The organism is Prochlorococcus sp. (assembly GCF_965655815.1).
Lineage (GTDB): Bacteria > Cyanobacteriota > Cyanobacteriia > PCC-6307 > Cyanobiaceae > Prochlorococcus_A > Prochlorococcus_A pastoris.
The window spans coordinates 1-47,481 of the sequence record NZ_CBFHHZ010000002.1 but is presented as its reverse complement, the minus strand read 5'-3'; the positions used below and the strand labels follow the sequence as shown (position 1 = coordinate 47,481).

Here is a 47,481-nt window from a genome sequence, read left to right as displayed (position 1 = left end):
AAATATTCTTTCCCATATTTTGAATTTACACATTCTCTCGCCGCTCTAATCGCTTGTTCAGAAAGATGTACTGAATCAGTTCTCATATATGTAATGAAACCTTTCTCATATAAGCCTTGAGCACATCTCATTGTTTCTCTTGCAGATAGTCGAAGTTTTCGATTAGCTTCCTGCTGCAAAGTACTAGTAGTAAAGGGTGGAACAGGCTTCCTAATTGTAGGTTTTTTTTCTACTTTTAAGACTTTCCACTTTTCCTTGGATAAATTTTTGAGAAGACTCTTTGCCCTGTCTTCGGTCAAAATTAAAGATTTATTACCTTTTTTTAAGTTACCTGTCTTTTCATCAAAATCAGAACCATTGGAGATTTTTTGGTCATCTAGACTAAATAACTTAGATTCAAAAGAAATATTATCTTTAAGCAAAGAGGCTTTTAATCCCCAGTAAGAGGCTTTTTTAAACGCTCTCCTTTCTCTTTCCTTCTTAACAAGCAATCTTACTGAAACAGACTGAACACGACCAGCAGATAGTCTGGGAGCTACTTTTTTCCATAGTAATGGAGAAAGTTCATATCCAAAAAGCCTATCAAGAATTCTTCTCGTTTCTTGAGCCTGGACTAATTCCATATCAATTTCTCTTGTCTCATCAAGTGCCTTATTAATTGCCTTTTTAGTGATTTCATGAAAAACCATTCGCCTAGTTGGGATTTTTGGTTTAAGAATTTGCATTAAGTGCCAACTTATACTTTCTCCTTCCCTATCTTCATCAGTTGCTAGTAACAATTGAGTAGCATCTTTTAAAGCATTTTTTAAATCTTTAACAACCTTCTTCTTTTCCTTTGGGACAATATAAAGTGGTTCAAAATCTTCTGTAGTGTTTACACCTATCCTTGACCATTTTTCTTTTTTAACTGATGCAGGAATTTCAGCTGCTCCTTTTGGAAGATCTCTTACATGTCCCATGGAAGCTAAAACTTCATAATTAGAAGGCAAAAACTTTCTAATAGTTTTTGCCTTTGTGGGACTTTCAACAATAACAAGTGTGTGATCCAAGGTCTATTTCGATAAAATTAGTGTTTTTTTAATCAATTAGGGCATATTATGATGTATTGAAACCCTTTAAGCAATGTTGCTCGAAGATTTCAAAACTTATACCCACAAATTATAATCAAGTAAGTTTAACTCTTACATCCTTACAATCAAACATTCAATTTAATTAAGTGCAGAACGAAATCTTTACAATTAATTTAAATGCTCAAGCAATTATTCCAGAAGCTTTCATTTTGCTTGGTATTGTTGGAACTCTTCTTGTGGATCTTGCTGGCGAAAAAACTGCCTCAAGGTGGGCACCAGTTATTTGTTACATTTCATTAGGCAGTTCTCTTATAAGTCTCGCTTTACAGTGGAGTAACCCTGTAAATAGTGCATTCCTAGGCTCTTTTAATTCAGATAATTTAGCAATTGCATTTAGATCAATTATTGCACTATCAACTCTAATTTCCTTACTTATTAGTTGGCGTTACACAGAGCAAAGTGGAAGTCCAATTGGGGAATTCGCTGCAATAGTCTTATCAGCAACTTTAGGAGCTATGCTTTTGTGTGGATCTACGGACCTCGTAAGTGTATTTATATCTTTAGAGACTTTATCAGTAGCTAGTTATTGTCTTTCTGGTTATCTCAAGAGAGACCCTAGGAGTTCAGAGGCCGCTTTAAAATATCTCCTAGTTGGATCAGCTGCTGCCGCTGTTTATTTATATGGATCCTCATTCCTTTATGGTCTTAGTGGTTCCACAAACTTATCAACCATCGGGGTAGAGATAATAAATAAACCATCATTTATTACATCCTTATCACTAGTATTTGTCTTATCAACTGTTGCTTTTAAGATTGCTGCAGTTCCTTTTCATCAATGGACACCTGATGTTTATGAGGGATCTCCAACACCTGTAGTAGCTTTTTTATCTGTAGGATCTAAGACTGCCGGATTTGCTTTTGCAATAAGAATTTTAAGCACTACTTTTTCTTCTTTCGATGAACAATGGAAACTATTATTTACAATTTTAGCAATCTTGAGTATGGCACTAGGAAATATTGTGGCATTGGCCCAAACCTCAATGAAAAGAATGTTGGCTTATAGTTCAATTGGTCAAGCGGGATTTGTAATGATTGGAATAGTATCTGGAACACAAGATGGTCTTTCATCAGCTGTTTTATATTTAGCTGCATATTTGTTTATGAATCTTGGGGCTTTTTCATGTGTAATACTTTTTTCACTCCGAACTGGATCAGATAGAATTTCAGATTATTCAGGCCTTTATCAAAAAGATCCTTTAATTACTTTAGGTCTGAGCCTATGTCTTCTTTCTCTTGGTGGGCTTCCGCCTATGTTAGGTTTTTTCGGAAAAATATATTTGTTTTTTGCAGGTTGGGCTAACCATCAATACCTTTTAGTAGTAGTCGGATTAATAACTTCAGTAATTTCAATTTATTACTACATCTCGGTCATAAAAATGATGGTAGTAAAAGAACCACAAGAAGCTTCTGAAATAGTTAAATCTTATCCTGAGATTAAATGGAATATTATTGGATTACCACCACTTAGAATTGCATTATATACTTGCATAGCTGTTACAGCTTTAGGAGGAATACTTTCTAACCCTCTTTTCAAATTAGCTAATTCAGCAGTATCAGAAACTCCTTTTTTACAGGATATATTAGCGACAACAAATAATGTTCTTTAAAAGAGTATTAATAAATGACTAAAAAAGTTGCGACCTTAGAAAAAGTATCAAAAATGTATGGCAAAGATGAACTTATCGTAAAAGCCTTAGATAATGTGAATTTAGAAATTTATAAAGGGGACTATTTGGCTGTTATGGGGGCAAGTGGTTCAGGTAAAAGTACTGCAATGAACATTATTGGCTGTCTAGACAGACCATCTCAAGGCGTTTATAAATTAAATGGAACTCCTGTTGAAAATTTATCTGATGATGAATTAGCTGAGTTAAGAAACCAAAAATTAGGATTTGTTTTCCAACAATTCCACCTTCTCTCAGACGCTACAGCACTAGAAAATGTTCTTTTACCAATGATTTATGCAGGAGTAGATCCTATAGAAAGAGAAAAAAGAGCAAAAAATGCACTAGACAAAGTTGGACTTTCTGAGAGAGTAAATAATCGTCCTAATCAATTGTCAGGAGGGCAACAACAACGTGTAGCTATTGCAAGAGCAATTATCAATAATCCTGCAATTTTATTAGCCGATGAACCCACTGGCGCTTTAGATTCAAAAACGACAGAAGATGTATTAGACCTTTTTGATAAACTTCATGAATCAGGTATAACTATAGTTTTAGTTACGCACGAAGATGAAGTTGCAAGTCGGGCAAAGAAAATAGCAAAGTTTAAAGATGGGAAAATAATTGAATTAAAAGTTAAATAAATTTAAAACCTCGTTAATAATTTCTCCTGGATTCCATTATAAATTCTCAAATTCCCATTATCATCTACCTCTTTTATTAACCAATCATTTGAGTTATATCCTCTAGGTAAATGTTTTTTTGTAAGATATTTATTTGCGTTTTTAATAATATATTCTTTTCTATCATTACATTCGACTGACTCATGAATAGTTTTAAGGATTTTTGCAGTCCAAACATGTTCACATATATTTTTAGTATTAAGTATTTCAGATAAAGCAATGCCCTCTAATGGAGTTTTATTTAAAAAATTCATGCCGATACCTATCCTTAAATAGATAATTTCTTTCCCTCTTGTTATCACTCTGGGTAAAAATCCAATTAATTTTTTTGAATTAAAAAAAATATCATTTGGCCATTTTAAATCGACTTTTATAGATTCCTTATTCAACATTTCACATAACTTAATTGCGAATGAAAGACTAAATATCTCACTTGAAAATTTTGAGGTAAAAATTGGATAAGCCGCACTTAGCCATATTCCTCCTTTAGGAGAAATCCATCGTCTTGAATTCTGACCTGTCCCTAAAAATTGTTCTTTAGCTACTATTGCTCTTGGTTTATATCTTTTGATTGGAGAATCTTGGAGCCAATTTGTTAGTTCGTATTCAGTACTTTTACATTTTAATTTGTATTGAAGTTTCCAATTAGGACAAACTCCCTGGATTTTTTTGTAGTAGTATGTGGTCTTAGCTACTGATCCTAAAACTTTCACAAGTCCTTAATATAAAAAACAGGCAATCTTGACAAGATTAAATTATCTTAACTCTTATAACTTTAATTATATCAATTGAATAAAAGATATTTACCAATATTGAATAAAAGATATCCATCATCAATGCGAAATTGTATTGATAATTTCAAAAAATCATGGAAAGACTTAGATAAACTATCCAAACTAAATGAGAATTGGGAAAAGTTAATTGGTCTGGAATTATCTAAAGCATGTAAGCCCTTAAAAATTGAACAGAAGACTCTTATTATTGCTGTAAATCATCCACAATGGAGGCAGGCACTAATTTATAACAAACATAGATTAAAGGAGAGTATTAGCGGATTTGGAATAAATTTAGATGAAATAAAGATAATTCAAAATTATGAAGTCAAAAGCTTAGATAAAAAAGAGATTAATGCAAAAACAGTCTGGGAAAATCATCCGAGCAGAATAAAGAATAATAATATGGTTATTTGCAAAATATGCAATAGTCCTGCACCAGAAGGTGAGATATCAAGATGGGGGAAATGTACTTTTTGTTGGAGAAAAAATAATTAAGATGAATTTTATTTTTCTAATATTAATATTCCCATTTGATTGAAAAAAATAGTCCTATATTCAACTTTCTTAAACCCTACTCCTTTTGCAATTAGCATAAGTTCGTTTCCCTTTGGAAAATTTTTTATACTTTTTTCAATATAAGAATATTCTTTACTTAATCTAAAAATTTTTGAAATTGGGACCACAACAAATCTTAAATATATTTTTTGAAACAAATCAGCTATAGAATTAAATTTAGAATGATTAAAGTCAAGAAACCCAGCTCTACCCGTATCACTTAAAAGATTAAAGACTTTTTTTAGTCCTTCCTCTACATTGACTAAATTTCTTAAACCATAAGACATACAAATTCCATCATAATTTTTTAAATTTTCATCTATTTCTAAGATATCTTGCATCTCCCAAGAGATAAATTTATTTTCAATCAATTTCGACTTTTCCTTTGCAATATTTAAAATTTCTTTTGCACTATCTATTCCAGTAACACTTCCATTGGGCCTAACTTTTTTAAAAATTAAAAATGATAGATCCCCAGTTCCACAACATAAATCAGCCCAATTTTCCCCATTAATTGGTTTTAATAAATCAACTAATGTCTTTTTCCAATATTTGTGTAATCCCAGACTAAGCAAACTATTTAAAAAGTCATAACTACAAGAAATATTATTAAAAATACTTTTAACCTCATTAGTTTTTTTATATCGCATATTTAAATATTTTTAATTAATGATAAATTATTTTTTTTAATTAGGTCTCATTGGTAGTTTCTTTTCAATAAGAAAAGATTTTATTTCATCTATAGTAAGTTTTTTATCATGAAGTAAAGATGCTAAAAGTGCTGCAGAGGCTTTACCTTTGGTAAAAACATCATAAATATCTTCTACTGAGCCTGCACCCCCAGAAGCAATCACAGGAATATTAACTGCATTTGCAACTGTTTGAGTCAATAATAAGTCGTATCCATTTTGTGTCCCATCACCATCCATTGAAGTTAATAAAATTTCTCCAGCACCTAATTCCTCAACTTTTTTTGCCCAACTTATTACATCTAAACCAGTATTCTCTCGTCCACCCTTAACATATACTTCCCATTCATTATATTTATTAATTTTTTTTCTTGCATCAATAGCAATAACTATACATTGTGTTCCAAAATTCGTAGAGCTTTTGGAAATTATGTCTGGATTTTTTACTGCAGAAGAATTTAAACTTACTTTATCTGCTCCTGCTCTTAAAAGATCATTAATTGAGTTGATCGAATTTATGCCACCACCAACAGTAAATGGAATTTTAACTGATTTGGCTGTTCTAGAAACAAGGTCAACTAATGTTTTTCTATTTTCCACACTAGCTCTTATATCTAAAAATACTAATTCATCCGCTCCTGCTTCTGAGTATTTACAAGCTAATTCGACAGGGTCACCAGAGTCTCTAAGGTTTACAAAATTAACACCTTTAACTACCCTTCCATTAGCTACATCTAAACAAGGAATTAAACGAAGAGCTACCATTTTAATAAAAATTGTCCAAAGGCTGTTAATCTTGCATAATAGCTTCCATTTTACCTCTTATGGCTGAAACAAAATTATTACCCAAAATTGGTAGTAAAGTTAAAATTAACATTAACAAAGTTAAAGATAGATTACCTGCAAAGCTAATTGATCAGATATCATCAAACCCAAGAGTTGTAACAACTGGATATAAAATGACCGATGGTAGAAGTATTGGTATTACTGTTAAATTACAAAACGGAGAGGAAAATTGGTTTTTCCCTGAAGAAATTGAGAAAGGTTAAATATTAAAAGTGAATGATCCAAAACAATTATTAGGAATTAAAGGGGCTTCAGAGACTTCGAGTATTTGGAAACTACGTATACAATTAATGAAGCCAATCACATGGATCCCCTTGATATGGGGGGTAATCTGTGGAGCTGCAGCAAGCGGAAATTTTCAGTGGACAATAAGTAATGTTTTAGCCTCACTAGCATGCATGCTCATGAGCGGACCACTTTTAGCAGGTTATACCCAAACTATTAATGATTTTTTTGATAGAGAAATTGACGCTATTAATGAACCTAATAGACCAATACCTTCTGGAAAGATTTCGATTAAGGAAGTAAAAATACAAATTTGGGTATTACTTATTGCTGGTTTAGTAGTCTCTTTTTTATTAGATTTATATGCAAAACATAGTTTTCCCTCTGTCTTTCTTCTGGCTTTAGGTGGGTCTTTAGTAAGTTATATCTATTCTGCTCCTCCTTTAAAATTGAAGCAAAATGGATGGCTAGGAAATTATGCTTTAGGAGCTTCATATATAGCTCTCCCATGGTGGGCGGGACAAGCCTTATTTGGTAAATTAACTATTGTTACAGCATTACTAACTCTTGCTTATAGTCTTTCTGGACTAGGAATAGCAGTTATAAATGATTTCAAAAGTGTTGAAGGGGATTCAAAACTAGGATTAAATTCGTTACCTGTAATATTTGGAATTAAAAAGGCTAGTAGAATAAGTGCTGGTCTCATTGATATTTTTCAATTAGCAATGGTTATCGTATTAATTGTTATTGGACAACATTTAGCATCAGTAATTTTAGTTTTACTGGTAATTCCTCAAATTACATTTCAAGATATGTGGTTACTAAGGGACCCGTTAAAATTTGATGTCAAATACCAGGCAAGTGCTCAGCCATTTCTTATAACTGGAATGTTAGTAACCGCTTTAGCAATAGGACATAGTTTTTTAGTAGCTTAAAGTGAATGAAATAAAATATAAATATTTTATTTTTAGCTCATCGATATTTATTTTCTTTGTCATATTTTTCCCCATACTTAATTTAATTAGGATTACTTTAAATTTTGACCCACTTAAAATCAATACTTCAAAATCAATACCCTATTCTTATGAAATATTCTCTTCTGATAATAAAACATTAAGAAAATTAAGTCGAAAATTCGATGTTCTTGATAATGCAAATGCGATACCATTTTTTCTAAAGTATTCTTTTATCTCGGGTGAGGATAAAAGATTTTTTAACCATAATGGAATTGACTTAATAGGTTTATCAAGAGCCTTTATTAGTAATATTCAGAGCGGATACTTTAAAGAGGGTGGAAGCACTATTACTCAGCAAGTAGCAAGATTAATTTTCTTAAATAATAATTTAAGTTTTCAAAGAAAAATTAAAGAAATAATAATTTCCTTAGTGTTAGACTTGAAATTCAGTAAAAATCAAATTTTAAAATTATATTTAAATAATATTTACTTAGGATCGGGAGCTTATGGTATTAATGAAGCCTCCCAAGTTTATTTTGGAAAACTTATAACGGAATTATCATTATCTGAGGTTGCCTTAGTAGCTGGATTAGCACCTGCTCCCTCGATTTATTCGCCTTATGAAAATATCGATTTAGCTATTAAAAAAAGAAATAAAATTTTAAAAGATATGTATATTGATGGCTACATCTCTTTAGACGAGAGAAATGAAGCCTTAAAGGAAAAAGTTAATTTAAATTATTCAATAAATAATAAAGATTCTAAAGATAATTTATTAGTAAATTTCATCCTCAAGGAAACAAATAACAAAATCAAAAATCATAAAAAGTACAAATTTTTACGGATAAAATCGAGCATCAATAAAGATTGGCAGGAAATAGGACAAAAAATTTCTAGGTCTATAGGGCCTAATAATATTGAAACAGCATTGTTATCAATAGAATCCAATAGCGGTTTAATTCGAACAATGATAACTAGTAAGAATCCAATAATAAACGAATTTAATAGAGTTACCTCAGCCATAAGGCCTTTAGGTTCAACTTTTAAAATTATTCCATATACTGCAGCATTAAAAGAAGGTATAAAATTAAGAGATAAATTCGAAGATTTACCTAAGTGCTGGGAAGACTATTGTCCCAAAAATTTTTCTGAAATTTATCGAGGTAAGATATCTTTAATAGATTCTTTTAAAACCTCTTCAAATATAGTTCCTCTAAAAATTTCTAGTAATATAGGTCTTAAAAAAATTATAAATCTAGCTAATTTATTTGGCCTAGGGTATGAACAACCGCTTGAAGAATTTCTACCATTAGCTATCGGATCTTATGGAGACAGCCTCCTAAATATTACAAATGCCTATGCAACTCTGAATAGCAATGGGAATCTATATAAGCCAAGCATTCTTGAAAAAATAGAATCAAATAATTATGAATTAATTTGGGAAAATAAATTTATTCATGAGAAGATATTAGATTCCGAAGTAAACAAAAGCCTAAATAATCTACTTGAAAAATCAGTTTCGGAAGGTACTTCGATAGCAGCCTCAATTAAAGGAGAAAGAGTATATGGCAAGACAGGAACTTCCGACGGGAACAGGGATCTTTGGTTTATTGGTTCAATTAATAATCTTACTACCGGAGTTTGGATAGGTTTTGATGAAAACAAAGAAACTAAGTTATCTAGCGGTAATGCAGCTTATTTTTGGAAAAAGTTCATAAGTAAAATATATGATTTAGAGATTTAATAAAAAATAATTTATTTTTTATTTATAAGAAATTTTTGCTGCATAAAATCCATCTCCTGGTTCATCAAATTTCGGTAAGATTTGTTTTTCACTATCTAATTTAATTTCCTTATTTTTTGTCAAAAATCTTTTAATTAGAAAATTATTTTCTTCAGGACATATTGTACAAGTTGAATAAACTAAAGTTCCATTTCTTTTTAAAAGAGGTAAAACGCTTTCTAATAATCTTTCCTGTAAAAGAATTAATTGATTTATTTTATCCTTACTTAAAGACCATCTTGAATCAGGATTTCTTGCGAAGGTTCCAATCCCTGAACATGGAGCATCAATTAAGATTTTATCAAAATAAGAGATAAGATTTGGTTGAATATCAACTAAATTAGTAGCATCAGCTTTCAAAGTTTTAACACTTTTTATATTTAATCTTTCCAAATTTGATTGAAGTATTTTCAATCTTTTTTCTGATCTATCAACAGCTAAGATTTCAGCATCGTCATTAGCTAACTGAGCTAAATGAGTTGTTTTACTTCCTGGGGCAGAGCAGGCATCTAGAATCTTTTCCCCTTTCTTTGGATTTAAAAGAGGAGCGACCCATTGAGAAGATCTATCTTGGACTACCCACAGCCCATCGCTGTAGCCAGGGAGTTTTTTAATAGACCTTGGATTAGAATTTAAGGCGATCCCATTTTTTAATTGACTGATTGCGGTAGCATTAATATTACATTCAGAAAGTTCATTCAAAAATTTATTTAAATCAGTTTTAAGAGAATTAATTCGCAAATCAATTGAAGGTTTTTTATTAAATGCCTTGGCGATATTTTTAGCTTCTTTTATTCCTACCCAATTAACAATTTCTTTTACAAGCCATATTGGTAATGACTCAAGAGAAGACAATCTCTCTATTTCATCTGAGGATATTTTTGGGACATGTTCTTTTTCTATATGTCTAACGGTATTTCGTAATATTGCATTTACAGTTCCAGCCAAACCTTTTAAATCAGTTTTCTTTGCAACTTCTACAGTTGAAGAAATAGCTGCAGAAAATGGAATTTTATCCATTTTTAATAATTGATATAAACCTATATGTAAAAGCCATCTTAGTTTTGGTGGTTGCTTAGTATGAGAAAGTTTTGATGTATGGTCTATCCAAAGATCAAGGAATTTTCTATACCTAATACATCCAAAAGATAATTCCGTTATGAATGCTATATCTAATGAATTGAACTCATAATTTTTTAGTACCTTTTCTAGAGCATGATCTGAATAAATTCCTGAACTTACTTTTAAAAGAATTTCCCAAGATGCTTTTCTTTGAAGGTACCCTTTAATCAATGTATAAAATCTTGTTTAGTAATATATGCTAAATATACTATTAATTATGAATATTGTTCTTAGCTATTAATTGAAGTATTAAACCAAATAAAACCAAGAACACTAACTAAGGTTAAATTGAATCCCAAAAATATATAGATGTTAAGAGAATGGACTTTTTCTCTTGAAAATAATTTATTTTTTTTCATTTGTAATTAGAACAAAAAGTTAAAGAGGTTAAAAGTGAGTCCCCATTTATTTTTTCTAAATCAATAACCTCTCTGGCTGGGAAAGGAATTAATTCTTTTAGAGCACTTAATTTCAAATACAAATTAATTATCCAATCTAAATTTCAAAAAAGTAAAGTTTGCACAAAGTTAAATTTATTTTAGATTAATCAAAGATCTATATTACTATTAATCTAACACGTGTTTTTAATATTTATTAATATCATTAGATTCTCTTAAGTTTTAAAATTGATTATAAATTTAGTGTTTAATTTAATAAAGATTACTAATAAATTCCTCAGCTATTCTTAAATGACCATTTAGCTTTTCGTCACTCATTTTATCTAAATTTCTCGTTAACATTGCAAGTCTATATTGTTTTCTAAAATAAGTTTCATTATCTTTTATAAATTTCCAAAACAAACCATCCCAGATTGAACACCAAGGACCACTTTTATAATCAGACATTTTTTTCACATAATTCGAGCTAGAAATATAAGGTTTTGTTGAAAAGATCCCTCCATCGCTAAACTGACTCATTCCATAAACATTAGGGACCATTACCCAATCATAAGAATCTATAAACATTTCCATAAACCATTTATAAACATGATCAGGATGTATACGACATAAAAGCATAAAGTTACCTATTATCATAAGCCTCTCAATATGATGGCAATAACCGTATTTAATAATATTATTTATGACGATATCTACTGGATCGATTCCTGTGGTTCCCTTATAGAAACACTCAGGCATAGGCTTATTATCAAAATTCCAAAAATTAGTAGTACGCATTTGGGTACCATATTTTTCATAAACTAAGCAAATAAATTCTCTCCATCCAACTATTTGACGAATAAAACCTTCTAAAGAGTTAATAGGAACTTTATTTTTTTCACCATAAGTTAATGCCTTATCAATAACTTCTTTTGCAGTCAATAAACCGCTATTTAAAAGAGGGGAAAGTAAACTATGCCATAAAAATACTTTTTCCTTACTAATTGCATCTTCATAATCGCCAAATAAAGAAAATCTATTTTCGAAAAAATCATGAAGCCAACTATCAGCTTCTTCGAAAGTAGTTGGATATATAAAATAATTACTTTCACCTATAAACTCAATCTGTAAATTAGAAATTATCTTTTCAGCATGAATTACAAACTGATTTTTTGGAAATTTTGGGATTTCAGGAATGTTTATATTCTTGGGTAATTTTTTTCTATTTAATTCATCAAAACTCCATTTACCTTCTTGAGGTGAGCCATCAGGATTCAATAATATATTTTGACTTCTTCTTTGATTCTCATAAAATCTACCCATCAAGGGTTTTTTGGAATTAGATTTAAAAGACTTTCGTAAGTCTTCATTAGTTACAAACATTGGTGACTGGAAAACTTGTAATTTAAGATTGTTGGCTTCAACAAATCTATTTATCCTCTTCATAATTAAAAAATCATGAGGATTTATAATATTTATCTTTTGATATTTTCCTTGCAAATATTTTGATAAATACTCTACGGTGGAAAGATTATTTTTATTCTCAATATAAATAACTTTAAATCCTGAATTTTGCAGATATTTTTTATATGCAAGCATTGAAGCTTTATGGAAAATTAATTTATTTTTGTGGTTAATTGACTTTTGAAATTTATCATTACCAAAAAATAATGAATCTTCAATAATCAAAATTTCACAACTTAACTTCAAGAGTGAGCTATCTCTAAAAAGTTGATTTGGAAATATGATCGATATCTGATTCATACTAATGACTTCCTATTTCTGCATCTATTAGAACAGTATTTAACTTCCTTCCAACAATCTTTCCATTTTTTGCGCCAATTAAATGGCCTGTTGCAAACGGGACATATTTTGCTTGGTAGGATTTTCAAAATTTAAAATTTTCTTTTATGAGTAGATTTAAATCTAGTTGAATCTTTAAGTTCCATATGTTTTGTTTTTCTTCCAGAAACTCTTTTTCTCCAAACTTTAAATGATTTTGGCTTAAGATTGTTTCTCATTATTTTAATAGCATCTTCTTCTTTTAAACCAAATTGATACTCTATCGCTTCAAAAGGAGTTCTATCTTCCCAACACATCTCGATTAATCTATCTATGTCAATAATTTCCATTTTTATTGCTTACATTCAGAAGTACAGAGTTTTTCGATATTTGATCTGCCAGTAATTTTAAGTCTGTATTTTGCCCAATATTTGTAAAATAACCTCAAAACCGGCGCAAAGAATTCTATTTTTAAAGGGTAGTAAACCCACCCTAACCCTATTAATTCATATGAATATGCTAATACGTCTAACCCTTTGATAATATTTCCATTTTCTAAAATCCCATGAAGATTTGACATTGCTTCTGCATATGAGATGTCCTTAAAAAGACTAGGATTATAATTAATATTGTTGATATCAACAAAGACAATTTTATTTAACTCGTCTTTGCTTTTTAAGAAATTAGTTTCTCTAAGACATAATGGACAACCACCATCGAATAAAAAGATTAATTTATTTTGCATCTTACTTTTTTATTTAAATATAAAATTTAAATAACTTTTTTGTGGACAATTAATAAATTAAAGATTTTTAAAGATTTTTATAAACGTTACTGATAGATTTTCAAAAGAAGCTTTATAAAGCCTTAATAATTTCTTTCTCTAATTCAATCAAAATTTTCCTAATGTATAAATTAATAACCATTGATTAAGGGATACATCAATGGTTTAAATTTTTAATCGTCTAAAAGATGAACTCCTTCTCCAATATCTGGAGCGAATTTACAATATTTTTCGAACACAATTCCAACTCCTCTCATCTTCTCTCCAAGCTCATCGTTGAATTGTTTCCATTCTTTTGATTCATTCTCTGGTAACGTCCAGCCCTGGGCTTCCACCATACTCGTTATAACCGTGTAATCCCATTCAATGTAAGCCATTTAATCGCGTCTAAATTACTAAAATATTATAAACTAAATAACCGATTAATAATCTATAGATTGAATTTGAAGTAATATAAAATTAATCATTTAAAACTTTAAAAAATTTATATTTTTAATTATATTTTTTGGAACGAATATAATTAAATTAACTTTAAACATTTTTAAGATGTCAATTTTGCCAAGAAGATTTGAGCGAATAAAAAATGTTTTAAATTGCAGAATGAAAAACTTAACGGTTCTGGTAGAGGCAGTAAATAAGCCACACAATTTATCTGCGATATTAAGAACATGTGATGCGGCGGGAGTTTTTGAAGCAAATTTTATTAGTGAAAAAGATAAAGTTAAAACTTTTAACAGTACAGCTCAAGGCAGTCAAAAATGGGTCAAATTAAATAATCATGAGACAACAATTTCTGCAGTATCTGAACTAAAAAAGAAAGGTTTTAAATTATATGGAACAACACTAAATGAGAGATCAACTGATTACAGGAATTTTAACTATTCAGAAAATACTTGTTTTGTTTTAGGAGCAGAAAAGTGGGGTTTAAGTGATCAACTAATTTCAAAAGTTGATGAATCAATCTTCATTCCAATGTCAGGAATGGTTCAATCTTTGAATGTTTCAGTAGCAGCTTCTATTTTACTTTTTGAAGCTATTCGACAAAGAGAAAGTAAGAGTTTACTTCCTCTTAAAGGAGAAGGTTTAAGTGCAGAGGAATACGAAAAAACATTATTTGAATGGAGTTATCCTGAGTTAGCTTCTATATACAGAAAGTCTGGAAATAAATATCCAAAGATGAATCAGTATGGAGAAATTAATGAAGTTGTTAATAACTAAAAAATATTAAAATTAACTTTCAATTCTCAAAAATATTTTCTAGTTCTTCTCCTATAAAAGAAAGACCTAAGACTAAAAAAAACATTGCTAATCCAGGGAATAATGCAGTCCACCAAATCCCAGTTGGTATAGCAGCAAGCGCAAGATTAAGATCACTTCCCCATTCTGGAACATTTGCAGGAACTCCTAACCCTAAAAAGCCCAAACTTCCTAATACCAAAACAGCATCAGCAGCATTTAAAGTAAGGAGAATAGGTAAAGGGGTTATTACATTTGGAAGTATATATTTAAAAATTATAGTTTTAACATCAGCCCCCGAAACCCTTGCAGCTTCAACATATGTCTCTGATTTTATTAACATTGTTTGATTTCTGATTAATCTAAAATATTGAGGAGAATAAACTATACATAGGGCTATAGAGGCATTAATAATCCCTTTACCAAGTACAAAAGCTACTACTACTGAGAGCAAAATAACAGGAATTGAAAAAATAGTATCCATTACAAGTGATAAGCATTTATCAAGGATCCCTCCAAAATATCCACTCAATAACCCTAATGGAAGGCCTAAAATTAAAGCAAAGAAAATTGCAAGGAATACAACTTCAATAGCTATAGATGACCCTTGTAAAGTTCTTAAACAAACATCCCTTCCTAATCTATCTGTACCACATAAATGTTTTAAGGAAGGTGGTGCAAAAATATCATTACTAAATGATGATAAAGAATAACCAAAAAAGTTATTAGCCTCTAATACTTTCATAATTAATACTATTAAAAGATATGAAAGTACAATTAAAAATCCAGTCTTTCTAATATTTTGAGCAACTTGATTTGATGAGTTTGAATTCACAAATTTATGATTATTCGAATCAACTAAAATATACCTATTGTTTCAAAGATTAAATAGCTTTTAGTTTTTAATTTGAAATTAATTACTGATTTAATTTCAGAACTGCCATAAAAGCTTCTTGAGGTACATCAACTTTACCCATTGCCTTCATCCTCTTTTTCCCTTTAGCTTGCTTCTTCAAAAGTTTCTTTTTTCTAGAGATATCTCCCCCGTAGCACTTAGAAAGGACATCTTTTCTTAATGCGCTAATACTTTCGCTTGCAATAACACGGCTGCCTATTGAAGCCTGAATTGGTATTTTAAATTGTTGTTTTGGTATTAGCTCCTTTAATTTCTCTACTAAGCCCCTACCAATTCCATAGGCCTTATCTTTATGAACGATAGAAGTTAAAGGATCAGCTCTTTCAGAATTTATAAGAACATCTAACCTCACGAGATCATTTTTTCTATATCCAATTAGATGGTATTCCATTGATGCATATCCTTGAGTTCTACTTTTCATTTGATCAAAAAAGTCAGTAACTACTTCTGCTAATGGTATTTCGTAAATCAAAGTCACTCTATCTGTAGTGATATATTTCATATCAATAAAAACACCTCGTCTTTCTTGGCATAAACCCATTAGTGTCCCGTTAAATTCATTGGGAGAATAAATTTCCATTTTTACATAGGGTTCTTCTATTGATTCTCTTGATTGAGGATCTGGGATTGTAGAAGGATTATCAATTAATATCTCTTCCTGATCGTTCAAATTAACTTTATATATTACTGAAGGCGCCGTTACTATCAAATCCAAATCATATTCCCTCTCCAATCTTTCCTGAACAATTTCCATATGAAGAAGTCCTAAAAATCCACATCTAAAGCCGAATCCCATAGCACTACTTGTCTCGGGTTCGTATTTAAGCGCTGCATCAGATAATTGCAGTTTTTCTAAAGACTCTCTTAAATCTGGATATTGATCGGCATCAGTTGGAAACAATCCACAAAACACCATAGGATTGGCTGTTTTATACCCAGGAAGAGGATCTTTAGCAGGAGAATTAAATAGTGTAATGGTATCTCCCACTCTTGCATCAGCGACTGACTTAATAGATGCAGCCAGATAACCAACTTCTCCCGCATGAAGTTCATTAACTTGCTTCTCATCAGGAGCCATTATTCCAATTTCATCTAACTCATAATTTTTCTTACTTGCCATAAGTAAGATCTTGTCCTTTTTATTGATTGACCCAGCTATTACTCTGAAGTAAACAATTACACCTCTATAGGGATCATAATAAGAGTCAAAAATAAGCGCCTTAGTAGGAGATTTAACTTCATCTTTAGGATGAGGAATTCTACTCACAACAGCTTCTAATATATCTTCTATACCTTCTCCAGTTTTAGCAGAACAATTTATTGCATTAGATGTGTCTAATCCAATAATCTCTTCAATTTCTTGCTTTATTTTTTCAGCATCAGCACCAGGCAAATCAACTTTGTTTAAGACAGGAATTATTTCTAAATTATTTTCAAGGGCAAGATAAACATTGGCTAATGTTTGAGCTTCTACACCTTGACTTGCATCAACAACTAATAAAGCACCTTCACAAGCCTGCAAAGATCTACTTACTTCATAAGAAAAATCAACATGCCCTGGTGTGTCAATTAAATTTAAAATGTATTCTTGCGAGTCATCTGCTTTATATTTCATTCTTGCAGCCTGTAATTTGATTGTTATACCCCTTTCTCTTTCAAGATCCATACTATCCAAAAACTGATCTTGCATATCCCTTTGCTTCACAGTACCAGTATCTTGAAGCAACCTATCCGCGAGAGTAGATTTACCATGATCAATATGAGCTATTATGCAAAAATTTCTGATTTTTGAAACAGATATATCAGTCATATAAATTAAAACGATTCCTATATTTTTTCTCTGAATTTATGATAGCTAATTAAAATTATGGATGGAAACCTAAAATAGAATTATTTCTTTTTTTAATATTTTCTAAAAAATTATTTTCACTTTCATTTTTTAATTCAGATTCATAAAGAAGATTATTTAATTTCTTCTCAAGATCAAACTTATCCGCATTAAAAAGACAAGATTTTTTTAAAACCTCAATCATTATTGAAACTGCTGTACTAGCTCCAGGAGAAGCCCCTAATAAAGCAGAAAGTGATCCATCTGCCGAGTTGACAATTTCCGTGCCAAATTGCAAAGAGCCTCCATCTTTAGTTTTTTTTATTATTTGAACTCTTTGCCCAGCATTTTCTAAATACCAATTAGAAGGCTCAGCTGATGGCATCATGTTCCTTAAGTTTTCAACTCTAGAATTATGACTCTTAAGAGATTGTGAAAAAAGATAATTAATTAATTCGTTATTCTTAATCCCAACATCAAGCATAGAAAATAAATTATTTTTTTTAATTGAACTAAATAAATCAAAGTAAGAGCCTTTTTTTAAGAATTTAGTCGTGAATCCAGCAAAAGGACCATAGAGAAGAAATTTTTTGCCTTCAATCCATCTTGTATCTAAATGCGGCACTGACATTGGAGGTGATCCTATATCTGCTTTCCCATAAACTTTTGCATTATGTTTTTCCGTTAACGACTTTTCCTCACAAATAAGCCATTTTCCACTAACAGGAAAACCACCATATATTTTAGCTTCTGGAATTTTAGATTTTTGCAAAAAGTTTATTGTTTTGCCTCCAGCTCCAAGGAAAACATATGAAGTGCTCAGGGAAACTATTCTATCTAGTGAACGAACTTTTAATTTCCATTGTTTTTTATCTGTTTTCTTTAAATCTATTAATTCTGTGTTATAGCTGATTTCAACATTTTTATTCTTAGAAATATAATTTAGATATTCTCTTGTTAAAGCCTCAAAATTGATATCTGTTCCTCTTTTTATTCGAGTAGCTGCAACTTTATCTGATGCATTTCTACTATTAGTGATAAGTGGTGCCCATGATTTTATTTGATTAAAAGATGATGAAAATTCCATGTCTGCAAACTCTGGATATTCAGACATTGCTTTAAATCTTTTTTTTAAAAAAGAAATATTTTCAGTACCTGTGACAAAGCTTATATGAGGAATAAATTTTAAAAATTTTTTAATATCTATCTTCCCAGTTGCATACAATGAGGCCCATAAAGACATTGAATTTTCAAAGGAACGATTTATAGAAAGAGCTTTGTCTATTTGTAAATCTCCATTTTCATCTAGGGGGGTGTAATTTAATTCGCAATTTGCAGCATGACCAGTTCCTGCATTATTAAATGCACCAGTACTTTCACTACCTGGTTTATTTAACTTTTCTATAATTAATATTTTTTTTGCAGGTAAAATCTCTGTAATTAATAACGCAAGTGTTCCGCTCATTATTCCTGCCCCTACCAATATCGCATCATAACTATTATTTTTATTTAGGATGTTTTTAGAAGTCACAACAGAAAAATTATTTTTTTTGCAATTAATCGCATTTCTTTCTAGGCTTATTATAAAGTTAATTCAAAATTATGAGTACTGAAACATTACCACTTACAAATGAAAATGTAGAAACGGTTTTAGATGAACTAAGACCTTTCTTAATATCAGATGGAGGTAATGTAGAAATAGCAGAAATTGATGGTCCCATTGTTAAAGTAAGACTTCAAGGAGCATGTGGAAGCTGCCCAAGCAGTACCATGACATTAAAAATGGGAATAGAAAGAAAGCTAAAAGAAATGATTCCTGAAATCAGTGAAGTAGTCCAAGTTTTGTGATCTATTTTTTGAAAATCTTTTTTACGACTCTTTACTTAATTCCTTAGTTAATGATGATTTAAAATCTAAGCAATTTATAGGAAGACCTTGACCTATAGCTATTAAAAGAGGAGCTAAAATTCCTAATGTAAATACTAAATTTGACTGATTAACTTCATTTTTACTTAATGTAAAAGTTATCAAATAAATAATAGTAAAGTATGCATGTAAAGAAAAAAATTCTTTTGGTTTTAAAGCGGGCCATCTCAAAGTATTTCCCAAAAAATATAAAAACCCTGTCATAAATTTAAATTAATAAGTAAAGCGGAAATTAAATATAAACCTAATCCCTTTTAGATATAAAGCACACCAAAATTTACTTAAGATAATAATTAAAAAAAAATTAAAAAATTATTTCTATCCGTAATATCTGGACAGTAACGCAAAAATACGCTTATAATTAAAAAGTAGCTATTGCTACATTTCGTTCACCCTCTTTAGAGGGCGCAGTTCGAGTCATACCAGGGAACGGGGGATGGCCGTTTTGTCACATCGAAACATGACTACTTTAACTTACAGAGGTAAAAACTACGTTCAAAACAAAAAGGCTGCAATTAAGCAACCTGTTGAACTTACCTACAGAAGAAACGTATACACCAATAGAATGGATGACGCTTCTTCAACTAATGAAAAGGCAGAATTAAATTACAGAGGTGCTAACTACACTAAATAATTTTATTCCAAAAAGAAAAAACCCCTAAATAGGGGTTTTTTTTTGGCTATATTAATTAATAATCAGAATTATTTTAATGTCTAGCGATTGCTGCAATACTGATGAGTTAAATAAAAATTTGAAAGGTCTTGATCATAAAGATGCTATTCAAGAAAGGTATGGTTCTGCTGCATTAGAACAAGAGAGTTGTCTTTGCACACCTGTTGGTTTTAATCCTGTTTTACTTGAAGCAATTCCTGAAGAAGTAATTGAGAGAGATTATGGATGTGGTGATCCAACAAAATATGTAAAGAAAAATGATATTGTTTTAGATCTTGGTAGTGGGAGCGGCAAAAATGCCTTTATTTGTTCTCAAATTGTTGGGGAAAAAGGGAAAGTAATTGGGGTTGATCAAAATCCTGATATGCTTAAATTATCAAGATCTGCTTCAAAAAAGTTTTCAGAAAAGATAGGTTTCAACAATACAGAATTTCTTGGAGGATCAATTGAAAATCTCGATGAAATAGATAAAGATTTAAATCCATTAATCGCAGACAAATCAGTTGATATCATTTTAAGTAATTGCGTTTTAAATTTAGTAAATCCTGAATCTAGAAAAAATCTTTTAAGAAATATAAAAAGAGTTCTTAAAGATAATGGAAGAATAGCCATAAGCGATATTGTCTCAAGTAAAAAAGTTCCTTTAAGATTGCAAAATGATCATGATCTATGGACAGGATGTATTAGTGGAGCGTGGTATGAGCCAGAATTCCTAAATGATTTTAAAGATCTATGTTTTAAAAACTTAGAATTCGCGGAGAGAAGTAATGAACCTTGGAAAGTTATTGAAGATATTGAATTTAGAACAGTTACTTTAGTAGGGAATATTTAGCCCTTCTCAAGAAATTTAATTTTAAATATGAATGACAATTAATTTAAGAGATCAAATACCCGCATTAAAAAATAAATATTACTTCAATTATGGAGGTCAAGGACCATTACCAAAATCTTCTCTAGAAGCAATAGTTAAAACTTGGGAAATCATTCAAGATTTAGGACCATTTACAAATGATATGTGGCCTTTTATTTATAAAGAAATATTGATCACAAAAAGAATAATTGCGGAAAAATTAGGTGTTAATTCAAAAAATGTAGCTTTAACTGAGAATATATCTTCTGGAATGATTTTGCCTTTTTGGGGTATAAAAGTAGAAGAGGGAGAAGAATTGTTAATAAGTGACTGTGAACATCCTGGAGTAGTAGCTGCAAGTAGAGAATTTTGTAGGAGAAATAAATTAATATTCAAAATTTTACCAATCCAAAAAATTAAAAATCTAAACGATGAAAATATAATTTTAGAGATTTCAAAAAATCTAAATAGTAAGACTAAGATCCTAATTATTTCTCATATTTTGTGGAACTTTGGATATAAAATTCCTTTAAAACAAATTTCTATCGAATTAAAAAATAATCGCGCAAATTCTTATCTACTTGTTGATGGTGCTCAAACCTTTGGTCATATAAAAATTGAAGATGAAGTTTTTTATTCTGATCTATATTCCATAACTTCTCATAAATGGGCATGTGGTCCTGAAGGACTTGGAGCTATTTATGTCTCAGATAGATTTATTCATGAAACAGATCCAACAATAATTGGTTGGAAATCATTAAAAAAAGAACAAGGAATTTATGAACCTTCAGATAATCTTTTTCATGAAGATGCAAGAAAGTTTGAAGTAGCTACCTCTTGTATTCCTTTACTTGCAGGTCTTCGGAATTCTTTAGATCTTTTGGATAAAGACTGTACTGAAAAAGAAAAAAGCAAAAATATCAAAAGATTAAGTGGAAGACTTTGGGATAGTTTAAGTCAATTTAAAGAAATTGAATTAGTTTTAGAAAAAAAATACTTAAATGGGATAGTTAGTTTTAATATCGACAATATTGAAGATAAGTACAAATTTGTGAAGAAACTTGGAGAAAAGAAAATTTGGATTAGAGTTTTAGAAGACCCAAAATGGTTTAGAGCATGCGTGCATCAGATGACAACAAACGATGAAATTGATTTACTTTCTGAAGAAATAAAAAAATTACCAGGGAATTTCTGAGCTATCCCATGCAATAAATTTTCCGGTAGATGCTGGTGATTGATTTTTAATAATATTGATCAAGAATTGGGATGATTTTTCTGTACTAAATAATTTATGTTCTGGAACAAATTTATGAAAAGGTCTAGATAAATCAGTATCTACTGTCCCTGGATGAAGCAATGTAATAGTAGCTTTTGGAAAACGTCTAGCCCACTCAATACTCAAAGATTTAAAAAACTGATTTTGCGCAGATTTTGCAGCTCTATATGAATACCAACCTCCAGTTTGATTATCTCCAATGCTTCCAACTCTTGCACTTAAACTCGCAAAATTAAAATCACTATCTTTTGGTATAAATTCTTCAATAGCTTTAGCTAATAAAATAGGAGAAAAGGCATTTATTGAAAAACTTTCCATCATATTTTTTTTATCAAGATGTTGTAATCTTTTTTCTGGCTTAAGATTTTCACTATGAAGTCTTCCAGTAGCGTTAACTACCAATCTTAATTTTGAAGAATGATTCGAAATTTTACTTTTAAACTGCAAAAGTGATTGAGAATCCTCTATGTCTAATTCCCAAAAAGAATTAAATTGACTTTTTCTTCCACACAAAACGACATCCAATTCTTTTTCACTTTTGCTCAGATCTGTAGCTAGTTGGGTACCGATTCCACCAGAGCCTACAACCAACGCTAAACCTTTCATTTTTGAAGAATAAAATTTTTTTTAATTCTAAGAAACTTTTCTTGTGATTTGTGCAAATAGCTCTCTTATTTGCTTAAGAAATTTTATTTGGATTTACTTTTTTCTTCTAAAAATTTATAAGCAATTTTTCTATCATCAAAATCAATTATTTTATCATTAAGAATTTGATAGTCCTCATGCCCTTTGCCTGCGATTAAAATAATATCTTCTTTTTTTGCAAATTCAATAGATTCCTTTATTGCTATAAATCTGTCAATTTCAATTTTTATTTGATCTCTTTTTTCAATACCCTTTAAAATCTCACTTACTATTTTTTCAGGGTCTTCTGATCTTGGATTATCTGATGTAATGAAAACGTAATCAGAAAACTCTTCAGCTATTGATCCCATTAAAGGCCTTTTACTAGAATCTCGATCTCCACCACATCCAAAAACAGTTATAAGTTTTCCTTCACAAAGTTTTTTAATTGATTTCAAAACTTTCTTTAAACCATCAGGTGTATGAGCATAGTCAACAATTACATTTGGTAGTAATGCTGAAACATCATTATTTTCGATATCAATTTTCTCCATTCTCCCAGGAGTACCAGGGAAAGATTTTATTAATCTTGATAAATCTTTTAAAGAGAAATTAAGTTTATACAAAATTGTTATTGCTTGAATTGCATTCATTAAATTAAACTCTCCAACTAGTGGAACAAAAAGGTTTATTTTTTCTTCAGGGGTATGAAAGATGCATGAGCAACCATTTCCAGTAAAAATTTTATCTGTTACATAAAATAATTCTTCATTTTTAAATTCACTCTTAGTAATCTTTGTAGAGACTAATGACGATCCCTTTTCAAGGTCAGATGATAATTTAGATATCCAGAGGTCATCATGATTTAATACGGAAATTCCATCTTTATCTTTTAAATAAGGTGGGAAAAATAATTTTCTTTTTGTTTGAAAATAAGATTCCATATCTGAGTGATAATCAAGATGATCTTGAGTTAAATTAGTAAAAATAGCTGCTTCAAATTCGCAGCCGGATATCCTGTTTTGAGCAATAGAATGAGAACTTACTTCTAATATCGCGAATTCAGATTCTGCCTCAACAGCAGCATTTAATTTTTTTTGAAGTTTATCAGCGAAATCAGTTGTATGAGAAGCCACCTCAGAGAAGCCAGGCCATCTATTAAATAGGGTCCCAAATAATGCAGTCTTTTTTCCTAATTTTTTTAAAAGATATTCCATTAAAAAAGTAATTGTCGTTTTTCCATTTGTACCCGTAACACCAATAAGTTTGAGTTTTCTTGAAGGCCTATTCCAAAACTCAGCGACTATTTGACCAAAAATATAATCTAAATTATCCTCTATAACCAAAATCCTTTCTCGATCAATAGATCCAATTTTCTTTTTTGCAGCAGATCCAATAATGGCAGCCTCTGCACCATTTTCAATTGCCTCAATACAATATTTTCCGCCATCAACATTTAGACCAGGCATACCTAAAAATAAAGTTCCTTTTTGTACTTCTTTAGAGTTAAAAGAAATATTATTGATTTCTTTATCAATTAGATCTAAGGAGGGGATAATTCCTACCAAATCTAAAAGTCTATGTAATTTTATAGATCTCATATAACAAAAATTATTTCTTCAGAATGGTATTAATATTTTTTTGAAACCAATTCTTTAATTGATCATCTTTTAATCTTGGAGAAATACGAGGTAATTCTATAATTTCCTCAGACTTATTTCCTTCAACCGCAATAACAGGTACTTCATAATCATATTTTTTATATATATCTTTATATAAATCGACCCTATCAATATCAATTTCTTTAAGCTCCTCTAGATTAGGGAATAACTCATTAAGATTTATTTTTGCCAGTTTGTTTTTTAATGAATCACAAAGGCAACATCCCTGCCTAACAAAAATAAATATTTTCATTCATTCAATCAGGAACAGGGTCACATCCACAGGGAGTTAAAGGATGACATCTGCTTAATCTTCTTAAAGTTAACCACCCTCCCTTCCAAGGACCATGTCTAGTAATTGCCTCGTATCCATAAGAGCTGCAGCTTGGTATAAATCTACATCTTGGTCCGAAAAAAGGAGAAAACCACTTTTGATAAAAGGAAATCATAAAAAGAAGTATAGAAGTAATTGATTTATTAATAGTTTTGAACACTTTAATGATGTAAAATAACAGTTCAGTAGTAATTAGTTTAATTGAATTTAATCAATTATCCAATTTATTGCAAATCTCAATTTTAATTTAAACTTATGTCAAGATACCGCGGCCCAAGATTAAGGGTTACGCGTCGCTTGGGAGAACTACCAGGTCTCACTAGGAAAGCTTCAAAGAAGTCTAATCCTCCAGGTCAGCACGGCCAAGCCCGTCGCAAGCGATCAGAATACGCAATTCGCCTAGAAGAAAAGCAGAAACTTAGATTCAACTATGGAGTTTCTGAAAGACAACTAGTTCGTTACGTTAAAAAAGCAAGGGCTCAAGAAGGCTCTACAGGAACCAATCTCCTTAGACTTTTAGAAAACAGATTAGATAATGTTTGTTTTAGATTAGGTTTTGGTGGAACTATCCCTGGTTCAAGACAATTAGTAAATCATGGGCATGTAACCATTAACGGAAAAGTTCTTGATATTGCAGGTTACCAATGTAAACCAGGAGATGTAATTAGCATTAAAGAAAACAAAGCGAGTAAAAAACTTGTTGAAGGTAATATTGAATTTCCTGGTTTAGCTAATGTTCCACCTCATATAGAGTTAGATAAAGCTAAGTTAACAGGCAAAATCAACGGAAAGTGTGATAGAGAATGGGTCGCGCTTGAAATAAATGAGTTATTAGTTGTTGAATACTATTCAAGAAAAGTATAAAAATCCTTTTCTTCAAATTATTAAATCACTCACCTTATTGGTGAGAGGTTTAATTAATTCTTATTTTGAAAACAATGGGAAATAAGAAAAATATTATCAAAAAGCCAGGTGTTAAAACCTTATCAATTCATCATGGAGAAACATTCTCTGAAGAAACTGGATGTGTCATGCCACCAATTTTTTCTACCTCAACATTTAAACATGGTAATAAGGGCAATTTCGATTACACCAGATCAGGTAATCCAAACTTTAAAATTCTAGAAAATATACTTAAATCCATAGAAGAATCCAAATATTGTACAATTTTTGGATCTGGCATAAGTGCAGTAACTGCAATTACATCTTCATTAAAATCAGGAGATAAAATACTCTGCGAATCAAATCTATATGGTTGTACAGTAAGAATGTTCGATAAAATTTTTAAAAAATTTGGAATAGAAGTTTTATATACAGATTTTACAAATAAAGAAAATTTTAAAGAAATTAAAGACTTTCAGCCAACTTTAATCTGGCTCGAAAGTCCAACAAATCCTCTTCTGAAAGTACTTGATATTAAACTTATTTGTAATGAAGCTAATAAGTACAAAATACCTGTAGTTCTAGATAACACCTTTTCTACAGCTCTCATTCAAAAACCTCTAGAACTAGGCGCAACACTATCTCTTATAAGTACAACAAAATTTATAAATGGCCATAGTGATGCACTTGGTGGAGCAGTCCTAACAAATAATGAGGAATGGAATAATAAGATGCTTTTCTCTCAAAAAGCTTTAGGACTTCAACCCTCGCCTTTTGATACATGGTTAATTACAAGAGGAGTAAAAACTCTCCCTCTAAGAATCGAACAACAATCAAAAAGTGCCGAGATAATTTCTAAGGAAATTGAAAATCACAGAATAATTAGTAAAGTTTTTTATCCCTTTAATCAAAAACATCCACAATTTAATTTAGCAAAATCACAAATGAAATCTGGTGGTTCAATGATCACCCTTAAATTAAATTTAAACAAATCGGACACTTTTAAAGTTTGTAAATCACTCAGATATTTCTCATTAGCAGAGAGTCTTGGAGGCGTTGAAAGTTTAATTTGCCACCCAGCAACAATGACTCATGCATCTGTTGATGACAAAACAAAAAACCTCCTAGGTATTAATGACTCACTTATAAGATTGTCGATAGGTTGTGAAGATACAAATGATTTAATCTCAGATATCTTATTTGCCTTAAATAAATTCTAAAAAGTGAGAAATTTACTAAAAAATCCAATATGGAGAAGTTTAGAGTTGGGATATTCGATTCCTGATAATGCACATGCTGTTTCTGTAGCTTTACCAACTTGGGAAGATGTAATTAATTATGAGGAAAAAAATCCAAAATGCATGGAATTGTTAAAGTCAATTTATCCTCGTTTTGGACTTAATCCTTTAGTAAAAAGATTATGTGAAAAGGTAAAAAAAGAAAGTCACTTAAATGATCTAAGTATCTGGCCCTATCCAAATGAAAGAATAGCTTTAAAAGCAAAAAAATACTGTGATATAAATTCTTCTAAAGGATCTACATATATCGAAAGAAGGCATAATTTAGCTTTTTTAATTACCAGAGAATCAGCGAGCAAATATGCAAGATCTTTTTGGCAACATACCGGTCTCGGTATATCTTCAAGAGCTGCTGCAATTGAATTGGGCCTAGAGGATTGCCCTTCAAAATCTTTAGCGATAGAAAGTTGTCAAAGAATAAAAGATAGAATTTCTAAGTTTACAAAAACAAACTCTAATGATGTTTACTTGACCTCATCTGGCATGTCAGCGTTATACACATCATTAGAAATAATATATAAATTATTTCCAGATAGACCTACACTTCAAATTGGTTTTCCATATGTAGATGTACTTAAATTACCAATGAATATCTTTCATGGAGCCAAGTTAATAACAGAAGAAAATTGCAAGGATATTGAATTAGAAATGATAAAAATAAATCCAGCAGCCTTGATTATTGAATTACCAAGTAATCCAATGCTCAAATGTGTGAACATAAAAAAAATTTCAGAAATAGCTAATAAATTAAATATACCTGTGATAGTTGACGATACTATTGGTTCAAATTTAAATATAAATTCTCTAGAACATGCAGATATCGTTTTCACTTCACTAACAAAAATCTTTTCAGGTAGCGGGGATATTCTTGCCGGGTCACTAGTACTAAATCCAAAAAGCAGATGGATTGATCAGTTTAGAAATGCTTTAAATGAAATCAACCTTCCAATGCTTTCAGATGGCGATATGGTTTCACTCGAAAAAGCTAGTAGAGATGTAAAAAAAAGAGTTTTTGAGCAAAATAAAGCATGTTTAGAATTAAAAAAAAGATTAGAAACCCGTAAAGAGATCAAAAATATTTTCCATCCCGAAAATTGTCCTAATTTCAATTCCATACTTACTTCTGATGGGGGATATGGTTGCTTATTATCGTTTGAATTAAAAGGAGGTCTTGAGCAAGCTAAAAAGTTTTATGATTATCTTCAAATATCAAAAGGACCTAGTTTAGGTACAAAATTTACCCTTGTATGTCCTTATGTTTTATTAGCTCATTATGACGAATTAGATTGGGTTGAAAGTTTTAACATTCCTTCGCACCTTATTAGAGTATCTGTTGGACTAGAAGATAAAGATCACTTATGGAGAACCTTTTCTGAAGCATTAAATAATTTTTAAATATCTAGTATTTACCGTATAAAAACTTATATACTCTTTTTCAAAAAAAATAGTTAGTATTAATATATATTTTCTTAATAATATAAATGGCAAAAATTTATGAGGACAACAGTTTTGCTATTGGAAACACTCCATTAGTAAAATTAAAATCAGTTACTAAAAACGCAAAAGCTACTGTATTAGCAAAAATCGAAGGAAGAAATCCTGCATATAGTGTTAAATGCAGGATTGGTGCAAACATGATATGGGATGCAGAGAAAAGCGGAAAACTTACAAAAGACAAAACCATTGTTGAACCTACATCTGGAAATACTGGAATTGCCTTAGCTTTTACTGCTTCAGCAAGAGGTTACAAACTAATCCTTACAATGCCGGAATCTATGTCTATTGAAAGGAGAAGAGTGATGGCAGTATTAGGAGCCGAAATTGTTTTAACAGAGGCTTCTAAAGGTATGCCAGGAGCAATCGCCAAAGCTAAAGAGATCGCAGAAAGTAATCCCTCTCAATACTTCATGCCGGGTCAGTTTGATAATCCAGCAAACCCAGAAATTCATTTCAAAACAACTGGGCCTGAAATTTGGGATGATTGCGATGGTGAGATTGATGTTTTTGTTGCAGGGGTTGGAACAGGTGGAACAATTACAGGAGTCTCAAGATACATCAAACAAGAGAAGGGCAAGAATATTATTTCTGTAGCAGTAGAACCATCACATAGCCCTGTTATTACACAGACAATGAATGGCGAAGAAGTTAAATCTGGACCACACAAAATACAAGGAATAGGCGCAGGATTTATTCCTAAAAACCTTGATTTATCAATTGTTGATAAAGTTGAGCAGGTTACGAATGATGAATCAATCGAGATGGCTCTTAGATTGGCAAAAGAAGAGGGGCTTCTCGTGGGAATATCTTGTGGAGCTGCTGCCGCTGCTGCTGTTAGATTAGCTGAGCAAGATGAATATGCAGGAAAAACTATAGTGGTTGTTTTACCAGATTTAGCTGAGAGGTATTTATCATCAATTATGTTTACCGAAGTTCCAAGTGGAATAATTGAGGAGCCAGTTAAAGCTTAAATTTATTTTTTCACCAGAAATGAATCTGGTGAAATGTACATAGCATCGCCATAAGAGAAGAATCTAAATTTTTCTCTTATGGCTTTTTTATAAAGATTTAGTAATCTTTCTCTACCAATCATTGCGCTTACTAGTAGTAATAATGAACTCTTTGGAAGATGAAAATTAGTTAATAATCCATCAACTGCTTTGAATTTATAGCCTGGCTTAATTACTAAATCAACATACTTATCTATAGGAATTAGATCTCCCATTTCATACGAATAGCAACTTTCAAGAGCTCTTACACTTGTAGTTCCAATAGCTATTACTCTTCTGTCCGTTTTTTTTACTCTTTTTATTTCTTCTACCACTTCCCTACTAACACTGACCCACTCTTTATGAAGTTTTAAATTAGATAAATCTTCTTGATCAATTGGCTTAAATGTTCCATAACCTACATGCAAAGTAATTGGCATAACTAATATGCCTTTTTTTTTTAAATTTGAAATAAGACTTTTACTTAAATGTAATCCTGCTGTTGGCGCAGCAACTGCTCCAGGATTACTTGCATACTCAGTTTGATAACTATTTTCATGAAAAGATTCTTCTTCGGCACTTTTTATATATGGAGGGAGAGGTATTTCTCCATATATATCAAGCAGATTATTCATTGAAATTAGATCATTTATATTTTCTGGAAACTTGATAAATCTTCCTCCAGTTTCTGTATCAATCCCAGAAATATGCAATTTTATATCTTTTGCCAAGGATGATTTTAAATTTAATTGACTGTTTATTTTTAACTTTTTAGCAGGCCTTGCTAAACATAGCCAAGTAGATTGATCTGCTTTCTCCAAAACTAATAATTCGACTAATTTCCCATTTTCTAATTCAACCTTTAACCTTGCTTTCATCACCTTCGTATCATTTACAACGACCAAATCACCCTTTCTAAGTTCGTCTAAGAGATTCTTTGTATATTTATTTGTTGTAAAGTCTTCTTCTAATGAACTATCTCTAACTATCATTAATCTAGATTCATGCCTTATTTTATAAGGTTTATTAGCAATTAATGTTTCATCAAGAATATAATCATAAGCTTCTAGCTTATGATCTATTTCTTCATTATGAATTTCAAAATTCAATTAAATTTAGGCTACAAGTGTTTCTGGCTCGTTTTCAATGAGAGAAGACAAGTCTTTTAAGAATGATGCACCATCAGCACCATAAATTACTCTATGATCAGCGGTTAAGTTTACTTGCATTATTTTTTTAACAGATATTGAGCCATCATTATTAGCAACAACTGTTGGCTTCGATGATGCTATGGCTAAAATCGCACCTGTACCTGGTGGAAGTATTGCATCAAACCTGTCAACACCAAACATTCCTAAATTTGACAAAGTAAATGTTCCTGTTGAGTATTCATCTGGTTCTAATTGTTTTGCTCTAGATCTTTTCACAAGATCTTTCCACTCTCTAGATAATTCAAATAAATCAGTGTTACAAGGTTCTTTTAATACTGGAGTTATCAACCCTCCATCTTCCATAGCAACAGCCACAGCAATATTTATATTTTCTGGATAAGAAATTCCGTTTTCTGAAAAGCTTGAATTAACTTGGGGATGTTTTTTAAGTGTCTTTGCAACTGCCTTGACTAACAACGCAGTCATAGTAACTCCATTTTGCTTTACTTTCTTGTAAAAATTATCCAATTTATCAGTATTAATTGAATACCCAACTCTAAAACATGGAACATTTAAACTTGATTCCATATTCTTATTTACAGCTTTTTGAAGAGTATTAAATTGAACAGTTTCCCCAGGCTTTCCAAAACTATTCCCTAATATCTCTGACTTCCTTTCGGCTTGAACATGAGGACTGGAAATACTAGCGGGAGAACTCCCCTCTCCTATCCATGGGATAGACACAGGTTGGCCATTTGCCTTCAGTACATCATCAGCCTGAATCCTTCCATGAGGTCCTGATCCATGCACTTTTGCTAATTCGACTCCCATTGTAGAAGCAAGTTTTTTTGCCCTTGGAGATGCTATTACTCTTGAAGAATTATTACTAGTAGAGGCGTTAAATTGAATCTCATTAGAGGTAATTAGCACTTTTTCCCTTTTAATCTCGACTTCCTGCTCATTATTTTGAGGCACCTCTCTTTGCTTTTCTTCTTTTATTTCAGGTTTGTTATTTGGCAATTCGAGTTGGCCATCACTGGATACTTCAGTCTGTTTACCTTTATTTTGTTCTTGTATAGAAGCTATCTCATCCTGATTCTCTACAATAAGTCCGATGGTTTCACCAACTGGAGCAGTACTACCAGCTGGCATTAGTACTGCAGCAAGATATCCATCTTGAAAAGATTCAACATCCATATCAGCTTTATCTGATTCAACAACTAAAACAGATTCTCCTCTTTCGACTTTATCTCCAGGATTCTTTAACCATTCAACAATTTTACCTTCAGTCATAGTAGAACTAAGAGCTGGCATAAATATTTCGTGAGACATACAAGATCAGTTATAGTAGGGGATCTGGTGGTGGTGTCTACAAAAGTGTCTACACTTTTCTACGTCAGACTCACTAAATCCGTGTTATTCATATTATACAAAAACAGGTTCTATAGGGAACCATAGAAGATTAAGAAAGTAATAAAAAGGATATCGAGTTACAGGTGGATTAGAGAGCATTTGCACAAAAAAAAGACCCCTATTTCTAAAGGTCTTTTTTTGGTTTTACCGAATCAAGTGTTTCCTTGTTTCCACTGTTTAAGTAAAACCTCTCCTACACACAATAATACACTATTACATATATTTCTTTTTCGTGGAAAGGGGGTGAGTAATATTACTTAATTGCATTAAAAAAACACCCTAATTCTTAAGAATCGGGGTGTTTATTGATCAGAAATTAGTGTGTGAGGAGTTTCTGATGTTATTAATCTAATGGAAAAGATTTTAATTCAGTGTAGTGTTTACACACTATTTCTTTTCCCAGAATAGATAAAGGTTTGAAAATTGATTTTTAGTATCCACAATTGCGGTACTTGTTGAAATTAATTTCCACCCTCCAGAATTCCTTTTATTGATTATTGCTGCAATTTCACTTTCTTGTCTTTGAGTATTCGCATTACCTACTGCGTAATAGATATCAAGATCATTTTCTGCTCGTGCCATGTTGAAATGTACTGCTTTATTTAGATTTAATATTACTAAATCTTTCATCGATACTGGAATGGATTCGATAGGGTGAATAAAAATAAGTTTTATATGGTTTTACCTTCACCTCAAATTGCTATTGGACTATTGCTAATAAGCATTGGAATAGTAGTTACTTTTGATATCAAAGTTGATTTATTTAAAGGTAAAGAGTAAAGGACAAAATTTGAATTTCTGGCAACATGATTAAAACAAATCTCAAATTTTGATGTGACCTAATGATAATCCAATAAGCAGAATTTCCATAAAAACTAAACTATCCATTTATTATTAAATAGGAGTATGAATCAATGAGAAGAAAAATTATCCTTGATATTTAATGTTGCGACTTCTTCCACTACCGATTTTTATTGGCATTTATCTATTCTCTTACTGGAGATGTAGAAAAAATATTAATGCTAGTGATAAGCAACTAAAACCATGCATTGATTGGGCATATTTTAAAAATTTACCTCTCCCACCAAAACCTTCATTTGTCGAGTTTTATATTGTTTATGTTTCTTCTTTTTTTAAATTCCCCTTTGGGATAATTATTCAACAACTACCTTTCTCAAAGAAAGTAAGATTCTACGAAAGAGAAATGAAATTAATATTTGATAAATGGAATTTAGAAAAAATTAAAATTTAATACCCTTACATGCGATTCTAAAAGAGTAAAAGCGATCGAAAATTTAGTGTAGGTTTGAAAAAAAATAGCCCCAAAGAAACTATGATTTACCTTCAAAAAGGAATTTAAACTTTTAAATTTATTCGTTGTTATTAATCGATTGAATTATCCCATCTTTAACTGTTATTGAAACTTGCATCTTCTTAATAAGATTATCTCCAACCGAAACATCACAAAAGCTATCAACCTGTCCTTGATCAACAATTTCATCCATTTTTAAATCACGAACTTGGCTTTGTTGTTGCAATAGATTTCTTTTTTGCTCTTCAAGTTCGTTTCTTTTAGCACCAACTTGTTGCTGAACTTGGCCAACTTGCTCTTGAACTCTTGGATCTAATGGATTTACTGACTGGGATCTTATATTACTAACTATTTGTTGACCTTCTTGTTCAAGTTGTGATAATTGTTGATCAACTGCAGAAATCGCATTACTTAATTCCTTCTCAGCATCTTCTTTCCAAGTAGGGGTAACAATAGCTTTTATTGCTATAGAACGTTTGATGGATATTGAGTTTTTAGTTTCCATAAAAAATTAATTTACCCTTTCAATATAGAGATATCAAGGAGATTTTTCTTGTTTAATTTATTTTTTATACATTTCTTCTATTTGTGATGAATACAAATCAACTATTTCTCTTCTTTTCTGTTTAAGAGTTTGAGTCAATAAACCATTTTCCAAAGTAAAAGCATCAACAAAATAGCATTCTAATATCTGTTCCTCAAATCTTGCTCCTAATCTGTTTTTTAGCAAATTATTTATCTGCGACTTAAAAAACAAACCAATTTTTTTATTCGAATTTAATTTGGAAATATCATTTTCAAAGAATTTATTTTCTACTAATTCTATGTTTGGAGCGACAAGTGCTGTTAAACATTTTTTATCTTGACCTACTAATTGAACTTGATTAATAAATTCAGAACTAAGAATCTCAGTTTCAAGGGGATTTGGCTCTATATTTTCTCCACTAGAAAGAACTATCGTATCCTTGGCTCGCCCTGTTATAACCAAAGATCCATTTGGAATAAGAAAACCTAAATCTCCAGTATCAAACCAACCATCTTTTGATAAAACATCTTTAGTAGCTGAAATATTATTCAAATAACCTTTCATTACTTGAGGTCCTTTAACAAGAATCTTGCCTATCTCTTTAAATTTCAAAATCTTATCTTTTTCTTCATTCATTATTTTGATTTCAGTAAATGCCAATGGCTGTCCAGAAGATCCCCTAACATTAAGTTCTCTTCTTCTACAAGTTAGTACTGGACTGGTTTCTGTTAATCCATAACCGACTAGAACATCTATACCTAAAGATTCAAAAAACAAATCTACATGCTCAGGTAAAGCACCCCCACCATTGATTGGAAATTTAAGTTTTTCTCCACATAATTGTTTTAAAATACTTGGCCATAAAAAAGTAGAAGATATCTTATGTATAACAAATCTTCCTATTACAGATATTGTCAAAGATATTTTTGCTAAGGAACTTACTTGATTAATTTCTAAATTTCTGATCTTTCTTAAATTTCTTTTAAAAATAGAACTATTCTTTATCAAGATCTTTATAATTTTCTGTTTTTTAGGAGGCATTTTTTTTAAAGCCAAGAAAAAGCCATCATGAATGGCCTCCCATAGCCTAGGAACAGTAGCCATAACAACTGGCTTAACTTGTTTAATATCATCTTTCAGGAATTTTGGATTTGTATAAAATTGAGTACACCCGCATGAAAAAAAGAAATATTCTGCACTTCTTTCATACGAATGCCAGATAGGTAGTACACTCAGGACAGAAGTTCCGGGTTCTGGATCCGCGATATGGGCCAGATTAATGATTTGATGTAAAAAGTTTGCATGTGTTAAGGGAACACCTTTTGGTTTACCTGTTGTCCCTGATGTATAGAGAATGCTGGCAATATCGTTAATCTGATGATTATATTTTTCAAAACTATTATTTTTTAAAAGATTTTCCTCTCCTGCTTTTATAAATTCAGGCCAATTTATTAGATCTTCAAATTGTTCATCTTCCAGATTAATTATAAATTTGAATCTTTTTTTTAATTCATTTTTTTTATTTAATTTTAACCAGACTTCCTTAGATTGAACAATTAGACCAACAGAATTAGAATGCTCAATTATGTACTCTAATTCTACTGAAGGTGAATTAATACCTCTTACAGCATTAATAGCTCCTAATCGCATCAACCCTTGATCAGCTATTAACCATCTTGGTGAGTTTTCAGATATTAATGTGACAACATCACCTTTAACTAATCCATAATTTTTAAAAGAATTAGAGACTTTAGTGATTAAATTAGCTAACTCAGAATATGAAATTTTTTCTTTATTTTTTCCTCTCAAATCATTAATAGCTATTGTATTCCCACATCTTAATTTTAAGTATTCCCATATTTGATCAACATGATCAAGATTATTTATATCTTTCCTTTTACTTGTAAATTTTTCATTTTTTGAAAGAGATTTTGCTGCAGGCCAATATGCTAATTCTTTCATATTTATGAAATTTCCAAATCTTTTAAGTTTCTATTCTGATACAAAATTAAAATTAAACTCTTCATGAATGATTTTTTTAACAATTTTCTTAACTTCTTTTATATCTACATTTTTATTGTAATCAGACATATTTACCATTTGGCAGCCCTCAATACCGCAAGGAACAATCTTATTAAAATTTTCTAATTTGCAGTTAACGTTTATTGAGAAGCCATGAATTGTTACCCACCGTTTGCATCCAATACCGATTGAAGCAATTTTATTTTCTCCTATCCACACACCTGTAAATCCATCTTTAGTAGAGCAATTAATATTAAAACTCCTTAGAGTTTTAATAATTATTTTTTCAATTTTTCTTAAATACCAATTTAAATCTTTATTTAAATTACTCAAATCTAAAACTAAATAAGTAACTAACTGTCCTGGCATATGGCATGTAACCTCACCCCCTCTATCAATTTTAAATACATCTTGTTCATCTGCTGAGAAAAGCAAGTTATCCATATTCGAACCTCTTCCGACTGTATAGCAAAGTTGATGCTCGCCTAACCAAATGAAATTCATATTTGATTTACCTGAAATTAATGAGTCTTGATATTCTTTTTGTAATTTATATACATCATAAAAAAATGAAATTTTATCAGGTTGTTTAATTATTGATGTTCTATTAATCATAGTTATGTAGATTTAGGAAATATGAAAATATTTTTAGATTTATTATGAAAATTTTAATCCATGGAAAGAATCTCGAACTTACAGGACCTTTAAAAGAATATACTGAGGCAAAAATAGAAAAGGCAACGCATCACTATAAGGATATCGTTAAAGAAGTAGATATACACCTTTCAATCGAAAAGAATCCAAGAGTTTCATTCCAAACAGCTGAAGTTACAATTTTTGCTAATGGAACTATTATCAGAGCTGAAGAAAAAACAGAAAATCTATATTCCAGTATTGATTTGGTTTCAAATAAACTTTGTAGAAAACTACGGAAATATAAAGAGAGGCATAATAAAAAATTACATAATAATCTTGTAAAGAATAAAAATTCTTATTCCAATGCAATTGAAGAATCAGTTTCTATAGATAAAGATATATTCAACGAGGAAAGAGAGGTGAGATTACCTGAACCATCTATTAAAAAAAAATATTTTGAAATGATTCCTACCTCTTTGGAAGAGGCTAGAAAACAATTAGATTTTATTGATCATGAATTTTATGTATTTAGAAATAAAGTAAATAATGAATTACAAGTTATTTATAAAAGGAATCATGGTGGTTATGGATTAATCCAGTCTAAATAATACTAAAAATGTTTAATATCGATTACGAATTAAATGAAAAGATACATGCAATAATAATTAATCCGTATTTATCTTTGGAAGAATTAAATGCCAACTGCGATTTAATTCAAAAATATAATATTAGAAATGTTTCTACATCTCTTAACTTTTTAAGTCCTATAAAAGATGCATTAAACAATCATAAAGTAAATATAAATACTCTAATTTCTTATCCATTAGCTGATTTACCACTTGATTTTATTGATGAATTTGTTTGCTATGCAAAAGATAATGGTGCAAGCGGAATAGAGTACATTCCTAATTTTCTAAAACTATCTAAAAATGATTTAAATAGTTTTGCTAGTGAAATTGAGAGTATTAATGCTTCAGAATTACCAGTCACTATAATCATAAACAAAACAAAATTAGATAAAGAACTTTTCGAAAAAGCCATAGAAATTTCTCTTGAATTAGGAATAACAAATTTTCAATTTGGAGATGGTTTTGGACCTGCTATTTCTAAAGTTGATATAGTTGAAATATTAAAATTTATTGGCAACCAGAATTCTATAAAAGTGGTAGGAAGCATAAAAACACTAACCCAAGTTGTTGATTTATTTGATTCAGGTATAGATTGTATTGGAACTTCAAATTTTAATGAGATTTTTAAAGAAATTAGACTTATTTAAATGTCAGGCGAAAGTAGAATAAAAGGTCTCTGTATTAAAGCTAGTCCGCTAGGTGAGAGTGGAAGATTAATAACTGTTTTAACAGATGAACAAGGTATTATTAGGCTTGCAGCTCCAGGTGCCAGGCGTCCAAAAAGTAGTCTTGCTGCAGCTACTCCGTTAACATATTTAAGTTTTCAGATCTTTGGAAAAAGAAGTCTCAAGTCTGTTCGTCAGATTAAAATTCTCAAAAGCTACAACGGATTGGGGAAAAATATTGAATGTCTTGCTGCAGCCCAAGCAATAACTGAATTAACCTTTTTATTAGTTGGAAACAACGACAAGCAAAAAGATTACTTGTCTAGCGTACTTATTCATTTAGATCGAATTTATGGATATAACCTTGAAAGTGAAGAGGACTTCAAAATGCTTTCAATGAGTATTCAATCTTTAATTCATTTATTAGCAATTGGAGGGATAAATATTCCTGTAAATTTTTGCTGTAAAACGGGCGAGCCTATTATTCCACCCTTAGGTAACTGGGATTGGCAATGTTCCTATTTACCAAATGAGGGATTTTCTACAGTAGAAGATGTAGAGAGTGTTTTAAAAGTGAATGCTTCTGAAGTTGCTCTTTTACAAAGACTTCTTTTCGCAGAATTACCAATCAAATCAAATGGAGAATTATTAGGACCTAAAAAAGTTTGGCTTAAGATATTATCAATTGTTGAAAATTGGATCTCTGCTCAATTAGAAAAAGAATTATCGTCACTAAAAATGTTAAGAGAATTTTATAGATAATTAAGGGTTAAATTGTTATTAAATTAAAAGATCTCGATGATTGTAACTTTGACTGTTAACTTTATAAATAGTTGATTAATTTGATGTGGTTCATGTTGCCTGGTTAGGTAAAAAATCTCCCTTTTGTGGAAATGTAAGTTATGGAAATTTAACTACTGAACAATTAAAAGTGAGAGGCCATAAAGTAAGTTTTATACATTTTGATAATCCCTCTAATGCAAACGAATCTAAACCCTTATTTTTAGCAAACGATCCTGAGGTCAGTCTTCCTTACTTAATTAAATCACAAGTTTATACGATCCCTTCTCCAAGAGCAGAAAAAGAACTAAGACATTCATTAGAGAGATTAAAGCCAGATATAGTTCATGCAAGTCTAACTTTATCTCCTCTCGACTTTAGATTGCCTGAACTTTGCAAACAAATAAACCTCCCACTTGTAGGGACATTTCATCCTGCATTTGATAAAAATAATAGGAACTTAACTGCAAGTACTCAACAACTAACTTATCAACTTTATGCGCCCTCTCTCGCTAAATTTCATAAAATAATTGTTTTTTCAGAACCTCAAAAAACACTTTTAGAAAACCTAGGTGTTAGTAAAGAAAAGCAAATAATTATTCCAAATGGAGTTGATGAAAGTATTTGGCAACCTGTGAAAGTAAAAAGTAAAAAATATAATTTAGTTAAAAGTAAACTAGGGGAAGGAAGAATATTTATATATATGGGAAGGATTGCTAACGAAAAAAATATTGAGGCTCTTTTAAAATCCTGGCGTCAAACTAAAACTAATAATTGCAAACTAGTAATTGTTGGAGACGGACCAATGAAGCCTACACTGGAAAATAGTTTTTCTAACCTAGGAAAAGATAAATTAATTTGGTGGGGATCAGAAACTGATTTAGAAACCAGAGTAGCAATTATGCAAATCGCAGAGGTGTTTTTTTTACCGAGTTTAATAGAGGGACTATCTTTATCACTTTTAGAGGCAATGTCCACTGGTACGGCATGTGTTGCAACTGATGCTGGAGCTGATGGTGAGGTTTTAGATAATGGAGCAGGCATTGTGATCTCTACTGAAAATGTTGTCACTCAATTAAAAACTATAATTCCAATTTTGATAGATCATCCTTCATTTACAAAGGCTCTGGGGGAAAAAGGACGTGAAAGAGTCATTGAAAGATATACAATTAAAAAAAATATTGAAGCTCTGGAAAAACTTTACTTAAATACTATAAAAATATCTAACCCTTAACGAAATTCTTTACTACGATTACTGGCCGAAACCACTGCTTCTATAAGAGCAGACCTTAAACTCCTATTTTCTAAAACCCTTAGTGCTGATATGGTGGTGCCCCCAGGAGAAGTTACCATATTCTTAAGCTCAGCAGTTGTTAAATTAGTTTCTTTTATTAAACTAACAGTGCCTAAAATCATCTCTACAACAAGTTCTTCAGAAAGTCTTTTTTGCAATCCGCCGCTTAAACCTCCGTCACTTAAAGCTTCAATAATCAAGGCAATTATAGCTGGCCCGGAAGAAGTTAATGATAAAAAAATATCGAGTAAATCTTCAGGAAATTCATAAATTTTACTAGAATTTTCAAATAATCTTTTTATGAATTGCTTCTGATCTTCAGTTATTTCATCTCCCCATGAAATTCCAGTTAAACCTTTACCAATTGTTATTGGAATATTAGTCACTACCCTAACGCATTTATGATTTGGAAATTTTTTTATAAGTTTTTCTAAAGATACACCAGCTAAAATAGAAACCAACAAATTATTTTTATTTTTTTCTAATTCAATTATATTTTTAAGTTGCTGAGGCTTTACAGAGAGAAGTTTAACTTTGCAATCCCATATAATTTCCGAACCTTTGGAGTTTGCTTGAAAAATATTAATATCATATTTATAGTTTTTTCTAATATTTTCTAAACTTTTTTTTGTATTTACTAAACAATATATATCCTTTGGATTTAGTAATTTTTTATCAAATAGTGGAGTTATAATAGCTTTTGCAATATTTCCAAACCCAATGACTGCAATTTTACTAGTCACAGATTAGTTAATTGTAAGCCGATAGTTTAGATTCTCCCCAAGCTGGCTCTGGAGTTGTGTTAGTTTCAAAATTATATTGAGATGTCTTTTTGCTTGAAACATTTGAGGGAGAAGCCTCCTCTGGGAAAGAACTAGTTACATTTACACAACTAGGAGCAAAAAGAAAAATACTTTCACCAACTCTTTCTTGATGACCATCTATTGCATATGTACCTCCTGCAACAAAATCAACAGCTCTTTGTGCTTGATCAGGATCCATCATAGTCAAATTTAAAATTACAGTCTTTCTTTCTCTTAATGCCTGTATTGCTTGAGGCATTTCATCAAAACTTCTAGGCTCCATCAAGCTCACCTCTGAAGATGAATTAGCAATGCCAGGCATTCCTACCACATTTGATGTCCTATTATTATTCATAAACTCAAATGGATTTGAATTTGAAAGTGCATTCGAGTTTTTATAATTTTGTTTAAAATCATCATTACCATTAAATTCATCCTCTGATGCATAATCCAACTCATCAAAATCATCATCCAGATAATCATCCCCTGCAACAACTGCCTTTAATCGAGAAATAAGTGACACCTTTTAAATCCTCTTGAAATTGATAACTAAGGCCAAAAAACCTTTAGTAATATATCCATCTTTTATGAATGAATAAACTACCTATACTTAAATAACGTTACTTATAGTTTACTGCAAGTTTAAAAACAAGATTTTTATAAAATATAATTAATTGCTGACTAATATGTTCTGTTACCAAAAATTGTTGATCCTAACCGTAACCAAGTAGATCCTGCTTTAACCGCTTCCTCCCAGTCTCCTGACATTCCCATTGAACAATCCTGAAGTTTGAGGGAATCTGCTAGGTACCTGCATTTTTTAAATAGTTTAATATTTTCTATTGAACTCAAACCCTTTGGGTTGATAGTCATTAGGCCTTTAATTTTGATACTTTTAAATTCCTTAATCTGATCCCATTTTTCTAACAATACTTTAGGATTAAATCCTCCTTTATTTGGATCATCACTTAATTTGACTTGTAACATTACTATTGGATTTCTCTTCTCTTCAAATGAAACATTGGAAATCTTTAACAATTTTTCATATGAGTCTACAGAATGAATATATTCAAAATTTTGGACTATTTTTCTTATTTTATTAGTCTGCACTCTTCCAATGAAATGCCATTTTATATTTTTTAAATCATCTAATAAGACTTTCTTCTCAATAGCTTCTTGAAATCTACTTTCCCCAAAATCATTTTGTCCTAGATTATTTATAATTTTGATTTCTTTACTACTAAACCCCTTACTCACAGCCAGTAAATTTACATTAAGAGGTAATTGTTTTTTAATTTGCAAGTAATTTGAAATTTCCAAATTTTATAAAAAAGTTTGTCTAAATAAATTATCCCATTTTGAGAAATCTTCTGATCCTTGTCTTCTTGCTCTTTGCAAGTTTAATTCAGACTGATTTCGAGCATCTAAATAGGGTATAACTTCAAAAAAGACTTCTCGTTGTCTAACTTCTACTAAAAAAAACATTTTTTGTGCATACAAAGTCACATAAATATCTTTTCCCTCAATCCCTAGAGAGACTTGATATAACATTCCAAATGTTGGGTGATTTAAATAACGCTCTGAACTCAAACTAAAAAATTATTTATTTACAATGCACCATACTGTTTTCTAAGAAAAATTGCTATGCATATAAAACAAATAGATAATGAATTAAAAATAAAAGTTAGGGAATTTTTTTTATCAAAAGCTTTATATCTATAAGTTTTTATAGTTATTTTTTTTTTAGAAAGTAACGAATCTGCCCCTTGATCAATTCTTAAGAATATATTTAAAAAAAGTCTTTCAACCATTGTTAATAAAACATTAATAGATTTCTTAAAACCCAAACTTCTAAGATTTATTGATCTAACTGATACTGATTTGATTATGTTTTGTAATTCTTCTTGAACTAAAGGAATAAAGCGCAATGCTAAAAGTAATTGGAAAAGCAATTTATCAATAGGCAAACCAACTTTTCTAAAAGGAATCATAAACCAACTTAAGGCCCAGACTATATCCTCCTGTAATGTTGTTAGGAGCATCAAATTCACACTATGAATAACAGTAAATATTAATGTTGAAGTTTTTATTCCTAACTCGAAAGCTTTCCTAGATAAGTTATAAGACCCAAGAGTTATAAATCCTATTTTCTTAGATGGAATTTCTAAAATATTCCAACTTTCCTGACTTTCTAGAATCAAGTTCAATTCATTCGGATCTCTTAAAGAACTATCAAGAGATTGAATATCAGAAAATGCTATTGTTGATAGTAATCCAATTATCAATGATAAGCCTAAAAGGAAGAGAAGTGATCGCCACCAAACTCTAAAGGGTAACAAACTGATAAAAGTAATAAATAGCAAACAAATAACTAAACTTATTCTCCACAATGGGCCTGCCCAAATTGGAGTAATTAGAAAAATAAATACTGCAATTATCTTTAATCTACTGTCGATAATTCTTAACCAACTTCTATTACCATCAACATATTGTCCAATAGGAAATTTAGTGAGAATATTCATTAATCTTTTTGAATAATATTAATATTCTTTTTTGATGTCTCTTTTTCTAGGTCTCTTTGCTGTTTTCCTCTCCAAAGTAAAATTATTGGAGACCCTTCAAACCCAAGATTTAATCTTATTTGTTTTTCAATATATCTTCTATATGTAATACCAAATAATTTAGGGTCATTCACAAAAAGAGTAAAAGTTGGAGGCTGGTTTTTTACTTGAGTCCCATAGTAAAGTCTTCCTTGTTTTCCACTTCTCTTTGTTGGTGGACTTTTCCATCCAAGAGCCTCCTTAAGAACTTCATTAACGACTGAAGTTGCAACTCTCCTTCTATGCTGTGTTACAGCACTAAGAGCATGCTCAAAAATATTTTGAACTCTTTGACCAGTCAAAGCTGAAATGAAAATCATTTTTGACCAATGCAAAAAATATAATTTTGATCTAAGTTCTTTTTCAACTTGATAGATTGTGGAATTATTTTTCTCTACAAGATCCCATTTATTCACTACAATTAGACATGCTCTACCTTGTTCTTCTATTCGCCCTGCCAATTTCTGATCTTGATCAGTCACTCCATCTATAGCATCTATAACCAGGACACAAACATCACTTCTATCAATAGATTTAAAAGCTCTATTAATTCCAAAAAATTCAGTTCCATATTTTACATTTTTTTTTCTTCTTATTCCTGCTGTATCCACTATTTTCCATAGATGGGAATCTTTCTTAATAAGAGTATCTATTGAATCAGTTGTAGTCCCACTTATATCACTAACTATTGCTCTTTTTTCTCCGCAAATAGCATTTAACAAACTGGATTTACCAACATTTGGTCTCCCAATAATTGACATCATTATTTTATCCTCTTTATCTTCAACATTTAAATCTTTAGGGAATCCATCAATAACAATGTCTAATAGATCCCCCGTTCCAGAGCCATGAATAGCAGAGACAGGATAAGGTTCACCTAAACCCAATTTCCAGAACTCAGAGGCCAAAGAGACTCCTAAGGATGTAGATTCACATTTATTTACCGCAACAATAGTCTTACAAGCTGAATTCCTCAGCCATTTTGCTATGGATAAATCACCGTCAGTTACACCTTGATTTCCATCAACTACAAATAAAGCAAGAGAAGCCTCTTCTAATGCTAAAAATACTTGAGTACGAATCTCGGGGAGGAATTCACTATCATCTTCAAAAACTAATCCTCCCGTATCAACAACTTGAAATTCCCTCCCCCCCCAAGAAGCATTTTGATAAGTTCTATCTCTAGTAACTCCAGGTTTATCGAATACAATTGCGTCATTACTTTGGCATAACCTATTAACCAAAGTAGACTTTCCAACATTAGGTCTTCCGATTATTGCTATTGATGGAAGAGTCAATTATTCCCCTCAGAAAATTAGATCTATTACAACTATACCCTCAATACTATCTTTTACTCTATCCAGGAGTATTTATTTGATTTCAGGATCTCCAAAATGACCTTTTGCTGGATTAGGAGATGGGGGAGATATTTTAGGTAACTTAGAAAAATCATCTAAAGAAGAACTCGAGTCAATAGACCAATAGATCAGCCAATTGACAGCAGTTGCTCTTCTTGTTCTTCTAGGATAAAGTTCGTTAATTTTATACCCTTCAAAATTAAGAATTTTTTTTAAATTTTGTTTGTGATCTTTCGGTATAGATCGTGTCAAATGAACCGAAGCTGATCGTTCTGAAATAATTTGAGGAGCTTTTGAAAATTTTTCTGACCAATATGATGGAGTTAAGGAACTTGAAATCCATCCATTCATAGAAGGTTCATTGATATAAAAAAGTCTTTCCCATACTAATTCACATACAAAAATATCACTTACTTTATCTTCAAGTATTAGAGACAATATTTGCCTACTTATAGACCATTTAAAATTATTACTTAGAAATTTGTCCTTATTCATTAATTAGGTCTTATCAAAATTAAAGAAAAGTAAGGCATTGTCTCCACATTATATTTTAAAGCATGTTGGATAATTTGATCAGGCATCCCTACATTTAAAGCGATTAAAGCTTTATTAATGATTTTCTCTTTTTTTAAAACTTCTTTAACTGACCCCCATCTTTTCCCAACTTTCATAAGTACTAAAACTGTTTTATTTGCTTTAGTCTGAATTATTAGAGTTATTAATTCCGATTTAGAAGAAGGACATTCTTTTACTATCAAAGTCTCGCCTTTCTTTACTAAATCAAAATTACTTAAAGCAGCTGCTGCTGAGATAGATGATATCCCTGGTATTGTCCTTGTGATTATTTCAGGATAATTATTATTTATTATTCTCAGAATATTTGAGGAACTTGCATACAGTGAAGGATCTCCAAGACAAAGTAAAGCAACAGATTTATTGTTCCTAACAGATTTAACAATTATATCCACAGCACTAGACCAGATTTGATCTGGATCAAATTCTTGTCTTGCCATTGGAAAAATAATGGGAATTTTTTTCTTGAATTTGATATATTTTTTGACTATTTCCGCAGATGCACTCTTTCTATCATCACTTGAAATTGGGAAAACTATAAGTTTTGCTTTTTTAATTGCCTCTACTGCAGCAATAGTTAGTAAAGAACTATCTCCAGGACCAACACCAACTACTGTTAATGATGCAAGATCACTTTTAAAACCAAGCAGATTTTTTAGAGTTTTTCTAATTCCCATATGAATGAATAACAAAATTCAATTAACTATGAATTCTTGGCAAAGCAAACGTTTGGGATAAGATCTCCGATTCAATATTAGATAATTCCTCTAATCTTTTGTTAGTTTCATTTTTAGAGAATTTAGTCTGAGCTAGTTTCCAATAAATTCCAAAATGTCTTGCTTCACTTTCAAGTAAAGACTCATAAAGCAACTTGAAAGATTTGTGCTCAGAATTCAAGGCTAGTAAACTTAATCTTTCATGACTTCTTGCTTCAATAAGTCCTGCTATTAAGAAACTATCTAACATTCTATATGGTTCCTCTTTTCTGACACATTTCGCCAATTCAGCTCCATATGGGGGAGGCTTAAGAGATTTAAGCGAATGACCAAGATCCTTTAGTAAAAAAAGTATTTTTTCAAAGTGCTCTAACTCTTCCCTTGCTATGGGGCTCAAAACTTCTGCCAGGTCAGGTTCAGATGGATATCTAAACATTAATTGAATTGCAACTCCAGCAGCTTTTCTTTCACAATGAGCATGATCAATAAGTATCTCTATTGGATTCGATAAAGCTAGCTCTAGCCAACTTTCTGAGGATAATGAGGATAAATATTTAATATTAGAAGAGGGCCTTTTAAAATCTACTAGCATTTACTTATTACTACTTAAAAATTCAATTATTCCCTCAAGAGCAAGAAAATAACTTGTAATACCAAATCCACTAATTATTCCTATTGCTTTGTCTGTAAGAAAAGATTCTTTTCGAAATTCTTCCCTGCTAAAGATATTTGATATATGTAGTTCTACAAACGGGATTTTTGATCCAATTAAAGCATCTCTTATAGAAATTGAAGTATGAGTAAAAGCACCGGCATTAATAAGGATTCCATGGATAGTACTTACCGAGGATTGGATTTTATCAACGATTTCACCTTCATGATTACTTTGAAAGCATTCAAGATTAATACTTTTTCCCTTAGCAACTTTGATTAAATCTTTTTCAATATCATTCAAGGTTTTATTTCCATATATTTCAGGTTCTCTAATACCCAACAAATTAAGGTTTGGCCCATTTATCAATAAAATATTCATCAGCTATTAAGTCTTTTCTTTTAAATGCTATCTAGAAAGAAACAAAAAAACCAAAACATTTTCACACAAAGTGACCATTAACTGATAAGTTCAAATAGTGGGGGTCGGTGCCCGAGTGGTTAAAGGGGGCGGACTGTAAATCCGCTGGCTCTGCCTACGTTGGTTCAAATCCAACCCGGCCCACTTTTTTTTCAGCCCTTGTAGCTCAGCGGTAGAGCACTCCCTTGGTAAGGGAGAGGTCATGGATTCAAATTCCGTCGAGGGCATCCCTCAAACCCACTCTACCACTACAATCTCAAAGAATTTGTAAGAAGTCGTTAATAGCTTTTTGGGTGTCTCGGGTGACTAATACCTAACCTTTCCCTCGATTAGGGAAGTATTTTTAGTTGCAACTGGTTGCTATAACTAGATTCATGATTTCCTCCTACTTACTACATCTATGTTCTAACTAGTAATGCATATCTTTGTATATTCTATTATTTAACTGGTAGTCCATCAGATTACAACGAGGATTATTAGCAGTAACATAACCACGTTTAATGCAACTCCTATCCGAAATAAAGTCCTATTATCTTCACCCTCATCACTCATTTAAGCTATCCATAAAG

At 30.9% G+C, this 47,481-nt stretch carries 54 protein-coding genes and 2 tRNA genes; 22 read left to right on the top strand and 34 right to left on the bottom strand.

The window, feature by feature from the left end; genetic code table 11:
- On the bottom strand, nt 1–1,049 hold a 1,049-nt coding region (topA, locus tag ACTF45_RS03335), incomplete at its 3' end, for a type I DNA topoisomerase (RefSeq protein WP_438949344.1).
- Nucleotides 1,050–1,216: 167 nt separating this feature from the next.
- Here topA and ACTF45_RS03330 point away from each other — a divergent pair.
- Together ACTF45_RS03330 and ACTF45_RS03325 are read left to right on the top strand one after the other, a co-directional pair.
- Nucleotides 1,217–2,737: an NAD(P)H-quinone oxidoreductase subunit N gene (locus ACTF45_RS03330; protein ID WP_288347350.1), complete on the top strand. Its 1,521-nt coding sequence runs from the start codon at nt 1,217–1,219 to the stop codon at nt 2,735–2,737.
- A 14-nt stretch (nt 2,738–2,751) separates the two neighbouring features.
- Nucleotides 2,752–3,438, top strand: a complete 687-nt coding sequence (locus ACTF45_RS03325; protein WP_288347351.1) for an ABC transporter ATP-binding protein — start codon at nt 2,752–2,754, stop codon at nt 3,436–3,438.
- A 2-nt stretch (nt 3,439–3,440) separates the two neighbouring features.
- On the opposite strand, the gene ACTF45_RS03320 is transcribed toward ACTF45_RS03325, so the two are convergent.
- Nucleotides 3,441–4,190, bottom strand: coding sequence for a biotin--[acetyl-CoA-carboxylase] ligase (locus tag ACTF45_RS03320; RefSeq protein ID WP_288347353.1), 750 nt, complete (start codon nt 4,188–4,190; stop codon nt 3,441–3,443).
- 123 nt (nt 4,191–4,313) lie between these two features.
- Between ACTF45_RS03320 and ACTF45_RS03315 the strand changes: the two genes are divergently transcribed.
- Nucleotides 4,314–4,748 carry a DUF721 domain-containing protein gene (locus tag ACTF45_RS03315; RefSeq protein ID WP_438949459.1) on the top strand — a complete coding sequence of 145 codons (435 nt, stop codon included), beginning with the start codon at nt 4,314–4,316 and terminating at the stop codon, nt 4,746–4,748.
- Between the two features lie 8 nt (nt 4,749–4,756).
- On the opposite strand, the gene ubiE is transcribed toward ACTF45_RS03315, so the two are convergent.
- Together ubiE and hisF are read right to left on the bottom strand one after the other, a co-directional pair.
- Nucleotides 4,757–5,458, bottom strand: coding sequence for a bifunctional demethylmenaquinone methyltransferase/2-methoxy-6-polyprenyl-1,4-benzoquinol methylase UbiE (ubiE, locus tag ACTF45_RS03310; protein ID WP_288347356.1), 702 nt, complete (start codon nt 5,456–5,458; stop codon nt 4,757–4,759).
- Nucleotides 5,459–5,494: 36 nt separating this feature from the next.
- Entirely contained in the window at nt 5,495–6,262 is a 768-nt protein-coding gene (gene hisF / locus ACTF45_RS03305) for an imidazole glycerol phosphate synthase subunit HisF (protein ID WP_288347358.1), read from the bottom strand.
- Between the two features lie 59 nt (nt 6,263–6,321).
- On the opposite strand from hisF, the gene petP reads away from it, so the two are divergent.
- From petP to ACTF45_RS03290, 3 genes are read left to right on the top strand one after another with little or no spacing between them, the layout of a single operon-like run.
- On the top strand, nt 6,322–6,546 hold the full coding sequence (gene petP, locus ACTF45_RS03300) for a cytochrome b6f subunit PetP (RefSeq protein WP_036930906.1): 225 nt from the start codon (nt 6,322–6,324) through the stop codon (nt 6,544–6,546).
- A gap of 9 nt (nt 6,547–6,555) precedes the next feature.
- Entirely contained in the window at nt 6,556–7,503 is a 948-nt protein-coding gene (gene chlG, locus ACTF45_RS03295) for a chlorophyll synthase ChlG (protein WP_288347361.1), read from the top strand.
- A 1-nt stretch (nt 7,504) separates the two neighbouring features.
- Complete coding sequence (locus tag ACTF45_RS03290; protein ID WP_438949343.1) at nt 7,505–9,268, top strand: transglycosylase domain-containing protein; 1,764 nt, start codon at nt 7,505–7,507, stop codon at nt 9,266–9,268.
- An 18-nt stretch (nt 9,269–9,286) separates the two neighbouring features.
- Here ACTF45_RS03290 and ACTF45_RS03285 read toward each other — a convergent pair whose 3' ends face one another.
- From ACTF45_RS03285 to ACTF45_RS03260, 6 genes are all read right to left on the bottom strand, one after another.
- Nucleotides 9,287–10,600, bottom strand: a complete 1,314-nt coding sequence (locus tag ACTF45_RS03285; RefSeq protein ID WP_288347364.1) for a 16S rRNA (cytosine(967)-C(5))-methyltransferase — start codon at nt 10,598–10,600, stop codon at nt 9,287–9,289.
- Between the two features lie 479 nt (nt 10,601–11,079).
- The gene (locus tag ACTF45_RS03280; protein ID WP_438949342.1) at nt 11,080–12,570 is read right to left on the bottom strand and encodes a cryptochrome/photolyase family protein; all 1,491 of its coding nucleotides are present in this window, start codon (nt 12,568–12,570) and stop codon (nt 11,080–11,082) included.
- Nucleotides 12,567–12,698, bottom strand: coding sequence for a DUF2256 domain-containing protein (locus ACTF45_RS03275; protein WP_071812973.1), 132 nt, complete (start codon nt 12,696–12,698; stop codon nt 12,567–12,569). The genes ACTF45_RS03280 and ACTF45_RS03275 overlap by 4 nt, the downstream gene beginning before the upstream one ends.
- Nucleotides 12,699–12,701: 3 nt before the next feature.
- Nucleotides 12,702–12,938: a TIGR03643 family protein gene (locus ACTF45_RS03270; protein ID WP_011132060.1), complete on the bottom strand. Its 237-nt coding sequence runs from the start codon at nt 12,936–12,938 to the stop codon at nt 12,702–12,704.
- A 2-nt stretch (nt 12,939–12,940) separates the two neighbouring features.
- On the bottom strand, nt 12,941–13,333 hold the full coding sequence (locus ACTF45_RS03265) for a thiol-disulfide oxidoreductase DCC family protein (RefSeq protein WP_288347367.1): 393 nt from the start codon (nt 13,331–13,333) through the stop codon (nt 12,941–12,943).
- 212 nt (nt 13,334–13,545) lie between these two features.
- Nucleotides 13,546–13,749 carry a hypothetical protein gene (locus tag ACTF45_RS03260; RefSeq protein ID WP_036930908.1) on the bottom strand — a complete coding sequence of 68 codons (204 nt, stop codon included), beginning with the start codon at nt 13,747–13,749 and terminating at the stop codon, nt 13,546–13,548.
- A 169-nt stretch (nt 13,750–13,918) separates the two neighbouring features.
- Between ACTF45_RS03260 and ACTF45_RS03255 the strand changes: the two genes are divergently transcribed.
- Nucleotides 13,919–14,590: a TrmH family RNA methyltransferase gene (locus tag ACTF45_RS03255; RefSeq protein WP_288347370.1), complete on the top strand. Its 672-nt coding sequence runs from the start codon at nt 13,919–13,921 to the stop codon at nt 14,588–14,590.
- Nucleotides 14,591–14,609: 19 nt separating this feature from the next.
- Here the strand turns inward: ACTF45_RS03255 and ACTF45_RS03250 are convergent, their stop codons facing one another.
- From ACTF45_RS03250 to ACTF45_RS03240, 3 genes are all read right to left on the bottom strand, one after another.
- Nucleotides 14,610–15,353: an ABC transporter permease gene (locus ACTF45_RS03250; protein WP_288347374.1), complete on the bottom strand. Its 744-nt coding sequence runs from the start codon at nt 15,351–15,353 to the stop codon at nt 14,610–14,612.
- 172 nt (nt 15,354–15,525) lie between these two features.
- A complete protein-coding gene (gene lepA / locus ACTF45_RS03245; protein WP_438949341.1) occupies nt 15,526–17,334 on the bottom strand; it encodes a translation elongation factor 4 in 1,809 nt (602 codons plus the stop codon).
- Nucleotides 17,335–17,389: 55 nt separating this feature from the next.
- Nucleotides 17,390–18,913, bottom strand: coding sequence for a malate:quinone oxidoreductase (locus ACTF45_RS03240; protein ID WP_438949458.1), 1,524 nt, complete (start codon nt 18,911–18,913; stop codon nt 17,390–17,392).
- A gap of 41 nt (nt 18,914–18,954) precedes the next feature.
- Between ACTF45_RS03240 and ACTF45_RS03235 the strand changes: the two genes are divergently transcribed.
- Nucleotides 18,955–19,200 (top strand): NifU family protein, encoded by a 246-nt coding sequence (locus ACTF45_RS03235; protein WP_011132054.1) that lies wholly within the window; start codon nt 18,955–18,957, stop codon nt 19,198–19,200.
- A 21-nt stretch (nt 19,201–19,221) separates the two neighbouring features.
- Here ACTF45_RS03235 and ACTF45_RS03230 read toward each other — a convergent pair whose 3' ends face one another.
- The gene (locus tag ACTF45_RS03230) at nt 19,222–19,482 is read right to left on the bottom strand and encodes a hypothetical protein (protein ID WP_288348231.1); all 261 of its coding nucleotides are present in this window, start codon (nt 19,480–19,482) and stop codon (nt 19,222–19,224) included.
- Between the two features lie 256 nt (nt 19,483–19,738).
- Between ACTF45_RS03230 and ACTF45_RS03225 the strand changes: the two genes are divergently transcribed.
- From ACTF45_RS03225 to ACTF45_RS03215, 3 genes are all read left to right on the top strand, one after another.
- Nucleotides 19,739–19,912, top strand: coding sequence for a DUF4278 domain-containing protein (locus ACTF45_RS03225; RefSeq protein ID WP_438949457.1), 174 nt, complete (start codon nt 19,739–19,741; stop codon nt 19,910–19,912).
- Nucleotides 19,913–19,988: 76 nt separating this feature from the next.
- Nucleotides 19,989–20,783: a methyltransferase domain-containing protein gene (locus ACTF45_RS03220; RefSeq protein ID WP_438949340.1), complete on the top strand. Its 795-nt coding sequence runs from the start codon at nt 19,989–19,991 to the stop codon at nt 20,781–20,783.
- Between the two features lie 31 nt (nt 20,784–20,814).
- The gene (locus ACTF45_RS03215) at nt 20,815–21,996 is read left to right on the top strand and encodes an aminotransferase class V-fold PLP-dependent enzyme (RefSeq protein ID WP_288348227.1); all 1,182 of its coding nucleotides are present in this window, start codon (nt 20,815–20,817) and stop codon (nt 21,994–21,996) included.
- On the opposite strand, the gene ACTF45_RS03210 is transcribed toward ACTF45_RS03215, so the two are convergent.
- The 4 genes from ACTF45_RS03210 to yidD form a co-directional block, all read right to left on the bottom strand.
- Nucleotides 21,979–22,683 carry an SDR family NAD(P)-dependent oxidoreductase gene (locus ACTF45_RS03210; RefSeq protein WP_438949339.1) on the bottom strand — a complete coding sequence of 235 codons (705 nt, stop codon included), beginning with the start codon at nt 22,681–22,683 and terminating at the stop codon, nt 21,979–21,981. The genes ACTF45_RS03215 and ACTF45_RS03210 overlap by 18 nt on opposite strands.
- 83 nt (nt 22,684–22,766) lie before the next feature.
- Nucleotides 22,767–24,302 carry a UDP-N-acetylmuramoyl-L-alanyl-D-glutamate--2,6-diaminopimelate ligase gene (locus tag ACTF45_RS03205; RefSeq protein WP_438949338.1) on the bottom strand — a complete coding sequence of 512 codons (1,536 nt, stop codon included), beginning with the start codon at nt 24,300–24,302 and terminating at the stop codon, nt 22,767–22,769.
- Nucleotides 24,303–24,312: 10 nt separating this feature from the next.
- A complete protein-coding gene (locus tag ACTF45_RS03200; protein WP_288348116.1) occupies nt 24,313–24,615 on the bottom strand; it encodes a glutaredoxin family protein in 303 nt (100 codons plus the stop codon).
- A 4-nt stretch (nt 24,616–24,619) separates the two neighbouring features.
- On the bottom strand, nt 24,620–24,856 hold the full coding sequence (gene yidD / locus ACTF45_RS03195) for a membrane protein insertion efficiency factor YidD (RefSeq protein ID WP_025928090.1): 237 nt from the start codon (nt 24,854–24,856) through the stop codon (nt 24,620–24,622).
- A 95-nt stretch (nt 24,857–24,951) separates the two neighbouring features.
- On the opposite strand from yidD, the gene rpsD reads away from it, so the two are divergent.
- The 4 genes from rpsD (at nt 24,952) to cysK (ending at nt 29,344) form a co-directional block, all read left to right on the top strand.
- Nucleotides 24,952–25,560: a 30S ribosomal protein S4 gene (rpsD, locus tag ACTF45_RS03190; protein WP_288348113.1), complete on the top strand. Its 609-nt coding sequence runs from the start codon at nt 24,952–24,954 to the stop codon at nt 25,558–25,560.
- A gap of 74 nt (nt 25,561–25,634) precedes the next feature.
- Complete coding sequence (locus ACTF45_RS03185) at nt 25,635–26,798, top strand: trans-sulfuration enzyme family protein (protein ID WP_288348111.1); 1,164 nt, start codon at nt 25,635–25,637, stop codon at nt 26,796–26,798.
- A 3-nt stretch (nt 26,799–26,801) separates the two neighbouring features.
- On the top strand, nt 26,802–28,271 hold the full coding sequence (locus tag ACTF45_RS03180) for a PLP-dependent transferase (protein ID WP_288348109.1): 1,470 nt from the start codon (nt 26,802–26,804) through the stop codon (nt 28,269–28,271).
- A gap of 86 nt (nt 28,272–28,357) precedes the next feature.
- Nucleotides 28,358–29,344, top strand: coding sequence for a cysteine synthase A (gene cysK, locus ACTF45_RS03175; protein WP_438949337.1), 987 nt, complete (start codon nt 28,358–28,360; stop codon nt 29,342–29,344).
- Nucleotides 29,345–29,346: 2 nt separating this feature from the next.
- On the opposite strand, the gene queA is transcribed toward cysK, so the two are convergent.
- From queA to ACTF45_RS03160, 3 genes are all read right to left on the bottom strand, one after another.
- Nucleotides 29,347–30,471: a tRNA preQ1(34) S-adenosylmethionine ribosyltransferase-isomerase QueA gene (gene queA / locus ACTF45_RS03170; RefSeq protein WP_288348105.1), complete on the bottom strand. Its 1,125-nt coding sequence runs from the start codon at nt 30,469–30,471 to the stop codon at nt 29,347–29,349.
- A 6-nt stretch (nt 30,472–30,477) separates the two neighbouring features.
- A complete protein-coding gene (locus tag ACTF45_RS03165; protein ID WP_288348103.1) occupies nt 30,478–31,845 on the bottom strand; it encodes a dihydrolipoamide acetyltransferase family protein in 1,368 nt (455 codons plus the stop codon).
- Nucleotides 31,846–32,313: 468 nt separating this feature from the next.
- Nucleotides 32,314–32,556, bottom strand: coding sequence for a hypothetical protein (locus ACTF45_RS03160; RefSeq protein ID WP_438949336.1), 243 nt, complete (start codon nt 32,554–32,556; stop codon nt 32,314–32,316).
- 313 nt (nt 32,557–32,869) lie between these two features.
- On the opposite strand from ACTF45_RS03160, the gene ACTF45_RS03155 reads away from it, so the two are divergent.
- Nucleotides 32,870–33,178: a hypothetical protein gene (locus ACTF45_RS03155; protein WP_438949335.1), complete on the top strand. Its 309-nt coding sequence runs from the start codon at nt 32,870–32,872 to the stop codon at nt 33,176–33,178.
- Between the two features lie 118 nt (nt 33,179–33,296).
- Here ACTF45_RS03155 and ACTF45_RS03150 read toward each other — a convergent pair whose 3' ends face one another.
- Genes ACTF45_RS03150 through lipB form a run of 3 tightly spaced genes read right to left on the bottom strand, consistent with a single transcriptional unit; the run spans nt 33,297 to nt 36,401 of the window.
- Complete coding sequence (locus ACTF45_RS03150; protein ID WP_011132039.1) at nt 33,297–33,743, bottom strand: YlqD family protein; 447 nt, start codon at nt 33,741–33,743, stop codon at nt 33,297–33,299.
- Between the two features lie 57 nt (nt 33,744–33,800).
- Nucleotides 33,801–35,726: an AMP-binding protein gene (locus ACTF45_RS03145; protein ID WP_288347928.1), complete on the bottom strand. Its 1,926-nt coding sequence runs from the start codon at nt 35,724–35,726 to the stop codon at nt 33,801–33,803.
- 30 nt (nt 35,727–35,756) lie between these two features.
- Nucleotides 35,757–36,401, bottom strand: a complete 645-nt coding sequence (lipB, locus tag ACTF45_RS03140; protein WP_288347930.1) for a lipoyl(octanoyl) transferase LipB — start codon at nt 36,399–36,401, stop codon at nt 35,757–35,759.
- 44 nt (nt 36,402–36,445) lie between these two features.
- On the opposite strand from lipB, the gene hpf reads away from it, so the two are divergent.
- The 4 genes from hpf (at nt 36,446) to ACTF45_RS03120 (ending at nt 39,730) form a co-directional block, all read left to right on the top strand.
- Nucleotides 36,446–37,030 carry a ribosome hibernation-promoting factor, HPF/YfiA family gene (hpf, locus tag ACTF45_RS03135; protein ID WP_288347932.1) on the top strand — a complete coding sequence of 195 codons (585 nt, stop codon included), beginning with the start codon at nt 36,446–36,448 and terminating at the stop codon, nt 37,028–37,030.
- Between the two features lie 8 nt (nt 37,031–37,038).
- The gene (locus ACTF45_RS03130; protein WP_288347934.1) at nt 37,039–37,698 is read left to right on the top strand and encodes a deoxyribose-phosphate aldolase; all 660 of its coding nucleotides are present in this window, start codon (nt 37,039–37,041) and stop codon (nt 37,696–37,698) included.
- On the top strand, nt 37,699–38,478 hold the full coding sequence (gene recO, locus ACTF45_RS03125) for a DNA repair protein RecO (RefSeq protein WP_288347935.1): 780 nt from the start codon (nt 37,699–37,701) through the stop codon (nt 38,476–38,478).
- An 85-nt stretch (nt 38,479–38,563) separates the two neighbouring features.
- On the top strand, nt 38,564–39,730 hold the full coding sequence (locus ACTF45_RS03120) for a glycosyltransferase family 4 protein (protein ID WP_438949334.1): 1,167 nt from the start codon (nt 38,564–38,566) through the stop codon (nt 39,728–39,730).
- Here ACTF45_RS03120 and proC read toward each other — a convergent pair.
- The 10 genes from proC to aroQ all read right to left on the bottom strand — a co-directional run bounded on the left by proC (nt 39,727) and on the right by aroQ (nt 46,873).
- Nucleotides 39,727–40,533: a pyrroline-5-carboxylate reductase gene (gene proC / locus ACTF45_RS03115; RefSeq protein ID WP_288347937.1), complete on the bottom strand. Its 807-nt coding sequence runs from the start codon at nt 40,531–40,533 to the stop codon at nt 39,727–39,729. The genes ACTF45_RS03120 and proC overlap by 4 nt on opposite strands.
- 7 nt (nt 40,534–40,540) lie before the next feature.
- A complete protein-coding gene (locus ACTF45_RS03110; RefSeq protein ID WP_288347939.1) occupies nt 40,541–41,116 on the bottom strand; it encodes a cell division protein SepF in 576 nt (191 codons plus the stop codon).
- Nucleotides 41,117–41,274: 158 nt separating this feature from the next.
- Nucleotides 41,275–41,913 (bottom strand): YggS family pyridoxal phosphate-dependent enzyme, encoded by a 639-nt coding sequence (locus tag ACTF45_RS03105; RefSeq protein ID WP_288347941.1) that lies wholly within the window; start codon nt 41,911–41,913, stop codon nt 41,275–41,277.
- Between the two features lie 3 nt (nt 41,914–41,916).
- Nucleotides 41,917–42,183, bottom strand: a complete 267-nt coding sequence (locus ACTF45_RS03100; RefSeq protein ID WP_288347942.1) for a PII-interacting protein PipX family protein — start codon at nt 42,181–42,183, stop codon at nt 41,917–41,919.
- A gap of 17 nt (nt 42,184–42,200) precedes the next feature.
- Complete coding sequence (locus ACTF45_RS03095; protein ID WP_438949333.1) at nt 42,201–43,115, bottom strand: CbiQ family ECF transporter T component; 915 nt, start codon at nt 43,113–43,115, stop codon at nt 42,201–42,203.
- Nucleotides 43,115–44,491: a ribosome biogenesis GTPase Der gene (gene der / locus ACTF45_RS03090; protein ID WP_438949332.1), complete on the bottom strand. Its 1,377-nt coding sequence runs from the start codon at nt 44,489–44,491 to the stop codon at nt 43,115–43,117. Before der ends, ACTF45_RS03095 begins: the two co-directional genes overlap by 1 nt.
- A 72-nt stretch (nt 44,492–44,563) precedes the next feature.
- Nucleotides 44,564–45,046, bottom strand: coding sequence for a DUF1823 family protein (locus ACTF45_RS03085; protein ID WP_288347946.1), 483 nt, complete (start codon nt 45,044–45,046; stop codon nt 44,564–44,566).
- On the bottom strand, nt 45,046–45,801 hold the full coding sequence (gene cobI, locus ACTF45_RS03080; RefSeq protein WP_288347947.1) for a precorrin-2 C(20)-methyltransferase: 756 nt from the start codon (nt 45,799–45,801) through the stop codon (nt 45,046–45,048). Before cobI ends, ACTF45_RS03085 begins: the two co-directional genes overlap by 1 nt.
- A gap of 22 nt (nt 45,802–45,823) precedes the next feature.
- Nucleotides 45,824–46,432: a tRNA-(ms[2]io[6]A)-hydroxylase gene (locus ACTF45_RS03075; RefSeq protein ID WP_288347948.1), complete on the bottom strand. Its 609-nt coding sequence runs from the start codon at nt 46,430–46,432 to the stop codon at nt 45,824–45,826.
- Nucleotides 46,433–46,873 carry a type II 3-dehydroquinate dehydratase gene (aroQ, locus tag ACTF45_RS03070; protein WP_438949331.1) on the bottom strand — a complete coding sequence of 147 codons (441 nt, stop codon included), beginning with the start codon at nt 46,871–46,873 and terminating at the stop codon, nt 46,433–46,435.
- Nucleotides 46,874–46,974: 101 nt separating this feature from the next.
- On the opposite strand from aroQ, the gene ACTF45_RS03065 reads away from it, so the two are divergent.
- Together ACTF45_RS03065 and ACTF45_RS03060 are read left to right on the top strand one after the other, a co-directional pair.
- Nucleotides 46,975–47,056, top strand: a tRNA-Tyr gene (locus ACTF45_RS03065).
- Between the two features lie 11 nt (nt 47,057–47,067).
- Nucleotides 47,068–47,139: transfer RNA gene (locus ACTF45_RS03060), tRNA-Thr, on the top strand.
- The last annotated feature ends 342 nt before the right edge of the window (nt 47,140–47,481 follow it).

Coding starts and splice junctions, on each gene's coding strand:
- ACTF45_RS03325 (WP_288347351.1), top strand. CDS start 2,752: ATGACTAAAAAAGTTGCGACCTTAGAAAAAGTATCAAAAATGTATGGC.
- ACTF45_RS03315 (WP_438949459.1), top strand. CDS start 4,314: ATGCGAAATTGTATTGATAATTTCAAAAAATCATGGAAAGACTTAGAT.
- ubiE (WP_288347356.1), bottom strand. CDS start 5,458: ATGCGATATAAAAAAACTAATGAGGTTAAAAGTATTTTTAATAATATT.
- hisF (WP_288347358.1), bottom strand. CDS start 6,262: ATGGTAGCTCTTCGTTTAATTCCTTGTTTAGATGTAGCTAATGGAAGG.
- petP (WP_036930906.1), top strand. CDS start 6,322: ATGGCTGAAACAAAATTATTACCCAAAATTGGTAGTAAAGTTAAAATT.
- ACTF45_RS03280 (WP_438949342.1), bottom strand. CDS start 12,570: ATGAATCAGATATCGATCATATTTCCAAATCAACTTTTTAGAGATAGC.
- ACTF45_RS03270 (WP_011132060.1), bottom strand. CDS start 12,938: ATGGAAATTATTGACATAGATAGATTAATCGAGATGTGTTGGGAAGAT.
- ACTF45_RS03265 (WP_288347367.1), bottom strand. CDS start 13,333: ATGCAAAATAAATTAATCTTTTTATTCGATGGTGGTTGTCCATTATGT.
- ACTF45_RS03260 (WP_036930908.1), bottom strand. CDS start 13,749: ATGGCTTACATTGAATGGGATTACACGGTTATAACGAGTATGGTGGAA.
- ACTF45_RS03255 (WP_288347370.1), top strand. CDS start 13,919: ATGTCAATTTTGCCAAGAAGATTTGAGCGAATAAAAAATGTTTTAAAT.
- ACTF45_RS03250 (WP_288347374.1), bottom strand. CDS start 15,353: ATGAAAGTATTAGAGGCTAATAACTTTTTTGGTTATTCTTTATCATCA.
- lepA (WP_438949341.1), bottom strand. CDS start 17,334: ATGACTGATATATCTGTTTCAAAAATCAGAAATTTTTGCATAATAGCT.
- ACTF45_RS03235 (WP_011132054.1), top strand. CDS start 18,955: ATGAGTACTGAAACATTACCACTTACAAATGAAAATGTAGAAACGGTT.
- ACTF45_RS03230 (WP_288348231.1), bottom strand. CDS start 19,482: ATGACAGGGTTTTTATATTTTTTGGGAAATACTTTGAGATGGCCCGCT.
- ACTF45_RS03225 (WP_438949457.1), top strand. CDS start 19,739: ATGACTACTTTAACTTACAGAGGTAAAAACTACGTTCAAAACAAAAAG.
- ACTF45_RS03220 (WP_438949340.1), top strand. CDS start 19,989: ATGTCTAGCGATTGCTGCAATACTGATGAGTTAAATAAAAATTTGAAA.
- ACTF45_RS03215 (WP_288348227.1), top strand. CDS start 20,815: ATGACAATTAATTTAAGAGATCAAATACCCGCATTAAAAAATAAATAT.
- ACTF45_RS03210 (WP_438949339.1), bottom strand. CDS start 22,683: ATGAAAGGTTTAGCGTTGGTTGTAGGCTCTGGTGGAATCGGTACCCAA.
- ACTF45_RS03205 (WP_438949338.1), bottom strand. CDS start 24,302: ATGAGATCTATAAAATTACATAGACTTTTAGATTTGGTAGGAATTATC.
- ACTF45_RS03200 (WP_288348116.1), bottom strand. CDS start 24,615: ATGAAAATATTTATTTTTGTTAGGCAGGGATGTTGCCTTTGTGATTCA.
- rpsD (WP_288348113.1), top strand. CDS start 24,952: ATGTCAAGATACCGCGGCCCAAGATTAAGGGTTACGCGTCGCTTGGGA.
- ACTF45_RS03185 (WP_288348111.1), top strand. CDS start 25,635: ATGGGAAATAAGAAAAATATTATCAAAAAGCCAGGTGTTAAAACCTTA.
- cysK (WP_438949337.1), top strand. CDS start 28,358: ATGGCAAAAATTTATGAGGACAACAGTTTTGCTATTGGAAACACTCCA.
- ACTF45_RS03165 (WP_288348103.1), bottom strand. CDS start 31,845: ATGTCTCACGAAATATTTATGCCAGCTCTTAGTTCTACTATGACTGAA.
- ACTF45_RS03160 (WP_438949336.1), bottom strand. CDS start 32,556: ATGAAAGATTTAGTAATATTAAATCTAAATAAAGCAGTACATTTCAAC.
- ACTF45_RS03155 (WP_438949335.1), top strand. CDS start 32,870: ATGTTGCGACTTCTTCCACTACCGATTTTTATTGGCATTTATCTATTC.
- ACTF45_RS03150 (WP_011132039.1), bottom strand. CDS start 33,743: ATGGAAACTAAAAACTCAATATCCATCAAACGTTCTATAGCAATAAAA.
- ACTF45_RS03145 (WP_288347928.1), bottom strand. CDS start 35,726: ATGAAAGAATTAGCATATTGGCCTGCAGCAAAATCTCTTTCAAAAAAT.
- lipB (WP_288347930.1), bottom strand. CDS start 36,401: ATGATTAATAGAACATCAATAATTAAACAACCTGATAAAATTTCATTT.
- hpf (WP_288347932.1), top strand. CDS start 36,446: ATGAAAATTTTAATCCATGGAAAGAATCTCGAACTTACAGGACCTTTA.
- ACTF45_RS03130 (WP_288347934.1), top strand. CDS start 37,039: ATGTTTAATATCGATTACGAATTAAATGAAAAGATACATGCAATAATA.
- recO (WP_288347935.1), top strand. CDS start 37,699: ATGTCAGGCGAAAGTAGAATAAAAGGTCTCTGTATTAAAGCTAGTCCG.
- ACTF45_RS03095 (WP_438949333.1), bottom strand. CDS start 43,115: ATGAATATTCTCACTAAATTTCCTATTGGACAATATGTTGATGGTAAT.
- ACTF45_RS03085 (WP_288347946.1), bottom strand. CDS start 45,046: ATGAATAAGGACAAATTTCTAAGTAATAATTTTAAATGGTCTATAAGT.
- cobI (WP_288347947.1), bottom strand. CDS start 45,801: ATGGGAATTAGAAAAACTCTAAAAAATCTGCTTGGTTTTAAAAGTGAT.
- ACTF45_RS03075 (WP_288347948.1), bottom strand. CDS start 46,432: ATGCTAGTAGATTTTAAAAGGCCCTCTTCTAATATTAAATATTTATCC.
- aroQ (WP_438949331.1), bottom strand. CDS start 46,873: ATGAATATTTTATTGATAAATGGGCCAAACCTTAATTTGTTGGGTATT.